Here is a 57,671-nt window from a genome sequence, read left to right as displayed (position 1 = left end):
TGATGGCGGGACAACCTGGATCGATCTGTTGGTGAACGGCACACAGTGGTCTTACGCCGATGGTCGTAGCCTGGCGGACGGCGGTTATCTGTACATTGTGCGAGTGATTGATGCGGCGGGTAACGTCGGATCGGTCGACAGCCAGTCGGTGCGGGTAGACACCACGCCGCCAGCCGTAACGCTGATCTCTGTTGATGCGATCACCCAGGATACCGGGCTGTCGACAAGCGATTACATTACGCATGACAACCAGATTTCCCTGCAAGGCTCGCTGAATGCGGCGATCGCCAGCGGTGAACATGTGCAGATCAGCCTTGATGGCGGCAACACCTGGACTGACGTCAGCGTCAGCGGACTGAGTTGGTCGTTTGCCGACGGGCGCACGCTCGCCGACGGCGATTATATTTATCAGCTGCGCGTGATCGACCAGGCGGGTAACGTCAGCGCGACCACCAGCCAGACGGTGACCGTGGATACTCTGGTACCGGACGCGACGAAAACCATCGTCTTTGACAGCATTACGGACGACAGTGGTCTGAGCAATAGTGACTTTATTACGAAAGACACCTCGCTCAGTCTGCAGGGATCGCTGGGCGCGACGCTGGCACCGGGCGAGATCGTCCAGATCAGCCTCGATGGCGGCGCCACCTGGCAGAACGTTACGGTGATTGGCAATAGCTGGTCGTTTGCCGATGGGCGTACGCTGGGCGAAGGCGTTCATGATTACTGGGTCCGCGTGATCGACACCGCCGGAAACATTGGCGCGACCGCGCACCAGCAGGTGTCCGTCGATCTGACCCCGCCGGACAGCGCGATCACGGTCAGCATCGACAGTATCTCTACGGATACTGGTTACAGCAGCAGCGACTTCCTGACCAACGATACCTCGCTGACCCTCAGCGGCTCCCTTGGCGCGCCGCTTGCCGCAGGCGATCGCGTACAGATTAGCGTCGATAACGGCCTGAACTGGCATGATGTCGTGACGAACGGCAACAGTTGGCATTATGTCGATTCGCGCACGCTGCCGGAAGGCGATCAGACTTACCAGGTCCGCGTTGTCGATGTGGCGGGCAACGTGGGCGCGACAACGAACCAGGTTGTCACCGTCGATCTGACCGCATCCACCAACGCGGCGAATATCCACAGTTATACCGACGACGTTGCCTCTTCACGCGGCGAGTTTGCGGCAGGCACCACAACCGACGATCGTATGCCGGTGCTGAACGGCACGCTGACGACAGGTCTGCTGACCGGGGAAATGGTGCGTATTTACCGCGCCGACGGCACACTGGTCGGCGAAGCGGACGTCAACGGCACCGACTGGACGTTCCAGTTGAACGAACCGTTGGTTGACGGCGAAAAAGGGGAGTTCTATGCGGTTGTCGTCGATGCCGCTGGCAACGAAGGCGCGCAGTCGCCGGTATTTGATTTCACTGTCGACCTCAAAATGTATGCCGATACCCAGAATACGCTGGATACCACACCGATTATTACAGGGCGCGTGGACTTTGAAATCCTGCCGGGCGAATACGTGGAGGTGACGATCAATAACGTCGTGTACAGCTCACGCAACGGCGCGGTGGTCATTGACCCGAAAAACAGCACCTGGTACGTGCAGCTCCCGGACAGCGACGCGCTGGCGCTGGGCACTTACGACGTGAAGGCCGCGCTGTTTAAAGCCGATGGCACGGAGATTACCCATGACGACACCACCGGTGAGCTGACGGTTTCGCCAACGCCGTCCATCACCTTTACGTCATCCGCGGCCTCTTCGGAAGATACCGGGACCGCGCTAACCCTGGGCGAAGATGGGACGTGGCGTATCCTCAGTAACTCGACGGTCTTTACCCAGAACGCGACGGATTCGACTACCCTGGGCTCGTTTGACTCGGTGGCGATCAGCGGACCAGATCGTCAGCAGCAGTCGTCGTTTATCGATTTCGACCGCGATGGCCTGATGGATATTCTCGGCGCGGACACCAGCTATGCCAACGGACAGCAGTCGTTCAAATACAACGCCGACGGCAGCTATACCGCCTTCCAGGTGGGCGCTTATGGCGTGTCGGGCCAGACTAACGATCCGAACGGCAACGTCTACGGCTGGTACGGCGGCGCAATGGGGATCGATATCAACGGCGACGGCTATGTGGATATGGTCTACGGCGATGAAACGCCGAACGACTCTGAAGGACGGGGCGGCTATGACTCCGGGTTTGTACTCAACACCGACGGCACCGTGATGGGGTTTGATAAGACCGGCGCTTATGTCTATACCAATAACTCGCAGGACGGCGTGGCTTCGACCAATGGCGGTAACCCGACGCCGGACCGTGAAGTATCGGGCGTTGACCTGAACAACGACGGTTACGTGGACATTACCTATCACGCAACCTCAGGCACCAGTACGACTTCGGCCGGAGGCTCCAGTAGCTCCAACTCCCGTCTGGCGATCGTAACCAACGGCGTGGATGCTAACGGCAATATGACGCTGACCAATACCCAACTGATCACGGATGTGTTCAACGGGGATAACGCATCCGATAACCATTACACCACGCTAACCTGGTCCGATCTGAATGGCGATGGCTATATGGATCTGTTTGTTGCCGGGTTGACCGCCAAAGGCGGCGCCACCAGCGCCATCTTCTATAACGACGGCACCGGCAAACTCACCGCGGCGGCCAACGGCGCGGGCGTAGGGTCAAACGTGCAGACGCTGGGCGACAGCGTGAACAGTATGTCCTCGCTGGCGGTGGACTGGAACGGCGATGGCCGGATGGATCTGATCGAAATCGCCGGAGCGGCGGGATCGACCATCGCCACCAATACCAGCAACGTGGGGCTGCTGTGGACCAACAACGGCGTGAACGGCAGCAACCAGGTTGACTGGTCTTCTCAGACTTTGCTAACCGGCGCGAACCAAGGCAGCACCAACATCACCACTGGCGCGTTGACGCTGGACCTGGATTATGACGGCGACAAGGATCTGGTGGTGTTCCGCGCCGCGGGCGGTAAAACGGAATACATCGAGAACACGAGTACCATCAGCAACGGCACGAGCATGATTTTGCGTATTGCCGATGCCAACGGGATTAACGCCTTCTATGGCAATACCGTGCTGTTGGTGGATGAGAGCACCGGCAAGGTGGTCAGCTCGCAGGTGATTAACCCGCAGGGCGGCGTGAACATGAACGACTCGTCTGGTCTGGTCTACTTCTACGGTCTGGACGCCAGTAAGTCGTACAGCGCGGTGCTGCTGGCGAACGGTCAGGATTACGGCGGCGTGTCGTCGGCGACGTTTGACGCTTCCGGCGTAGTGAACACGGTTGAAAACGTCAACGCTTCCTGGGGCGGCCTGACGGCGGTGGAGAAGAACCATGCGTACGTCCTGACAGCGGAAGACGGCGCGTCAGCGACGAATAGCGCACTGGCGGCGACCGACGGCAGCAATACCGTGGGAATTGTTGGTACCGGCTACAACGATACGCTGAACGCTACCGCGGGCACCCATATCTATAACGGCGGCGGCGGTAGTCGCGTCGTGTCGGATGTGGACGTCTGGACTGCACAGGGCGGGATGGATGTGGTGGATTACACGCTGGCGGGCAGCGCTGCGCTGAACATCGATCTCAGCAACGGCGCGATGCAGAACACCGGTTTTGGTCAGGCACAGTTCGTCAACATTGAAGGGATTGCCGGAGGCAACGGTGACGATGTCTTTACCGGCAGCACCGGCGAAAACGTCTTCAACGGGCGCGGCGGTAACGATACTTTCAATATTGGCAACGGCGGACACGATACCCTGTTGTACAAGCTGATCAACGCCTCAGACGCCACTGGCGGCAACGGCAGCGACGTGGTCAACGGCTTTACCGTCGGCACCTGGGAAGGGACGGCGGATACCGATCGTATCGACCTGCGCGAACTGTTATCCGGCAGCGGCTACACCGGCAGCGGGTCAGCCACCTACGTCAACAGCGTCGCGACGCTGGATGCCCAGGCGGGGAATATCGAAGACTACGTCCGCGTGGTGCAGAACGGCAGCAACACCGAAATTCATGTGGATCTTGACGGTGCGGGCGGGGTCTCCGCCTCTACCACCGTGGTCACCCTGAACGGCGTACAAACCGACCTCGCCACCCTGCTGGCAAACCATCAGTTGGTGATTATGTAATAACCGACGTCCGGGGGAATCGCTTCCCCCGGCACACTTCGCGGTAAATACGCACTAGACTAAAAAATGAACAGCGCAGAGTGGATAACAGGTTTATCGCGCTGCGGCAGAAACGAGTATGAGCACACAATCCGTTATTCCTCACGCAATTCCGTTACGGCGCAATGTCGCAGAACAGGAACAGAATGCTATGAACACGCAGTCGCAATATGAACCCTGGTTACAGGCTATGATCGGCGTGGCGCAACATTATCGTCTCGACTACTCGCAGGAGCATGTTCGGGTGTCGATAAACTATGAAACTGACTCCCCGCGCGAGCTGGTGTTAAAAGATATGGCGCGCCAACTGGGGCTGGGTTTGCGCAGGGTCGCAGCGAAAGTCTCGCATCTCGATCCGTGGCGTCTGCCGCTGATTGCGGAATTTAGCGAAGGGCAAATCGCCGTCATTACCCGCATGGACAACGACGGGAATATCAGCCTGCAGTTCAGCGGCGATGAAGGGCTGGAAACCGTATTACCGCGCGATGAATTAAGCGCGCGACTGAAAGCGTTATTTATTTTACGTCCGCTGGAATCCACGCCTGACGCGCGCGTTGATGATTACATTAAGCCGTATAAGAAAAACTGGTTCTGGCAGTTGGCGTTAAAAGACTGGCCTCGCTATATCGACATTATGGTGGTTGCGCTGGTGGCGAACGTGCTGGCGCTCTCTGGCATGATTTTTTCGATGCAGGTTTACGACCGCGTAGTGCCCTCGCAGTCTGAAACTACCCTGTGGGTGCTGTTTGGCGGGGTAATGCTGGCGATCCTGTTTGAATTTATTATGCGTATGCTGCGCGTCTATATTTCTGACGTGGTGGGCAAGCGGGCCGACTTGCGTATTTCAGAGCGCATTTTTGCTCATGCGATGCGGATTAAGAACGGCGCGCGATCCAAATCCACCGGATCGTTTATTGCCCAGATCCGCGAACTGGAGTCGGTGCGTGAGCTGATCACCTCTACCACCATCGCCGCGCTCTCCGATCTGCCCTTCTTCCTGCTGTTTGTCTTCATCTTATGGATGATTGGCGGTCCGCTGGTGCTGGTGGTGCTGATGGCGGTTCCGCTGCTGCTGATCCCCGGCCTGCTGGTGCAGCGTCCGCTGGGGCGGCTGTCCAGCGAGGGGATGCGCGAGTCGGCTATCCGTAACGCCACGCTGGTGGAAGCGGTACAGGGCATTGAAGATATCAAACTGATGCGCGCCGAACAGCGTTTTCAGAACCAGTGGAACAACACCAACTTTGTCGCCGCTGACGTCGGCATGCGCCAGCGCTGGCTGACCAGTCTGTTGCTGACCTGGACCCAGGAAGTGCAGTCCATTGTCTATGCGGTGGTGCTGCTGATTGGCTGTTATCTGGTCATTGCTGGTGATATGACCACGGGCGCGCTGGTCGGGACCTCGATTCTGGCCTCGCGCACTATCGCGCCGCTGTCGCAAATCTCCGGCGTGTTGTCGCGCTGGCAGTCGGCGAAGGTGGCGTTACAGGGGCTGGATGAGCTGATGCAGCGTCCGGTTGATGAGCCGCAGCAGGGCAAGAAAGTACATAAAGCGCACCTGCGCGGGCATTATCAACTGGAAAACGTCGCGTTTTACTACGACGAAGAAGAGAAAGTTAACGTGCTGACGGTGCCTTCGCTGAATATCAACGCCGGGGAGCGCGTGGCGCTGCTCGGTCGCAACGGCTCGGGCAAAAGTACGCTGCTGCAGGTGCTGGCGGGTATGCAGGAACCGCAGCAGGGGTCGGTGCTGCTCGACAATATCGCGCTCAATCACCTTGACCCGGCGGATCTGCGCCGCGATATGCAGTTGCTGAGCCAGCAGGCACGCCTGTTCTTTGGCTCCATCCACGACAATATTACGCTCGGTAACCCCACGGCGACCGATGACGATATCCAGCAGGCGCTGGCGATCAGCGGCGCGCTCGAATTTGTGCGCAAGCAGAAAACCGGGCTGAACTATGTGATCAGCGAAGGCGGCGCCGGACTGTCGGGCGGACAACGTCAGGCGCTGCTGTTGGCGCGCGCGCTGCTGACGTCGCCGAATATTTTACTGCTGGATGAGCCCACTGCCTGGCTGGATGAAATTGGCGAGAGCCAGTTTATTCAGCACCTGAAGAACTGGCTGGGCAATACGCGAACGATGGTGGTGGCGACGCACCGTTTGCCGATCCTTGAACTGGTGGATCGCATTATCGTGCTGGATAACGGACGTATTGTCATGGACGGCCCGCGTGACGCCATTTTGCATAAACACGGTATGACGCCGCCGACGACAGGCAATGTGACCCGGATGCCGTCGAACAACCCAGGGAGAGCGTAAAATGCGCGATGTAAACCGTTTTAACAGTCGCCTAAGCGAGCCAAAACTGCCGCGCTCTTCCCTGATCGTCTGGTTCCTGTTTGCCCTGCTGGCGGCGTTTGTCGCCTGGGCGAGCTACTTTCATCTGGATGAAGTAACCACCGGCAGCGGCAAAGTGGTGCCATCGTCCCACGAGCAGGAGATCCAGTCGCTGGAAGGCGGCATTATCTACAAACTGCACGTGCGTGAAGGCGACATTGTGGAAAAAGGGCAAGTCCTGGCGCAGCTCGACCGGACGAAAACCGAGTCCGGCGTGCAGGAGAGCGAATCGAAACTGCATGCGGCGCTGGCGACCTCGGCGCGTTTGACGGCGGAAGTGAACGGCACCGAGCCGGTATTCCCGCCGGAGCTGAACAACGAGACGGCGCTGATAAACCAGGAGCGCGCGCTGTTTCTGTCCCGACGTGAAAGCCTGGAAAAAGGGATCCAGGGGCTGAAGCAGGGCATCGCGCTGATTGACGGCGAGCTGGCGCTCACCCAACCGCTGATCAAACAGGGCGCAGCCAGCCAGGTGGAAGTGCTGCGTCTGCGCCGGCAAAAGAATGAGATGGAAAATAAGATCGCCGAGCTGCAAACCCAGTATTACGTGCGCGCCCGTGAAGAGCTGGCGAAGGCCAACGCTGAAATCGAGACCGAGCGGTCAGTGATGCGCGGGCGGGAAGATTCGCTGACCCGCCTGACCTTTAACGCCCCCGTACGCGGCATTGTGAAAGATATCGACGTCACGACCGTGGGCGGTGTGATCGCCCCAGGCGGCAAGCTGATGAGCCTGGTGCCGTTAGACGATCAGATCCTGATTGAAACGAAAATCCTGCCGCGCGATGTTGCGTTTATCCATCCGGGACAGGAAGCGATGGTAAAGATTACCGCTTACGATTACTCCATTTATGGCGGCATCAACGGCGTGGTGACGCTCATATCGCCGGATACGATTCAGGATGAAGTCAAACGCGATCTCTACTATTACCGGGTTTACATTCGCACCAACAGCAATCAGTTAATTAATAAACAGAAAAAAGCCTTTCCGGTGTTTCCCGGCATGATTGCCACCGTGGATATCAAAACCGGCAATAAAACAGTGCTGGAGTATCTGCTGAAACCGCTGAACAAGGCGAAAGAAGCCATGCGGGAAAGATAACGACAGCCCGCAGTGGACAACGGTCCGCCGGGGAATTTCAGGGCGGACCAGCAGCTTTTTTATGTCAATGCCACTCCGCAGAGAGATGGACAGGCAAACGTGTAAAAATTCCTGTACAACGAGGGCGGTTATTTGTGCGCTTCATCAGATTCTTACCAAAAATTGGCAAATGTGTCTCTTGAAAATTGACTTAAATCAAACTGAAGGCACTTAATTTGCGTCCTTAAAAAATGTTGCCGTTTACGTCTTGTTTACCTTTCCAGCGCGACAAGCAGCAGTGGTAAGACGTCCGGGGGTAGAATATTGTGAGGCTCACTACAAAAATGATGGCGTAAGCATCGTTTAAGCCCCTCTAAAAACTCCGGTTATTCCGCGCAATGTAAACATTTATTTGAGGAGTAACTTATTGGCGAACAGGAATTTTCCACTGTCGGTCCACATTTTATCCATGCCAATTTACACCAGGCCGACGTAGAATAAAGGTCAGGGTGTAAAGGAATCGTGACGAAATAAAGGTTGCCAGTCTTCCCTTTCATTTGAAATAGCGTTCCATTTTGAGGCGATTTATTAACAATTAAATTACCTGGCTGATGAATTTTTGTGCGTTGACTTGTTTTTCCGCTAACTGCATATTCCTCTCCTGTTAAGACCACCCGCCTTCAGGAGATGACAATGCCTTCTCGCGATTATCCCGATCAACGCAAAGCCAGAGGCACGCGTTCTAAAAATATGGTTCTGTTGAGCGCCCGCGTAGAGTCAACCCTTTGGGACTATGTCCGTGCGCTGGCGCTGGAAACGCGGAAAAGTAAGCAGGATATTATTGCCGAAGCGTTAATGCTTCACCGCACCGTCCACGAAGACGATCTTAAGCACGGCGCGGAAAATTAAGCGCAGGTTTTCAGACGTTGCCTTTGCCGCTCTGCCGTTCCGTGGACTGTATTAGCGCTTTTACAAGGGGCCTGACCCTGGCCGTCGTGATGATAACGATAATGATGTGGGGATGTACCGTCATCATATTTCCTTCGCCGATTATCACCACCCATAAAATAATCACGGATTTATTCTTTCGGAACTTCTGGAATGGCTTCATCGCGTTTCGAAAATAATCCAGGCCCGCTTTTTATAACTCCGGTGATTATTTTGCGCGGCAGCGTAATAAGCGCTTTTGTTGATAAAGCTGGGCGACACTGATTAATGCGGCAATCATTAGCGCCAGCGCGCCGCAGAGCGTTGCGCGGGTAATGGCCTCTGTTCCGTTGGCGAAAAAGGTGGTTAATAGCGGGCCGAGGATCTGCCCAATACCGTAAGTCAGCGTGACAAAGCCCAACAGATTGAGATTCCCGGGCACGCTCAACTGACGGGCGAGGGTCATCACCAGCGAAGTGGTGCCCATAAAGGTCGCGCCAAAACCAATACTGCTGAGCACCAGCAGCGTCGGCGAGCCGCTGGCGAGGGTGAGAAGCACGCAGGCACCCTGAATCACCAGGTTTGCCGTCAGGCATTGCAGAACGCCCCAGCGTTTTGCGGCCCATAGCCAGCCGAAGCAGCCCGGCACAATCGAAAGGCCCACCAGCGTCCACAGGTGTACCGTTAAAAGCGGCGACCCCGCGTCTTTAGCCATCAACGGCAGATAGGTGGCAACAATAATGTAGCCGAACCCGGCAAGGCCATAGAGTATCGCCAGTAACCACCAGCGCATTGGCTGATGCTTTGCCTTAGCCAGTGGCGCGGGCGGTATCGCATGAGCGCGGGAAGGCAGCAGCAGCGCGAGCAAAACCACCAGCAGGCCGGAGAAGGCGGCGGCCCCTGTCCACAGGGTCTGCGAGGTGAGCGCCAGTTGAAGCCCGGCGATAACATACTCATTGCCCAGCGCGATGCCCACGCCGACCCCGGAAAACAGCGAGGCCACAACGAACGGATGACGGGTATGTTGCAGGATCAGCGTCGAGCCAAAAATCAGCATTCCGGCGCTGGCGACCCCGGCGAGAAAACGCGCCAGCATCACGCCGACCGGATGTGTCAGCGCCGCCATCGCCAGAATCAATATGCCGGTGGCGACGGCAGAGGTGAACAGCAGCGGGCGTAACCGTCCCGGCAGATGGAACAGACCAAAAGAGAACAGCAGGCTTCCCACCAGATAGCCCGCATAGTTGACGCTGGCGATCCACGACAGTTCGCTAAAACTAAAGCGTCCTTCAGCCAGCAGTACTGGCAGCATAGGCGTATACAAAAAGCGGCCTATGCCCATGCCGAGCGCTAAAACCATCATACCAAACAGAGCGGTGCTAAAAGAAAAACGGTCAGCGAGATGATGCGGTTGTTGGCTCATGCCGTACCCTGTGTGATGATTCGCGTGGTAAGAGTGAGAGTAACAAATTTTTAACAACCGGGTAAGGCATAATGTGAATTTAGTGTGCAGGCACTGGCGTAAAGCGGTAAAACAGATTCGGTTCGCTGACGATAAAGATCGTGTCCTGGTTGTCCATCGCAATCCCTTCCGCCTGCTGGAGAGTCTTTGCCAGCCCGTGGTGGCCCCCGGTCAACGACAGAGAGCCAATCACGTCGCCGTCCCGCGTCACCTCTTTTAGCGTTCGTGACTCATGAGAAAGGATCAACAAGGTATTATTTTGTGAATTAAACTCTGCGCCGGAAATGTCTTTTACCGCCAGATTGCGCTGCAGCGCGAGATCCCGGCTAATCGAGAGCTCATCGTTACGCAGTAATCCCCGAACCGTGTAAATCTCAATCGGTTTACGCTCCTTAAAGAACCAGAAGGTACGATCGTTTTGTGACCAGGCCAGTCCTTCAAAACCGCGGTTGGTCGGCGTGTCATGCACAGCGAACTGCACTTTTTTGACGATTTTCACCTCTGAGCGCTCATTTACGGTGATCACGTAAATGGTGTAGTTTTTCTCATCGCTCACCACGAAGGTGTCGTCGCCGACGTATTCGATCGTTTCCATATCTTGCACAAAATCGAGCGGGATGGTGCGCAATAAGTCACCATCTTTGGTCAGCTCAACAAGGGTGGCGGGTCTGTTCAGGGTGCTGAACAGGGTGTCGCTTTTTTCCGACCAGGTGAGCGAAGAGATGTTGTTTTTAATGCCAGCAATTTCTTTGCCATCAATCGTGGCGCGATAGTGCTGTAGAGAAGAGTCCGGACGTTCGGCATCGGCCATCGCCCCGGTAAGGAGCGTGTAGCCCATTGCGGCGATAACCCCTGCAAACACGACAAACCCGGCCACGGGGCGTTTTAACAGCCAGACAATCCTTTTCATAAGCGATCTTTCCCTGAACGACGAACAGACGTCCAGTATTAGACAGAGATCTTAACGACTTCTTAACCGCCAAACGGATCGCTTTGAGACGGCATCGCTAGAGGATCTTTTTCAGATCCATCTCCTCCTGAATCCGTTCATTCCACGCAAGGTGAGTGCGGATCGCCTCTTCAATGCCGGCGTTGTAGAAGGCGGGACCCAGTTTATCGATAATAAAATCGATAAAAAACTCAGCGTCGAACTGCTCCAGGTGGGGATCGAACTGATCGCGGCAGTAGCGCTCCAGCTCGTCGCGCAAGCGCTCGCGCTCCGCTGCGGAAAGAGTGAGATCAGCCATAGTATTTCCTTAAAAGCCCATCAGGGCCGGGGCGTGGGATAACAGATAAAGCACCAGCCCAATGGTACCACCGACCAGGGTGCCGTTGACGCGGATAAACTGCAAATCTTTGCCGATATTCAGTTCAATCTGCCGCGACATATCGCGCGGGTCCCAGCTTTTTACCGTGTCGCTGATGTGGCGGGTCAGAAAGCTGGCGAACTCTGGGGCAACCCGATGCGCAGCCTGTTCCAGATGGCCATTAAGCGACGCGCGCAGCGCATCGTCGGCAATCAGCGTTTCGCCAAACCACTGGCCAGCATTGGCGATCCGCTGTTTGACGCGCGAATCGTCGGCGTTGATATCGTTCTTCAGCCACTGGCGCAGATCCGCCCACAGCTCGCCCAGATAGCGGTTAAAGGCTTCATCTTCCTTCAGGTACTCTTTAATGCTTTCGGCGCGATCCGCCATTTCCGGATCGTTTTTCAGCTTATCGATAAGTTTGAATGTGGCGCGATCGAAAGCATGGCGGATCTGGTGAGCGCGATCCTGGCTGATGTCATCCAGTAGCGAATTCACCGCGTCAGAAACCAGTTCGGCGCTGTGCTCGCCGAGCCATTCGGTCGGCAGAATTTTCGCTTTCAGCGGATGCTCGGTTTCCAGCCAGCGCACGATCTGCTGGGCGATAAACCGGCGTGAGCTGTCGCGTTGCAGCAGGGCGATAAGCTGGGCGATCAGCGTGTCGAGCAGCACCTGGTGACGATCGTTTTTGGTCATGCTTTCCAGCATCAGGGCGCTGGTACCGGAGAGATCCACCTTGTCGATGGCTTTATGTACCGCGCGTTTCAGCAGGCGCTGAATGCGGGCGTCGTCGGTCAGTTCCAGAAAACCGCTCATGATCTGCAATAAATGCAGGCCGACCCGCTGGGCATTGTCCGGCTGGCTAAACCACTTGCCGATCAACAGCGCCGGTTCGTGGCGGCGGATCAACGCCACCAGCGACTGAGTATCGAGGAATTTTTCCTGGACGAACTGGCCGAGATTCTCGCCAATGCGATCTTTATTGCGTGGGATGATCGCCGTATAGCGCGAGATAAACGGCAGCGGCACGCGGCGAAACAGCGCCACGACCGCGAACCAGTCCGCCAGCGCGCCGACCATCGCCGCTTCGGCAATGGCCTTGATTCCGCTAACCCAGAAACCGGGAGGCAGAAAAAGCGTGACCACAAAAGTGCTGGCGGCGATCAGCAGCAACGAGAGCGCCAGCAGTTTGGCGCGTTTAAGTTCAGCGATTTTATTCATACGCTTAAGGATAGAGGCAGACAGTGGGATTGTGCAACGCGTACTCAGCCCGGGATCCAGTTGTCCCAGGCCGGAAGAGCGCCGAGTTCCGCCACCAGAAAATCGATAAACGATCGTACCTTTGGGTTACTGTATTTGCTGGGGAAATAAAGCGCGTACAGGGTGTGCGTTTCGCAGGCGATCGTACCGTCGAGCATCAGCGGGGTGATTTCTTCTTTCTGGATATGATCGCCAATCAGGTAGGTGGGCAGATACGCCACGCCCTGATCTTCCAGCACCGATTTCAGCAGCACCAGACTGCTGTTGGCCTGAATCGGCATATGCAGTTTGAGCTGATGCAGCCGATCCTGCTCGTCGGCGACCTTTACGGTTGGCGTCAGGCCGGGGTAAACCAGACAGTCATGATCCACCAGATCGGCGCGCCGCAGCGGCATCCCTTTTTTGGCGAGATAGCCCGGTGAGGCGCACCAGGCCCAGCGGATCGGCACCAGCTTGCGCATCGCATAGTTTTGCGGCGGTGCGGTGGAGATGCGCAGCGCAATATCAAAGTCAGTATCGTTCAGGTTGATGAAATTATCGTTGAGATCGATATACAGATTCACGTCGGGAAACTGGGTGCGGTATTTATCCACCAGATTGACCAGCCGGGAATAACCAAAGGCAATAGAGCAGGTAATGCGTAATTCCCCCTGAGGATTGTGATAATAGCCAGAGGTGGTATTCAACGTTTCATCAAATTCTTTCAGTAATTTATTGGCGCGATTAAATAAATAGTGTCCTGCGTCGGTCAGGGTAATACTGCGGGTGGTGCGCTTAATTAAGGTCGTTCCTAATGTATCTTCCATTGCCGCCAGACTTTTACTTACCGCCGACGGCGAAACGTTAAGCTGCGCCGCCGCTTCAGATAAGCCGCCACAGTCGACAATCCGGACAAAAAACTCTAAATGCTTGAGTGAAATGGGCGCGCTCATTGTTTCCTTTAATTCACAAGTGATTTGCAAAAACGGTACGAATATGCCGTTACATTCCTTTCTGAAACATGCAACTATTGAATCACAGGAAACAACGTGCTGACAAAATGAAAAAATAACAACTTAAGTGAGTCAGGTCACAAAATAATAAGGAGGAAAAATCGGAACCCCATCAAATTGTGAATTTACTCTCATTTTATATTCTATTTTAATGAAAGGTGCCTCGTATGTGGTCACGACTCGAACCCTATAAATCGTCAATTATCTTATTACTCGCACTGGTGGCCGGCGGCGTATTCGGTATTTATGCCCCCGCGGTTGCCAGTCAACTTCAGCCAATAGGTCAGATTTTCCTGAACCTGCTGTTTATGATTATTGTTCCGCTGGTTGGCATTAGCGTGATGTCTTCTATTGCCAGCATGACCGACCTGAAGCGTCTGGGGCGCATTATGGCGGTTATTTTTATCGTCTCTATTGCGATGGCGTTTATACCCGCGGCAGGGATCGTCGCTCTGGCGCTGTGGTACAACCCGGCGCAGGGCGTCACTATCGATCTGTCTCAGTCCGTGCAGGCGGGCAGCGGCAAGATGGATTTTGTCAGTATGATCACCACCAATGATTTTATCGGCCTGTTTTCCAAGTCGAATATTCTGGCGTTGATCGTCATGGCGATCGTTGCCGGGATCGCTATCGGTCAGTCGGAGCAGGCCGGTAAGCGCATCGCGTCGCTGCTGGAAGACGCCAACACGGTGATCATGAAGATCGTGTCGATCATTATGAAGGTCGCGCCGGTCGGGCTTGGCTGCTACTTCGCGGCGACGATGGCCAGTCAGGACGCCGACTTGTTGCTGACCTTCGCCCGGGCAATTGGCCTGTTTATGGTCGCCACCCTGGTGTATTACGTCTTTGGCTCAATACTCTATTCGTACATCGGCGGGGGCGTTCCGGCGGTAAAAGCCTTCTGGCGCCACGCCATTGAGCCTTCCGTGACCGCGCTGGGCACCTGTTCCTCGCTGGGCACGTTACCGGTGACCCTGCGCGCGGGCAAGGCGATGGGCATTAATCCGGAAATTGTTGATGTCTCCGTGCCGCTGTTGGTCAACCTGAACAAGGGCGGCGTGGCGATGATTGCGGCGCTGAAGATTGTCTTTATCTATTCAGTACTGGGGATGGAATTTACCACCGAGACCTTCTTTTTGACCATGCTGATTGCCGTGCTGTCGGCGATTATCGTTGGCGGCGTGCCGGGTGGGGCGTTTCTCGGCGAGATCTTTATCGTCACCACGCTGGGACTGCCGATGGAGGCAATTCCGATGCTGGTGGTGCTTGGTACCATTACCGATGCTCCGGCAACGCTGATTAACGTCATTCACGATTTAAACGCGACGCAGATTGTTGAGCGCTTCGCGGGAAAGAAACAGGCCAGTGTCGGGATTAACCCTGACACGGCGACGGTATAAGTTTGCGTACGGATGAAGGATAAAAAATATGAAAGATTCAATGAAGCTTGAAACGCAGTTAATCATCGCCGGACGCGATAAGCGCTATACCCAGGGAGCGGTGAACCCGGTGATCCAGCGGGCCTCCTCGCTGGTGTTTGATACCGTCAAAGACAAAAAATTCGCCACTGCCAATCGCGCCAACGGCGAACTGTTTTACGGGCGTCGCGGCACGTATACTCACTTCGCCTTTCAGAAGGCGATGAGCGAACTGGAGGGCGGCGTCGGCTGCGCGCTCTATCCGTGCGGCGCGGCGGCGGTGACCAATGCGATCCTCGCCTTTGTACAGGGGGGCGATCATCTGTTGATGACCGGCGCGGCGTATGAGCCGACCCAGGATTTCTGCAATAAGATCCTCAGTAAATTCAATGTCGAAACCACCTATTACGATCCTATGATCGGCGCGGGCATTGCCGAACTGATCCGGCCGGAAACCAAAGTGGTGTTTCTTGAATCACCCAGTTCGATCACCATGGAAGTGCAGGATGTTCCGGGGATGGTAAAAGCGATCCGCGCGGTGAACCCGGAGATCGTCATTATGATCGACAACACCTGGGCGGCTGGCGTGTTGTTTAAGGCGCTGGACTATGGTGTGGACATTTCGATTCAGGCAGGAACCAAGTACACCATCGGTCATTCAGACGGTATGCTGGGTACGGCGGTGTCCAACGCCCGCTGCTGGGAGCGCCTGCGTGAGAATTCGTATCTGATGGGGCAGACGCTGGATGCAGATACCGCTTATAACGGCAGCCGCGGCCTGCGTACGCTGTCGGTCCGCCTGAAGCAGCATCAGGAGAGCAGTATTGAGATTGCCCGCTGGCTGTCGGCGCGACCGGAAGTGGCGTGCGTGAACCATCCGGCGTTGGCGGAATGCCCGGGGCACGAGTACTTTGTGCGTGACTTTAGCGGCAGCTCCGGCCTGTTCTCCTTTGTGCTAAAAAAACGCCTGTCGGACACGCAACTGGCCGCGTTCCTTGATAACTTTTCGCTGTTCCATATGGCCTACTCCTGGGGAGGCTTTGAATCGCTGATTCTGGCGAATCAGCCTGAGGAGCTAAACGGCATCCGTCCGGCAGGGGACGTGGACTTCAGCGGAACGCTGGTGCGGGTGCATATCGGGCTGGAAGACGTGGGCGATTTGATTGCCGATCTCGACGCCGGATTTGCGCGCATCGCGTAAAGTGATTCCCTTGCCGGATGGCGCTGACGTTTAACTCACCTGCGAACCCTGTCGGTTGGTTAAGGGGTCTGCACCGCCATCCGGCTTGCTTTATTTCTCAAGCGCCAGCTCGGTTTCGCCATGCTGGCGCACGCGATGGAGTAAACCTCGTAGCGTGAATACGACCACCACGCCTGCCGCTACCGCCAGCAGGTGAAACGGGATTCGCCCGCCGTTAAACCACAACCAGCGGCCAACCTCGACGGAGACGGCCATCACCAGCAGAATCACCATATTCAGCGACGCCGAGACCGTGCCCTTGGGCAGATTGTTGGTAAACAACGTAAAGCGGAACAGCGTCGGGAAGATCATTCCAATACCAAACGCGTACAGGCTGGTGCCGATCACCGACCACAGCCAGACGTGCGGCCAGAGCAGGTTTCCGGCAATCAACACCGCGAGTCCGCTAAGCTGGATAGGCACCGCGCGCCAGATAAAGCGGGGATCGGTGGGATCGTTAACAAAGCGCGCGACGATGGCGTTGGCGACGATCACTGCGCCGAACACCGGCACCTGCGCCCAGGCAAACTGCGAGGTGGTCATGCCGCCAGCGTCGATCAGGATCACCGGCGAAACGGCAACCCAGCTCATCATCGGGATATAACTGAGCGACAGCGTCGCGGCGCCCGCGAGGAACACACGATTGCGGAACACATCGCGGAAGTCGCGCAGCACACTGACCGCGCTGAACGGCACCGCGCCGCGCTTGACCGTTTCCGGCATGGTCAGCAACAGGCCAATAAATGCAAGAAAGCCCATCACGCCGATAATACCAAACAGCGCTTTCCAGTGGACAAAGTGCATCAGCGCCGCTCCGGAAAGCGGGCCGATAATAGGCGCCACAAGAACGATAGAGGTGATAATCGCCATCAATTTAATGCCTTTCGTCTGACCGAAGGCTTCCTGAACCGTGACGTAGCCGACCGTCGCGATAAAGCAAATGCTGGTGCCCTGTACCACGCGCGCGATCAGAAACTGCGTCATGGTGGTGGTGAACAGCGTGGCGGTACAGGCGAGGGCGAAGATCAGCGCGCCGGTAATCAACACCGGCCTGCGGCCAATGCGATCCGAAAGCGGCCCCAGCAACCATTGCAACACCATACCGCCGGTCAGATAAAGGCTGACCGCCGCGGGCGCAAGGCTGACGTCGGCGTTAAAATCGCGCACGACGTTGATGATGCCAGGCTGAATCAAATCCGTCGACAGATAAGCGGCAAAGTCATACACGATCAGCGCCATCGGAAAAAACAGCGACGTGGCGTGTCGTGAGAAAAAGTGAGAAATCCGTGACATCGTAAACGCACTCCATGTGGAACAACCCATAGCGGGAACAACGAAATTCAATACCGTCACAGGGACATCAGGCAGAGAACGGGCGCAAACAGACTGCGGATGGACTGAATTTCATGTAATCAAAAGCGCTGTCCGCGAATAAACACAGACAGGAAAACACCACTGACTCACGTCAGAAAGTGTGTCGATTACAGATGACATTCAGCACATCACACCTCGGGAAAAGTAAGTTGAGTGGAAAATATACACATTAAGTGTAATTAAAATTTGACGGTAATCAAAAGAGTTTTGCGGGTTAATTCGGCGTAGCGACAATCAGCGGCCAGATAAACCGTCCGACAATCCCCACGCCAAAAACGCACAAGATGGCGCCAGCGGCCCGCTCAATCCACAGTAACCCGTGGGTGAAGCGCTGCTGGACGGCTGGCAGAGCGATAACCGTGACGATCAGTATATCCCATGCCAGCACCACGCTGGTCATCCAGATGCCGCTTACCGTTTGCTGCACCAGCGTCACCCCGGGGCCAAGCAACGCTGTCATTAGCGCCAGGTAAAACAGCGCGTTCTTTGGGTTGAGCAAAGAGGAGCCCAGCCCCAGCAGCAACTGTTGGTGAAAACCCGGGTAAGCGTTTTCAGCGCCGGAACCGGACAACGCCTGCGGACGGCTTCGCAGCAGCAGGGTGCCAATCCACAGAAGATACACTGCGCCGAGCAGCTCAATGACGGTAAACAGGAGCGGCAGCTGGCGCAGGATCCCCCAGCCGACAATCGCCAGCAGGATGTACAGGCCATTGCCTGCGGCAATCCCGACACACAGCCCGGCGCTACCCCGCAATGGGTAGCGGACCGCATAGCCGACCAGTAAAAAGAAGTCGGGACCCGGACTCAGCAGCGCCACAAAATGTGCCAACGCCAGCGCGGGGAATGCCGACGGAAAGAGAACAGAGAAGCGTTCCATAGTGACCTCAGACAGTAAACCTGAGATCACCCTACCTTTTGTCCGGCGCTAATTATTGTCTGATATTGATCGCCCCGACGCATACTGACGCGGCGTGGCGGCGGTATAGCTGACAAAGGTGCGATGAAAATGACTCTGATCGGCGAATCCGCTCTGGTAACTGACGTCGGCAATCGTCTCCCCGGCGCGTAACCGCGCGCGGGCGTAACCGATGCGCGCGATGTTCAGGTAACTGCCCGGCGTCAGGCCGATATCCTGTTTAAAGGTGCGGATCAGCGTCTCTTTACGCATTTGGCACTCATGGGCTAACTCATCCAGCGACGGTGGAGAAAGCAAATCGCTTTGCAGGCGTGTCAGTAAATAGCGACTGCTGGCGCGTGGAGTATCTGTCGTGCCAATGTGCAAGGGGAGCTGGCGCAGCAGACGCTGGGCGGCGCTCGCTACCGCCGCCGTCTGCCGGCGCGCCATGAACGTGACCAGCGTAAGGTAATCGGCAAACAGCGACGGGCTGCGAATGACCGGCGCGGGGGCGACAAGGCGCGCGCTGGCGGTCACGCCAACGAATTGCGCACGGCACCAGTCTGCGTCCAGATAGAGCATATGATAGCTGCGACACTGTCCGTCTACCGGGTTGCAGCTGTGTGGCGCATCCGGCGGGATCACAATCAGATCGCCTGCCTGCAGGCGGTACTCTACACCGTGACTGACGCAACGGGTTTCTCCTTCCAGGATCGCGCCAACCGACAGTTGCGGGTGGTAATGGCGCTTGTAGGCCTGATGGCTGCGTCTGGTACTGCGTAATTCCAGCCACGGCAGTTGTTCGTCACGCCAGAATGATTGTGAAATATTTCGGGTGCGGTTCACGGTCAGCCTCTCCTGTTGATAATGATGAGTTATACCACAGGCCGGACGGCGGAAACGTCGTAATCGCCGACGTTGTGTGGTTTTTGCGTAGCGCATTCCGCGAACATGTTGCTGTTACATCTGGGGGGACTTTTTCTCTGGAGGCGTTTCGCAGAGAAGAAAAGTGGCGCATGAAACGGGGGAGGCGGCACGGTAACGTGGCGGTAAATTTTTTAGGTGACGGACCGCCATGAGCAAATCAAATACATCCACCCCGCATGACGCCGTGTTTAAGACCTTTCTGCGCCATCCGGATACCGCCCGTGATTTTCTGGATATTCACCTTCCGGCTTCGCTGCGATCGCTGTGCGATTTGCAGACGCTGAAGCTGGAGCCGACCAGTTTTATTGAAGACAATCTGCGGGCGTATTATTCAGATGTGCTGTGGTCGGTACAAACCGATGAGGGCGAGGGGTATATCTATGTGGTTATCGAGCATCAAAGCACGCCTGATGCACATATGGCATTCAGGCTGATGCGCTACGCCATCGCGGCGATGCAACAGCATTTAGACGCCGGACATAAGCGGCTGCCGCTGGTGGTGCCGATGCTGTTTTATCACGGCGCGGAAAGTCCTTATCCCTTTTCCCTGAACTGGCTGGATGACTTTGCCGATCCTGCGCTGGCGCGTGAACTGTATAGCGCCGCGTTCCCTCTGGTGGATATCACGGTGATCCCGGACGATGAAATTATGCAGCATCGGCGGATGGCGTTACTGGAGTTGGTCCAAAAGCATATTCGCAGACGCGATCTGTTGGGGCTGGTAGAACAACTGGCATCGCTACTCGTTACCGGTTGCGCTAATGACAGACAGTTGAAAGCGCTGTTTAATTATTTACAAAGACAGCACGGTTATACGCCACGGTTCAGCGTCTTTCTGGAAGAGATGGCGCAGCGGGTGCCTCAACACAAGGAGCGATTAATGACGGTTGCAGAAAGATTTCGTAATGCGATTCTCAGAAAAGGGATCCGCCAGGGCATGGAGCAGGGTAAACAGGAAGGGCTGGCCGAAGGCCAGCGCGCAGCAGCCCGGCGTATTGCCGCAATGATGCTCGCGGAGGGGATTGAACCTCCAACGGTGCAGCGTCTGACCGGGCTCTCTGCGGAAGAGATACAAAACGTAGCGCATTGAGGGGCGCCCGACTGGCAACGCGTAGCGGGTGGCAGAAGCTAGTCCATCGCCACCTTAATCGCCTCGCCAAGCTTTTGCATCACTTCCCGGTGTTTCTCGTCCGGTGGTAGCGCGCAATTGATGCGCACGCAGTTGCGGTATTTACCTGATGCCGAAAACAGGGAGCCGGGCGCAACCTGGATTCTCAGTCGACAGAGTTGTTTCGCCACGCAGACCATATCGACCTGTTCTGGTAATTCAACCCACAGTAAAAAACCGCCTTTTGGCCGCGTGATGCAGATGCCGCCGGGAAAATATTCCCGTGCCCAGCAGGTGTAGATTTCCATGTTGCGTTGGTAAATCTGGCGCATTCGCCGGAGGTGACGGTGATAGTGACCCTCCCGGACAAACGCGGCCGCCGCCAGTTGGGTGACCGGGACGTTGGAGCCGATAACGGCGTACTTCATATGCAGCAGCTTGTCATGGTAACGGCCAGGCGCCACCCAACCGACGCGCAGGCCCGGCGCGACCGATTTGGTAAACGAGCTGCACAGAATCACCCGTCCGTCGATATCCCAGGCGTGAATGGTTTTCGGGCGAGGGTACTCCGAGGCCAGTTCGCCGTAAACATCGTCTTCGAAAATAACGATATCGTGACGCTGGGCGAGCGCCAGTACCGCTTTCTTACGCGCATCCGGCATGATAAACCCAAGCGGATTATTGCAGTTTGGCACCAGTATGACCCCTTTGACCGGCCATTGTTCCAGCGCCAGTTCCAGCGCTTCGATACTGATCCCCGTATCCGGATCGGTAGGAATTTCAATTACTTTGATGCCTAAACCGCGCAGAAGCTGCATGGTGCCGTAGTATGCGGGCGATTCCACGGCGACAATATCCCCCGGCTGACACACCGCCAGCAGCGCCAGCGACATGCTGCTCTGGCTGCCGCTGGTTATGACAATATCTTCGGCGGTGACCACGGAACCGCCGTCGAGCATCAGTCGCGCGATTTGCTGACGCAGTTCGCGACAGCCGGATAGCTCATCATAGCCCAGCACCGCGCTCAGATTGTGCTGCGCGACGCGGCTTAACTCGCGCCAGAGCGGCTTCAGGCTTGGCTGGCTGATGTCCGGGATGCCGCTACTAAAGGGAATAATGGACGCGTCGTGATGCCCTTCCAGCATATCCTGCACCTGATCCCACTGGGTGATCTCCACCGGACGCTGTACCGGTCGTGACATCGGAGGGACCGGCGGCTGCGCTTTGCGCGGCGCGACAAAATAGCCCGACCGCGGCTGTGGCGTAATGAGCTGCTGCGATTCCAGGCGCTGATACGCCTGTTGCACAGTGCTGATACTCACGCCATGTTGCTGGCTCAGGCTGCGCACTGACGGCAATTTTTCTCCATGACGATATAAACCTTGCTCAATACGTTCAGCCAGCAGATTGGCCAGATGTTGATAACGCGTCATGCTGTATCCCTTATAAATGCCATACAGATTTCAAAACCAGTACAGACAGGTGCATTTTTTGCAGTGCAGACGTATTTTTAGTCAATCTGTATGTTAAAGAAAAGTGTTTTTTGAATCTGTAATGAATAATCGCCCCCCGCCAGAATAAAGCCTCAGGTTAATGCGGAGGTGGAGAATGGAATTTTACGAGAACAGGGCAAAACGGCCATTTGCGGGATTTATGCTGATCTGGCGGGCGTATAAAGCGTGGCGCTTACGGGTTTACTCGCGACGCATTTTGCAACAGATGAATGATGAATGGCTCAAAGATATTGGCTTACGGCGGGATGAGCTCTAAAAGCCCGTAAAATCAATAAGGGCGACGCGCACAGCGTCGTTCTAAATACATTCATGATATTTATCAATTCATGCGAATACCCGGCCTGTTTCTTGATACTTATCCTGATAAGTATTATTTTCCCCTCAGCTAAGAGGGGAAGTGCTATGACCGAAGACGAACTGTTTGCCCGCCGTCCGATGGGCATGCGCATGGCGATGGTGGTGCGTCAGTGGCGCGCCATTATTGATACCGCCATCACCGACACCGGCCTGACGCAGTCAAGCTGGACGGTATTGATGCAATTGCATCAACTGGGCGATAACGTCTCGGTAAGCGAGCTGGCTGAAATGCAGGGTATTGAACTGCCGCCGCTCATGCGCACGCTCGCGCAGCTGGAAAAACGGGGTTATCTGATACGTTCCATATCGCCCTGGGACAAGCGTATTCGCCTGCTCACCCTGACGGACAACGGTCGCGCGGTTCTGCGTGAACTCAACAGGGTGATCGAGACGTATCAGCAGCGCGTGACCTGCACCATCCCGGAAGCGGAACTTGCCCTTTTCAGCGCCACACTTAATCAAATCGCCTGCAATCTGCGGACAATCCGCGAAGAAGATAATCAACGTTAAAAATGATGACGCCAGAACAAAAATTTGCCCGTTGGGTAAGGGGGAGTATTGCCGCTTTCCTGGTGATATTCGCCTGGTTTATTGTTGCCGATATCTGGATCCCACTGACGCCGGACGCCACCGTAATGCGCGTGGTCACGCCGGTTTCTTCCCGGGTATCCGGTTACGTCTCCCACGTTTACGTACACAACAACAGCCAGGTGAAAAAAGGCGATCTGCTGTATGAGCTCGACCCGACACCGTTTATTAATAAAGTTGAGGCTGCGCAGATCGCTCTGGAACAGGCGAAACTGAGCAATCAGCAACTGGATGCGCAGATCGCCGCTGCGCGCGCCAGCCTGCGCACCGCGCAATACACCGCCCACAACGACAGACTTACGCTTAATCGCTACCAGAAGCTGAGCGCGATGCAGAACGTCTCTCAGGCGGATCTCGACAAAGTCCGCACCGCCTGGCAAACCAGCGAACAGTCGGTATCGGCATTGACAGCCAATATTCAGAACCTGCTGATCCAGCGTGGCGAACGCGACGACAGTCGTAACGTCACGCTTCAAAAATACCGTAACGCGCTTGACGAGGCGAAGCTGAACCTGGGCTGGACGAAGGTCAGAGCCGAGACCGACGGCACGGTGAGTAATCTGCAGCTAAACCCCGGCCTGTATGCCACTGCCGCCACACCGCTGCTGGCGCTGGTCAGCAACCAGACCGATATCGTGGCCGACTTTCGCGAGAAGAGCCTGCGCCATACTCAGACCAGCACCGATGCCGCCGTGGTCTTTGACGCACTGCCGGGCAACGTGTTTCCCGCTCACGTCACCAGCAGCGATGCCGGGATCCTGGCGGGGCAGGAGGATGTGAATGGCCAACTGTCGCAGCCGGAGCAGTCCACACGCTGGGTACGTGATGCCCAGCGGATGCGCATCCATGTGGCGCTGGACAAGCCGCTGGAAAAACCGTTACCGACCGGGGCGCGCGCCACAGTGCAACTGTATAACAGTGAAGGGCCGTTTGCCCGCACCTTCGCCGGGGCGCAGATCCACCTCGTAAGCTGGCTGCACTATGTTTATTAGCTCTCTGGCCTCGATAAATACGCTGGCACAGGTGTTTACGCCGCACGGGAAGATTGTTTACACGGCCAACGATTTTCGCCAGACCGTACGCATCGCCGTCGCCGGAACGGTTGCCCTCAGTGTTTCCACATTTTACAACGTTCAGTACGGCGTGTTTTTTGTGGTCTATCCGCTGATGCTGATGTCGCTGGTGCCGGTGTTTAACCGTCACGTGGCGACGCAGTTTGTATTCAGCGCAGCGGTGAACTGCGTCGAAATGGTACTGATTGTCGGTTATCTTTCGCAATGGCCGCTTATTATGACGCTGGTGGTATTGGCTCTGTACGTGATGCGCTTTCGCTTTATGAGCAAGGGGACACTGTTTCTGCTCGGCTCAATGGGGGTGGTTTGCCAGAGTACAATGCTTAACTTTATGAGCTATCCCACCACGAACTGGCATACGCTGATGTTTTCCAATATGGAAGCCTGCGTGATGGCCGTGGCGCTGAGCGCGCTGCTGCACTATCTGATTCCCGATGTGGAACCGCGACAGCCGCCGCCGCGTATTGACAAAGACGCTGCCCGGGTTCGTCATGAGTCGCTGCTTTCCGGCAGCGTGGCGACGATGATTTTTGTGGTTTTCCAGATTTGCGATCTCAGTGACTCCCTGTCGGCGCTGATGGCGGGCATTTTGATTCTCTTTCCCATGCACTATCGTGGCGCGGTGATCAGTTCTATCTGGCGCGTGGTGGGCGTCGTGTTGGCCTGCCTGTACATTCTGGTGGTGCAGCTGATTATTTATGACTTCAGCAACCACATGCTGCTCATGATGCCGTTAATTGGGCTCGGCCTGGCTTTCAGCGCCCGCCTGCATGTGATGGAAAAGGTCGGCGCGGGAGTGGGCTTCGCCAGTATCACCACCATCGGCATTATGTTCGGTCAGAACCTGCACCCGGACAGCGACCTGGTGTTCAGCGATCTGTACCGCATCACCTCGGTCACCGTGGCGCTGATGGTAACGCTGACGATGGTGTTTTTGGTACACCGGGTACTGAACTGCTTTGCGGCAACGCGGTTTGTGGTGGAGTGATTCGGGCTTACATGGGAAGGCGCCGGATGATAGCGTAAACGCTTTCTCCGGCCTGTCGGGCCAGACCCGACAGGCATCGCCATCGGGCAGGGAGGTATTACTTCTTCAGCCCCGCAAATGCGGCTCTGATTTCGTCTTCCGGCAATTGAATACCAATAAACACAAGCTGGCTGTGGGGTGTTTCGTCGCCCCACGGGCGATCCCAGTCGGCGCTGTACAGACGCTGTACGCCCTGGAACAGCAGGCGGTTGGGTTCGCCTTTAATCCATAACATCCCTTTGTAGCGCAGCAGTTTGTCGGCGGATTCCAGCAGCAGGTTTTCCATCACGCGCGAAACGTCGCCAATATCTACCGGATAATCCAGTTCCACCACAATGGAATAAATATCATTCTGCTTATCGGCAATAAAATGGAAGCGTGGTGTCGCGCTGACCACGTTCTCTTCCAGCATAAAGCCGTTAGTATCGAACAGGAGAGAGAGGTCAATATCGCCGTGCGTCACGGTATATACCGGGGCGCGGGCGTTGATGCGCGCCAGCCGCTCGCGCAGTTTTTCACTCCCGCCCGCCACGTCGGTTTTGGTCAGCAGGATACGGTCGGCGTAACCGACCTGGGACTGGGCGATGGTGAACTGATTCATCTGCTCGTCGGCGTGAACCGCATCGACCAGCGCAATAACGCCGTCCAGCAGATAACGCTGGCAAATGACCTCATGGGAGAAAAAGGTCTGAATGATCGGACCGGGGTCGGCCATGCCGGTGCACTCAATCACCAGCCGGTCAAAGCTGATGTTGCCTTTATCAAGATTATCAAGCAGGTCCAACAGCGCATCCTCCAGCTCGTTGGAGCGGGTGCAGCAAATACAGCCGTTAGTCAGGGTTTTTATCTGCGTGGCGCGATCGCCAATGAGTTGGTCGTCGACGGAGACTTCGCCGAACTCGTTTTCGATAACAGCGATTTTATAGCCGTGCTGTTCGTTGAGGATATGGCGCAGCAGGGTGGTTTTACCCGCGCCAAGAAATCCGGTGAGTAGGGTGACTGCAATAGGGGTCATTCACTTCTCCTTCTAACAGCAGCGCATGCCGCCTTTACCGTCGCCGCCGTAGCGTGCTTGCTGGCGCTCGCGGAAGAACTCTTCGTAGCTCATGTACGGCTGATCGGGATGATTGGTCTGCATATGCTCGACGTAATTGTCGTAGTCTGGAATGCCAATCAACATCTTCGCCGCCTGGCCGAGGTACTTTTTTGCCTGCCCTAAGTTACCAAACATTGTCTTATACCTGTAATGAATTAAGCCGGATAGCGGCTAACGCCTTATCCGGCCTACTTTACTGCGGCGCTCATCATACGTAGACCGGGTAAGCGCAGCGCCACCCGGTCTCGGTTTTTAATGATGTGAAGATGTCTTCACGCCGCCTTCCGGAACCGGAACGTACGGGGTTTCTTTATCGGTACGTTTGTCCACGTTGCGCACTTTCAGCCAGGTTTTAAAACCGTAGAAAATAATGCTGTACACCACCACCAGGAACAGAATGCTCAGGCCTGCGTTGGTGTAGTTGTTCACAACAATGTGGTTCATGTTGGCGATCTGCTGAGCGGTCAGCTCGCCACCGTTGGCAATCTTCTCTTTGTATTGGTTAGCCATGTAGAAGAAGCCTTCCATCTGCGGGTTGTCACTGAACAGTTTCAGACCCAGCGCCCAGGTGGTGCAGATCAGCAGCCAGACCGCAGGGATCACGGTGACCCAGATGTATTTGGTGCGTTGCATTTTGATCAGCACCACGGTGCCGAGAACCAGCGCCACGGCAGCCAGCATCTGGTTAGAGATACCGAACAGCGGCCACAGGCTCTTCACGCCGCCCAGCGGATCGACCACACCCTGGTACAGCAGGTAGCCCCACAGACCCACGCAGCCCGCGGTGCCGATAATGCCGGCGACCAGAGAGTCAGTTTTCTTCAGGAACGGCACGAAGTTACCCAGCAGATCCTGCAGCATGAAGCGGCCAGAACGGGTACCGGCGTCCAGCGCGGTCAGGATGAACAGCGCTTCAAACAGAATACCGAAGTGGTACCAGAAGCCCATATCCGCCATAGGCAGCACCTTGTGGAAGACATGCGCGATACCTACCGCCAGCGTCGGTGCGCCGCCAGCACGGTTCAGCACGGACGGTTCACCGATGTCTTTCGCAGTTTGCAGGATCTGCTCTGGCGAAATCACGAAGCCCCAGGAGCTGACGGTGGCCGCCGCGTGTGCGGTGACGTCTTTCAGTTGCGCCATAATCAGCGGCGCGTTTTCGCCACCCATTTCATGCAGGTTCGGCATGGTGATGCCCAGGCCCGCTGGCGGGGTGTTCATCGCAAAATAGAGACCCGGTTCGATGATGGATGCCGCAACCAGCGCCATGATCGCTACGAAGGATTCCATCAGCATTGCGCCATAACCAATGAAACGCGCGTCGGTTTCACAAGCCAGCAGTTTCGGTGTGGTACCGGACGAGATCAGCGCGTGGAAGCCAGAAACCGCGCCGCAGGCAATGGTAATGAACAGGAACGGGAACAGCGCGCCTTTCCACAGCGGGCCGGTGCCGTCGATGTACTGAGTCATCGCAGGCATTTTCAGTTCCGGGTTCAGGATAACGATACCCAGCGCCAGACCGACGATAACGCCGATCTTCAGGAAGGTCGCCAGATAGTCGCGCGGCGCGAGGATCAGCCAGACCGGCAGCAGTGCGGAAACAAACGCGTAGCCGATCAGCGCGAAGGTAATGGTGGTGTCTTTAAAGGTCAGCGCCGGGCCCCAGTACGGGTCGTGCGCGATCACGCCGCCGAAATAGATCGAGGCGACCAGCAGAACGATACCAATCACGGAGACTTCACCCACGCGACCGGGGCGAATAAAGCGCATGTAAATGCCCATAAACAGCGCGATCGGCACCGTTGAGCAGACGGTGAAGACGCCCCACGGGCTTTCCGCCAGCGCTTTGACCACGATCAGCGCCAGGACGGCGAGGATGATGATCATGATTAAGAAGCAACCAAAGAGGGCGATGGTCCCCGGCACGGTGCCCATTTCTTCTTTGATCATCTCGCCAAGCGACGCGCCGTTACGGCGTGAAGAAATAAACAGTACCATGAAGTCCTGCACCGCCCCGGCCAGCACCACGCCCGCCAGCAGCCACAGCGTACCCGGCAGGTAGCCCATCTGCGCCGCCAGAACCGGCCCAACCAGTGGACCCGCGCCAGCGATAGCGGCAAAGTGGTGACCAAACAGCACGTAGCGGTTGGTCGGAACATAGTTCAGGCCATCGTTATTGATGACTGCAGGCGTTGAACGTGTAGGGTCAAGCTTCATCACCTTTTGGGCGATGTACAGGCTGTAGTAGCGGTAAGCCACCAGATACACCGACACGGAAGCGACCACGATCCACAGGGCGCTGACGTGTTCACCCCGACGTAAGGCCACTACCGAGAGGCAGAAGGCCCCGATGATCCCGAGGATCACCCAGGGTATGTGCTTGAATATCTTTTTAGTATCCATAGTAAAACCTGGTTTTCTAAGATGAATAATTGGCCGAAGCCGTTGGGTTTGCGTTGCGTTTGAGGAGAAAAAAATGACGACTAAGGTGAAGCGATCTTGCCAGAGGTACGCGCGCGTAAAGTAAGGTAAATGGGTAAGCGGTCAAATGTTGAGTTAAGCGGTCAGAAGTGTCAGTAAGCGGTAAAGACGACCGTTAAGGGATTGATTTTATGTGACTGAGATCACAATGAAAAATACTGTGGCCTCGGGCAATAAGGGTCTACGCTTATTGCCGACACTCTTATAAGGAGAAGAACATGGAAAACGTCACCCTCGCACTCTCTGAGGCCTATGCGCTGTCACGCGAAGTGTTATGTAAAAACGGCTTTAGCGCTGAACATGCAGATGCTATCGCGCGTAACGTCACGGCGGGTGAACGCGACGGATGCGCGTCACATGGCCTGTGGCGGCTGCTGGGGATTGTCGACACCCTGCGTAAGGGAAAAGTCTCTGCGGATGCGCGTCCGGTCATTACCGATCAGGCCCCCGCGATTGTCAAAGCCGACGCGGGCGGCGCGTTTTCGCTGGTGGCCTATGAACAGGCGCTGCCGCTGCTGATTTGCAAAGCCAAAACCTGCGGCATTGCGGCGCTGGCCATTAATCGCTGTGTGCATTTCTCAGCGCTGTTCGCCGATATCGAACCGCTCACCGACGCCGGGCTGGTCGGCTACGCCTGTACGCCAAGCCATGCCTGGGTCGCGCCGGCTGGCGGTACGCGTCCGTTGTTTGGTACGAACCCCATCGCCTTTGGCTGGCCGCGAAAAGACAAGCCGCCGTATATTTTCGATATGGCGACCAGCGCGGCGGCGCGCGGTGAAATTCAGCTTCATCTGCGAGCCGGAAAGCCCATACCCGAAGGCTGGGGAATCGACAGTGAAGGGCAACCGTCTACCGATCCGCAGGCGGTGCTGGATGGCGCGATGCTGACGTTTGGCGGGCATAAAGGCTCCGCCTTCGCCGCGATGGTGGAGCTGCTGGCCGGGCCGCTGATTGGCGATATGACCAGCGCAGAGTCGCTGGCCTGGGACGATGGCGCAGGCGGTTTGCCGTACGGCGGCGAGCTGATCCTGGCGCTTGATCCTGAACGGTTTCTGGGTGCGGAAGCCCATGTACATCTGGATCGTGCTGAAACGCTGTTTGCCTCAATGCAGGCGCAGGGGGCGCGGCTGCCGGGCGAGCGCCGTTTCATCTCGCGGCAAACATGCCAGGATGCAGGCGTGACGATCCCACGCTCGCTGTATGAGGAGATTTCAGCACTGCTGTAACGTACGCGGGCAGCCGCCCGCTGCCCGTTTGCAGAGTGGGTTATCACCGTTATTGCCAGTTAATTAAGCAAATTTCCTGTGATACCGCCCGCGGTTCCATAAAGTTTTCTCATTCCAGGCCGAAAACCAGAGTATCTGTCTAGCGGAAAGAGAAAACATGTTAAAACGTATCAAGATTGTGACCAGCTTATTGCTGGTCCTGGCGCTGTTTGGCCTTTTACAACTCACCTCAGGCGGTCTGTTCTTTAACGCATTGAAGAATGACAAAGAGAATTTCACCGTTTTACAAACCATTCGCCAGCAACAGTCCACGCTAAACGGTAGCTGGGTGGCGCTGTTGCAGACCCGCAATACCCTGAACCGCGCGGGTATCCGTTACATGATGGATCAGAACAACATCGGTAGCGGCGCGACCGTGGCGGATCTGATGCAGATAGCCACGGCGTCGCTGAAACAGGCGGAAAAAAACTGGGCCGATTACGAAGCGTTGCCGCGTGACCCGCGCCAAAGCGAAGCGGCTTCGGCTGAGATCAAACGCAATTACGACATTTACCACAACGCGCTGGCTGAACTTATACAACTGCTCGGCGCGGGTAATATCAACGCGTTTTTCGATCAGCCAACCCAGGGATATCAGGACGCTTTTGAGAAACAGTATGTGAGCTATCTTGAGCAGAACGACCGACTTTATGACCAGGCGGTCAAGGACAACAACAACTCTTACAATCAGGCGATGTGGGTGCTTGGCTGCGTGCTGCTCGCGGTGCTGGTGGTGATTTTTGCCGTCTGGTTTGGCATTAAGCTGTCGCTGATTGCGCCGATGAACCGGCTGATTGAAAGCATTCGCCATATCGCCAGCGGCGATCTGGTGAAGCGTATTGATGTGGAAGGCTCTAACGAAATGGGCCAACTGGCGGAGAGCCTGCGCCATATGCAGGGCGAGCTGGTGCGTACCGTGGGTGATGTGCGTAACGGCGCGAACGCGATTTACAGCGGCGCCAGTGAAATCGCCATGGGCAACAACGATCTCTCCTCCCGCACCGAACAACAGGCGGCGTCTCTGGAAGAGACCGCGGCGAGCATGGAAGAACTGACCGCTACCGTGAAGCAGAACGCCGAAAACGCCCGTCAGGCCAGCCATCTGGCGCTTAGCGCCTCCGAGACGGCGCAAAAAGGCGGCAAAGTGGTGGACAACGTGGTGCAGACCATGCGCGATATCGCTTCCAGTTCGCAAAAAATCGCCGACATTATTAGCGTGATCGATGGTATTGCCTTCCAGACCAACATTCTGGCGCTTAACGCGGCGGTTGAAGCGGCGCGTGCAGGCGAGCAGGGCCGCGGATTCGCTGTGGTCGCCGGTGAAGTGCGTAATCTGGCGCAACGTAGCGCCCAGGCGGCGCGTGAGATCAAGAGCCTGATCGAAGACTCGGTGAGCCGTGTTGACGTTGGCTCTACGCTGGTGGAAAGCGCGGGCGAAACGATGGATGAGATCGTGAACGCGGTCACGCGCGTAACCGACATTATGGGCGAAATCGCCTCCGCGTCTGACGAACAAAGCCGTGGGATTGATCAGGTCGGCCTGGCCGTGGCGGAGATGGATCGCGTCACGCAGCAGAACGCCTCGCTGGTGGAAGAGTCCGCAGCGGCGGCTGCAGCGCTGGAAGAGCAGGCCAGCCGCCTGACTCAGGCTGTCGCCGTGTTCCGCATCCAGCAGGAGCAGCAGCGCGCGCGCGAAACCGCCAGCGTGAAACCGGTGTCGGCGCCCGTTCAGCCGCGCAAGGCCGTTGTGGCGGATACCGGCGAGAACTGGGAAACGTTTTAAGCGGTAAAGCCGGTGGCGAAGGAACGCCGCCGGTTGGCGCTGCGCTTAACCAGCCTACCGGGTAAGCGTCGGCCTGGGAAAGCGTAGCCGCCCTCGGACGTTTACCTCAGACGCAGGCGCATGGCGCAGCGGGAACCACGGGCGATACCCCGCGCCGTTTCTGCTTCTCGCTTCTGACGCAATGCGGCTGGCAGCGAGTCCTCGTCGAGCATCTCAAAGCCCAGCCGGGCATACAGCGGCGCGTTCCACGCCACGTCACGAAACGTGGTCAACGTCATCGCGGTATAGCCCTGTTCATCAGCCCATTGTCTGACAACGTTGAGCAACTGACGACCAATTCCTTTCCCCTGCCAGTCGAGATGCAGCGAAAACTCTGCGATATACAACGAAGACTCCTGTGCTTCTGCGAGCAGGAAGCCAACGGTATGCCCGTCGGTTTCTGCCAGCCAGCTCATTCCGGCTAAGACATATTCCCGATGCTGCTCCACGGTCATAATGGTGTCGTCAGCGATCCAGGCAAGCGCAGGAACGGCTAAAAAGCGCCGTCCTGCCGAGCGCTCAATAGCGGGCAGGTCGGCGGTATCAGCAAGTGTGGTGGGGCGGCAGTGTATTTTCATCCACTCAGTATATTGCCTTTCACACCTTACGGGGATCGCTAATTGGCTGGCGAACCAGGAAGATGTAAGCCAGCGCGCCTGCTGCGGTGACGCAGCCGCAAATAATCAACGCCAGGCGGAATGAGTGGGTGGTATCAACGATAAAGCCGGTAATAATCGGCGCGAACGAGGCGCAGATAAAGCTGGCGAAGTTCTGGATACTGCCCACCGACGCGGTCATCCGTGAAGCGACAGCCACGTGGATAAGACCCCAACAGGAAGTCCCGGCGAAATGGATACAGAACAGCGCCATGCCAATCAGCAGAACCGCGCTCATGGAGGTGGTGGCGTTTGGCACCACAAAGGTGAAGGCCGCAGAGCACAGCATCCCGGCGATAATGCAGATTTTACGGCTTTTAATTGGCTGCATTCCGCGTTTTACCAGCCCGTCGGTGACGTAGCCGTTGACCAGCATCCCCGCCGCGCCGAACAGGAAAGGGATCGCCGCCATCAGCCCGGTGCTCTTTAAATCCAGGCTGTAGGCCGTTTGCAGATACCCAGGCAGCCAGGCCAGATACAGCCACGCGGTATAATTAATGCCGCTAAAGCCGAGCATCATGCCCCACATGGTGCGGTTGCGGAACAGGCTGCGCCATTCGGCAAAACTCAACGGGTCGCGACGGGCGTTGACGCTCCCGGCGTTCAGATAAGCCTGCTCGACGGCGGTCAGTTCCACCTGCTCGCGGTTGCGATACAGCATATACCAGCCGATGGCGAGAAAGATGCCCAGCACGCCGATGGTAATAAACATGCCGCGCCAGCCCATGACCAGCATCATTGCCGCCAGAATCGGCGGACTGATGGCTACGCCAATAGTGGATGCCGCGTTAAAAAAGCCCATTGGTCGACCACGTTCTTTGATGTTAAACCAGTCGTTGATGACCTTCACGCCGCACGGGTTCATCGGCGCTTCGCCAATCCCCATGCCGATGCGCACCAGCACAAACTGCGTAAAGCTGTGCACCATCCCGGAAAGCGCCTGAAACAGCGACCAGAAGAACATGCCGAGGCCGAGCATAATGCGTGGCCCTTTGCGGTCCAGCAGCGGGCCGCAGGGAAGTTGGGCGATGCCGTAGGCCAGAGAAAAGACCGACAGCAGCGCGCCGATCTCGGTGGCGCTTAGCCCTAACTCTTCCCGGATCGTCAGGTTCGCCACCGACAGCGAACTACGGTCAAGATAATTAATCACCGCCGCGAAAAATAATAAAATCATTGCAGTGGTCTGAATACGTTTTATTCGACTGCTGCGTTGTACCATGCCTTCAGGCGGGACGGTAATATCGGCAGTGGCCGGTTTGTCAAATGAAGAACGCGGGTCGAGGGTAATATTTTCTTTTTCCACGCCGGACTCCCATTACTTGTGTTTATTATTTTCTGCGGGACATCGTGTCGCGCAGCGTTCATGTAAACGATCGGCAAAGGAATATTTTATCCCCGCCGCTCACAATGCTTTTTTAATAACGTCGACAGTTCGTGAGCATAGGTAAGGGATATTTCTTCCGCGTTTTTATTTTGATAAAAGCGTGCGGTGGGTTCCGGAATCCTGTTTTTAATCTGTCTTTAATACGTCTCCTGGACACGCTGATTGATTGAGCGAATCATCGATTGTTTCGCGGTATTCAGATGGTTACGCAGTGCCAGCGTGGCATCGAGATCGCTTCGGCAGATTAATGCGCTGAGGATGGTCATGTGTTCGTCGACGGCGATGATATTGCGCTGCTTCAGGTCACGCTCGTCCCACTGATAGTGGAAATGAAAGATCACGGAGATAATTTCAAGTGACTGATTAAAAAATATATTATCTGCAGCGGAAAGGAGCAACGCGTGAAAATCCCGGTCCAACTGGGAAAACATGCGAAAGCTGCTGCCGATGCTGTCGCGCAGCGTCCGGTGGCGCTCAAGCAAGGTTCGGGCCTGTAACCAGCGCGGGTCGTCATCGGGTAGATTGAGAAAATGCTGCAATGCGTGCGTCTCCAGCATCTCCCGTAGCTCAAAAAGCTGTTCAGCCCACGACTGGTCAAATTGCTTCATACTCCAGTAGCCGCGTTTTTCACTTTGAATGAGGTTATAACGCCCGAATTTTAAAAGGTATTCCCGCACCACGACCGGGCTCACGCCCGCCGCGCGCGCCAGTTGAAGTTCAGAGAAGGTTTCGCCCGCGCGCAGTTGACGCTGGTTGATCATGGTGAAAAACGCCTGCTCAAATATCCGGTTTTGCTCCGCCATCGACGCCGTTGTGCAGGCAAAACCGTCGTCGGCGTCCGGACGGCGGGCGATGACGTAATCACCCTCCACCGGCGTCAGTACGCCGCATGCGCACAGGTGATGAAGGATATGGCGCACGGTCGTCCGGCTGATGTTATACATTTCCGCCAGCGCGCTTTGCGACGGCAGCGGAGAGGGAATATGACCACGGGCCATATCGTCGATTACCTGATTAATTACATTGTGGCGTAAATTTTGTGAACGGCTCATTATTTCCTCCTTTTTGCGCATTAAAACCCGATTTAAAACATTTTAATGCGTAGAGTTTCACAAATTAGCTTTCTGGTTACGCCGTTATTTCGCTTTTCATCAATATCTGAAGCAACGAAAAAACCGGAGTGCATGATTATGTCCACAATGACGATGTTGATTTGTCAGGAACCCAAAAAATTAATAGTGAAAAAAACAGAAATTCCGATTCCGGCGCGGTATGAGGCGTTAATTAAAATAAAAACTGTCGGTATTTGCGGTACCGATATTCATGCCTGGGGCGGGAACCAACCTTTTTTTAACTATCCACGTGTATTAGGCCATGAAATATGTGGGGATATTGTCGCGATCGGCGAAAAGGTGACTCATCTTAAGGTCGGTCAACAGGTGGCGGTGATCCCTTACGTCGCCTGCCAACAGTGTCCCGCTTGCCTGAGCGGTCGCACAAACTGCTGTGAACATATTTCGGTTATCGGCGTTCACCAGGACGGCGGCTTTGGCGAGTATCTCAGCGTCCCGGAAACGAATTTACTGCTGGCGGAAGATATTGAGCCGGAAGCGGCGGCATTGATTGAGCCTTATGCCATCAGCGCGCATGCGGTTCGACGGGCGGCAATTGCGCCGGGCGAGCAGGTGCTGGTTGTGGGGGCGGGTCCGATCGGGTTGGGCGCAGCGGCGATCGCCAAAGCGGATGGCGCGCAGGTCGTGGTGGCGGATACCAGCCCAGCCCGGCGCGAACATGTCGCCACCCGCCTGGGGCTGCCGGTGGTGGATCCGTCGGCCACAGACTTTGACGCGCAGCTGCGTGCGCAATTTGACGGCGCGCTGGCACAGAAAGTACTGGATGCCACTGGCAGCGCGCACGCGATGAATAACGCCGTTAATCTGATTCGTCACGGCGGCACGATTGTGTTTGTCGGTTTGTTCAAAGGCGATCTTCAGTTTTCCGATCCGGAATTTCACAAGAAAGAGACCACCCTGATGGGCAGCCGTAATGCCACTCCGGAAGATTTTGCCAAAGTGGGGCGCCTGATGGCGGAAGGCAAGCTGACCGCTGAGATGATGCTGACGCATCGCTATCCGTTCAGCCAGCTTGCCGGGATCTTCGAACGTGAAGTGATCAATAATCGGGAACTGATCAAGGGCGTGATAACGTTTTAGCTGTTGCCATACAGCGCCCGGAGCAGTGTGGGGCGCTGTCTTTTTATCCGGCACAGACCAGCAGCGGCGAGTAATAGTTGCTGATGACAACCGCCTCATCAGGCGTTCGTTGAATGTTTAAGAGGCGCTTCTGGTCCTGCGTTATCCCAAGGGCGTATTTTTCGAACACCCCCGCGGGCACGTCATCATGACCGAACCGTTCAACCTGATTGATCTGCAACTGGTAAAAAGCGTCATGGATGTGCTTCCAACTGAAATTCTGCTGGCGCGACACTGTCCAGTGATTCTGCTTATTCATGATATCGCCGTTCAGACTGAAATAACCGGTGCCGTCGGGCGTGAAATGCATCACCACGACGCCTTCAAAGGTAAACGGGTTGTCTGCCCGCCGATCCTTAAAGACCAGGCCTCCCTGACAGGTCATGGCCAACTGCTCACTGTGTTTGATCCACAGCCAGGTGCTCAGAATCACCAGCAGGCTGAGGGCAAGAACGGCGAAGATCCTTTTTTTCTGTTTCACGGTCTACCACTCATAGTAATACAAGGTCTGACAACTGCTGGTGTGTCCGCGAAAGCGCGAGCACTGCGAGAGCACCAGCCGTCCTTGATCGCCATACAGCAGCGGATCCTGAATGTGCACATAAAAGAGCGAGTCGGGCAGACAGCGAAATTCACCGGCTTTTTGTATCTGCGCCAGCAGCGCATCCGCCTGTTCGCGAAAGCCGTCAGGGAAGGGAGTGAAGCTGTAAACCGGACAGGTATCAATGTGGCTGAGCAGAAACAATTCTGCACGCTGACGATGCGCATTCCAGAACAATGCCGCGAGACATAACCCCATCACGATGAGCGTCACGAGTATCAACGACCCGGTTATGCGCGGGGAGCGGGGGGACGCGGGGGCGCTTTCGCGCGTTTCTGTGTCGAGAGGGATCACGGGCATATCTGCGCTGAGCATAAACCCCACTTTCGGCACCGTGACGATAAACAGGCTGTCGGGCACCAGCGTCGCCAGCATTTTACGCAGGATACTGATGTATTGATTTAGTGAATTACTGGAGCCATGCAGGCCGCGGTTATCCCACACCTCCTGCAGGAACGTCTCGCGTTCAACCACCATGCCGTGGTGGTCGATCAGCAGATTCAGAATGGTCTGCGCGGTGCAGGTTAACGACTGACTTTCCGCAGCGGCGTCATTCTGGAGTGTAAGCGTACCATCCTCGTTGTCGTAAACGAGCATGTCTGCAAGCAGGTATTTCATGGGATTATTGGTAGTCCGGGTGAAAGAGTAGCGGTGTATTTATTTAGTGCGTGAATAATTTTAACGCTAAATGTTATCGGTAACATTGATCCAGACCGGTATTAAACAGATTAATAAGTGAGCGTTACGACAACATCGTCGCTGAACTCACCTGTGCCGGTTAAGGTTTGCGCCGGTACGCTGCCGTACACCGTCACATCCTGAATGCTGCCGTTATGATGGTCCATTTCCAGCGTATTGTTGCCGATCTGGTCTCCCCAGGGGCGGCTCATGGCGGCATCCTGCCAGAGGTTATACGTGAGGCATTGCTGTTGCGAATTGCACATCTGGCGGTTTTGCCCGTGCGCATGTTCTCCGACGCTAAGTCCCAGGGAATAACGCGTGCCGACAGGACAACGGGCACGGATCGATGCCGTTGAGTTCACCTGGCCGCGTAATGCGGTGCTGTTTACCACGCCAAAGTTGAGCGGCGAGACATTCTGGATGAAACAGCTGTCTGACAGAGTTGCACTGGCGTGTGAGGCGCTGTCGATGGCTTCGCCTTGTGATACGCCGTCCTGACAGGCAGTGAGCGCCTCGGGGCGGGTGGCGCTGTTCCACGTTAATTTCAGTCCGAGGGCATAGTTAAAATAACTGCGCACCGGCAGGTTATTCTGCCCGGCGGGGATCTCCGCGTTTAAGGGAAAACTGCCGCTGCCGACCTGATTGCCGCCCACCGTTAGCGGCGTTTGCAGCGCGCGACCCGCCGTTTGCGCGGTAAGCGGCCGGGTATTGTCCACGGCGCTGTACAGGTTAAACAGCATCGTGTACGCCTTGCCTTCCTCATCGCCGTTGGAGGTCATCTTAAACGGGCTGGCTTCAAGGCTGCTCAGGCAGACGTTGAAGTAGCGCGTTTCGCCGAAATCGGCATAGCAACTGAAATGGACGCTGGCATGCGTCGTACTGGCGCTGCCGGTCACCAGTGTACCAAACGTGACGCCTGCGCCCTGGGTTATCCAGCATTTGCTGGCGCTGGCGTTAAAAGCCGACAGAATTAACAGCAGTAGCGCGAACAGCGGGCGCTGGCTTACAGACACGACAGCTCTCCCAGATTAACCGGACCAGCCTGCGGTTCAGAGGCGGGCAGACGGATCTGGCAGCGTCCTGCTGGCTGTTGTATCTCCAGTTTTCCCGGCATGGGCGGATTTTCCAGCCAGATAAACCCGTCGCGTCCGACAATCGTGGCGCCGTCGGGAGTATTGACCCTGCTGCCCATCGAAAGCGGATGACGCTGTTTATCCACTACCTTTGCCGTGACTAACCGCGAACGGTGGACGTGAAAGTCGACCTTCACCGCTTCGGTGACGCCCGGCGCGGCGTGGATATCCGTCATCGGCGTCACCACGTCCGGCGGCAACCTCAGCGGATCCAGGGTAATTTTGCTCTGGTGGTAGCGAGGCAGATCGGTCAGCAGCAGAAAGCCATTTTCATCGGTTTCGCCCGCAGGCCGGTTTTCGATGGCGATGGGGATATGACCTATGCCGTTAGTGGTGATCAGCGCCATGCCCTGCTGATTGTAGCGCAGCGCATAGGCGTGTTTTTCCAGTAGCATCAGGGAGCCTTCGCCGGTGAGGTAGCGGCTGTTCTCGCGGTTGTCGCGATCCAGACCAACGCGCCATTCGCCATAGCGGCTCAAATGCCCAAGTTCCGCATGCTGCTGCCTGAGCTGACCGTCGCTTCGGGCAAGCTGCCAGGACCAGCCGCCCTGCAGGTCATCAGGTTGATGGCGATAATCCCAGCGAGTTGCGGTCTGGCGGGTCTGGAACGACACCGTGTCCCGCCTTCCCAGTGGCAAAGAGAGCAGAAGCTGAACGGTTTTATCGCCATTGCTGAGTGAATGGCTATAGCCCAGCGTGGCAGAAATCCGGTTATCAAAGGTACGCGACCAACTGGCATTGATGTAGCGTACGCTGTCCTGCCGCACCCAGCCCGCACCGAGTGTGCCCCAGTCCGGTAACGCCTGGCTGAGCCACAGGCTGTCGCTGCGGCTGACGGGCAGACTTCCGCTGACCCGGGCAATATCAGACCAGTCGTCGCTGCTGCGGCTGGTGTTCAGCGAAAAACCGCTGCCCTGCGCGTTCCACTGATAGCCCAGCCCCCATTTCACGCCGTTGCCCACCTTTCCCTGGCTGGTCGCCAGATGACCGCTGAGCACCCCGGCGCGTGGCGAGGTTAGCCAGTCGCTGGCGATGCCGATATTGTGCGCCTGTCGATGCTGCTCGCTATGGACGCCCAGCGTCAGTTGGTTGCTGACCCCGTAGCGCCATCCCGCATCCAGTAGCGGGGATGCGGCGTAATCGTTTGAGTGTTCGGCATAATTTTCCCGTAGCCAACCGATATCCAGCGAATGGCTGCTCATCCCTTTCGCCAGCATGTCTGGCGTACCGTATACGTCAAGAGTGACCTCTCGCCGCTGACCGTTGATGTCGGTGATCACCACCTGCGCCTGCCCGCGACCAGAAAAGGTCGGCATCGTATCCAGAACGTAGTTGCCCGGCGCGACCCGCTGGCGGCTTTGTCGCAGGCCGTCAATGTACAAATCGACCGTTGACGGCAAAACCACGCTGTCGCTGAATTCTGCCCGTGGCGCAGTATTCAGCCGGGGATCAAGCTGAAAGTTGCGCGACAGATGCAGCCCGGCAAACCGTACCTGGCGGCTCCAGCTTACCCCGGTGGTGATGGCGTCACCGAGCGTCAGGCTGGTTAACGACTGCGGCATATCGTATTGCCAGGCTGTCATCAGACGGGTATGGCGGGTGCGCGCGTCATTCTGCCCCTGCTGAATGCGGCTGTTCATGCTGCTGCTTAGTTGGCCAGGCAGCCATCCGGAGCTTTGCATCCGGCTCTGGACGCTTGCCTGTCGTTCCGTTGCGCTTTCGCTGGCGTACAGTGAATAGTCGAGAGAGAGCGTCCCCATGGTTTCCGCCTGCGGCAGCACCTGTGCCGACGGGGGCGGCTGGCTGACCAGATGTTGACGATGGTTTAATGCCGACGGTTTGAGCGTTAACGACAGATGCTGTTGCAGAGGGTCAAACTCCGCCTTAATGTCCTTGCGAGAAGCGAGATTGATCCAGGGGCGACTGTCATCGTTCAACGCGATCCCCAGAGATTTCGCGTCGCGGCTGGCGAGCCAGAGAGCGTTATCCTCAACGCGTACCGCCCAGAGTCCGTCGTGAACATAATGGTTAACGGTAATGGACAGGTACAGCGTGGTTTTCGCAGAGGGTTCAGCGTGGAGTGTCATGGGCAGTAGCCACAGCAGCAGGATGTACCTTAAGCAGGCTGGCTTCAGTATTTTCATTCAGATAGGCGCGCAGGGCGGATAGCAGGCGACGGTGATCGCGTTTAAACGGAAGCATGAACCGCTGTCCTGCCAGTACATAACCCGCCAGACCCGGGAGTGTTTCTATGGGGCGGCCATCGTTCGCCAGCGCCTGAACGTTACTCAGACGAATATGCGATGTTCCGCGGTTTTGGCACCAGATATCCGTCTCTTGCTGCGCGCAGGCGAGCTGCGAAATGTCATCCAGCGCCGCGTTGTGTTCCGCTGCGATAAACAGCGGGATCGAATAGCGCAACAGAAAATGGACGCCGGTATGGCTGGCGCCAGCGGCGGAAAGCCCTGGCAGTTCGTCGATCTGCAGGCGAAAGCTCTGTTCATGCGCGTGTAAGCCTGGGTTTAGTACCACGATGCGCACCAGTTGCTGTTGTCCGGGCTCCAGTGAGGCCACCGCCGGGCTGCTGACGATGTCGTCGGTCAGCGTGAGGACGTCTTTACCGTCGTCCTGCGTCCAGTCATAGATTCGCACCTGCGCGTGAATCGGCGTATCGCCTGTGTTGGTGAGATACAGGGCGGCAGCGCGCTGATGTGGGCTAAGATTCAGCGTCACGGGGGCGACCTGTAACGTGGCGGACTCGGCGTAACGGCTTAACAAACCGAGGATAGCCAGACAAAACAGCGTCAACAGAAATAGCCAGCGCATATTAGTACACCAGATTCAGCGTCACATCATCGCTGTATAAACCGGCTCTGGCCTCGGCCAGCGCGCCAGCCTCAATGACGCCGTAGAGGGTTTCTGACTGCGTTTGACCGTTACCCGTGCCTTCGATGCCGCCGCTGGCGTTTACCGGCGTTTTCTTACTTTCGTCGGCATACAGCTTATAGGCGATATTTTTCGCGCCGAGGCTACTGTCTTCTGCTTTCAGCCAGAATGTTCCATCGTTTTCGCTGTCGGCGCTGGCGGCAGAAAGCGAAAACGGCGTACCGTTAGTGCACAGCACGCTGAGCTGCGTACTGGCCTGAATCTCGTTGGTTTCGTCGGAACCGTGGCGAGAAAAATTCAGATCGTTAGCCTGCAGCGTGCAGGACTTCAGTACCTCCAGCGAGACGTGCAGCGTGGCGCTGGCCGTGCTGTCAGCCCACGCCAGCGGCGCGACAAGTGCGGATAAACTGAGACAAAGCGCCGGGAGCGCGCGGGAAGAAATTTTCATGTTTTCGTCCTTACGATGACAGGTAAAGCGAACGGCTTTCCATCAGATGCATTTTTCGATGCAGTTCCGCCAGCGTATGGCAATGAAACTTGACCATCGCGTTGCGTCTATGGGTGTAAATGGTTTTCGGCGATTTGTTCATCATTTCGGCAATTTTCACGGTGGAAAATCCCTTAATGATCAATAAACAAACGCTCACTTCTGTTCGGGTCAGTGGCGCATCTTTCTGGATCGTACGGCGAAAATCAGGGTGACGGAGATGATTGGCAAACTGCTTTAGCGTCAGAGTGTCACGGATTACGCAGACGTTTTCAGGCGGCAGGATTTGCTGCACTTCGCGCAGACGGTTGTCAGGGGTGACGACCAACCATCTTCTGCTGCTGGCGTCGTTAAGCATCGTTTCGCGTAGCTGAAACAGACTCTTACTGGAGAGATCGTTGTGCCAGGCAATCGACAGTTGTGGTTCGCCCATCTCGCGGATTAAGTGGCGTAACCCTGACCAGAGATAGTAGTTGTCGCTGTATACAATGAGCTGATAACGCTCTGCAAATGAGGGAGTCATAGTGCTGGTTTATTCCACAGATAACCCTGGCCGTAATGCGCCGTAGAGCGGCAGGCTAATTCGTAATCGTTGACGGTCTCAATGCCTTCTATCAGCACTTCTTCCGCAATCTGTCGGCAACGCTGAGCCAGCTTCAACAGCGGAGTTTGCTGTTCGCGACCGGCCCAGAAGGCGTGTTTGTCGATTTTTGCACCGGAAAAGGCGTAGGCCTGTTCGAGCAGGCAGGTGAGAATGTCGTCATGGACATCGTCGGCCCAGACGGCAATGCCCATTTGACGAAGGGTGGCGATGCGCTCACGTAGCCTGCGGCTTTCGTCAGGGCTGAGCGCGCGGAGACGCTCAAGGTCTGTGAGTTCAATGGCAATCTTTTCCGGCTGATGCACTTCCGCTGCCAGGCGTTCTATGAACCCCTCGCTCAGCAGCACATCCTCACTGGCGTTGAGATAATATTTACCCGTCTGCGTTGTTTGCAGGACGTGAGTGAGCTGAGCAAAAAAGAGGCTGAACCTGTCCTGCAACGATAAGTGACTGAAAAAATGCTCCAGGTCTACCTCATCAGGGGCGGTGGACAACACCTCCCAGGCGATAACGTTTTCACTTTGTAAAACGCGGATAGATTCGAATTTATAACCTGTAAGCATGATAACCGGCGCGTTCGCTTGCCCTGAAAATGAATGTCGGGAAAGCGTAAGGGATTATCTTTCTGCAGGATATTTATAAATATAATTTCTATTTATAAGGTTATTATGACTGGTTTTTTATTTTTTTATAGGTTTATATTTTGTATTTAAGGGTTAAAGGCGGAATATTATCCCGCCTGATAATGTTAGCTTTGGCCGTTAACCACTTTGATTTCCACCATCCCAATACCGAGCTTACGCGGTGAGTGGCCGAGGATATTGCCTTCGTTTGTGGAAACCGGTTCAGGCGGAACAATCACCAGCGTATCCGCCTCGGAGGGGTTTTCAAAATGAAGCGTGGTGGTGGTGACGTCGTGACCTAATACCAGCGTCTGCTCTTGCTTGCCAACCCGCACCGGAATTGGGCGGTTAGCGTTGTCGCCGAATGCCTTCGCGGTGATCACCAGGTCAAATTTTTTCGGCAGCGGCTGCTTGTATTCGATTTTCACCTCATCGCCGAGCTGGGCGTTCGACCAGCGTCCCCACGATTCCGGGCGGGAAATCCCGCTGAACTGCTTCACTTCTTCCGGCGCGCCAGCCACGTTGAAGACAAAACTGTCGGCTTTGTAGCGGATGTCGTTATCAACGATCTTCAGCGTGTCGACGTTGCCTTTATAACGTTCCATGTCGATGAGGGTCTCGTTGAATGCCGTTTTGCCTTTCCACTGCGCTTTGTCGACATGTTGTACGATTTGCTGACCGCCAAGCTGTCCTTGCGACACGCACCAGTCAGTCGAAAGCGCCAGTTCCGGCGCCCATAGCTGGCCCATCTTGTAGCAGCGATCGACCCAGACGAAGTTATCTCGCGGGGCGAAATCGGCAAGCTGGAAGCGCAGCGGTGCGGAGTATTCACTTTCCGGCAGCGGCTCGACACGCTTGTCGGAGACCCGCAGCAGCAGCGGCAGACGGAAATGACTGCCGGAAAAAGCGATCATGTTTTTATCCCGATCGACGGTGAACGTTTTCATCTCTTTCGGGAAGTTCCACAAACGGATAACGTCCGGCTTCATCGACAGGATTTTTTCTTTGCTGTTAAGGAAGATTTCGGACAAGGACCGACCGGATAAGCTGCTGCGGCCAAGACCGATAAAGTTATCGCCGCCGAGAATATCCAGCACCGTTGCGCCGTTATCCATGGTGTTACGCTTGACCGCCAGCGTCTCCTGCTGCGGCTTGTCGCCACGCAGCACAAAGAACAGATTATTACGATCCTGCTTGTTCAGGTATTTCCATGCGGTGTTGTTCATAGCCAGATGGTCAGAAGAGACCACGATAACGGTGTCTTTAAACCATGGTGACGCTTTGATTTTCTGGATAAAGGCGGCAATGTTTTCCTGGCTGCAGCTTACCGCGCTGAATGACTGGTTCGGCTTACCGTCAAAATCGTAGCGCTTACGATTACAGGTGCGCGAAATAAAGCCATCCGGGTGATGGGTATCGACCGTTAGGGTAAACAGTGAGAAACGCTGGCCGGAACGGGACAGTTCTTCAAACTTCTTCCACGCTTCGTCCAGCACCGTATCGTCGTAAAAGCCCCAGTCGTTACGGTAGGCCGGATCTGCCACCACGTTTTTTAACTCCTCCGCGCCATACAGATGGTCAAAGCCGTGGGATTTCAGAAATACGTCTTTTCCTGCAAAACGCAGGTTGGCGCCCTGGACAAAATAGTTCTGGTAGCCGGAGTTTTTCAGGATATCCCCCAGACAAATATTCTGCGGGAAGAAACTGGAAACGGACGCCGAGGCGTTACCTTCAAACGGGGCGAACAGTGGAATGCCGCACTGCGAAGCGACCATTCCGGCGATGGTGTAGTCGGTGCCCGGCAGTTGTTGAGTGTGGCTAAAGTCCAGCCCTTCATTTTTCAGCGCCCCCAGTTCCGGGGTCAGATCCGGAAAAGCGTCGTTATCGAAATACGTACGTTCGAGGCTTTCACCATAGATGTAAACCAGATTCAGCTTCGGGTCAGGAATACGCTTCGCAGGCTCTTTATAGTATGTCGCGAAATCAGGATCGCCATCGCGGGTCTGGGATTTTACCAGTTCGGTGATCTGGCGAAAGGCCGGGCTGGCATCCACTGAACCGAGGGCCAGCAGCAATGCCAGCAGGCTGTAGCCAAAATGGTGCGGGTGGTGGCGACGACGGCGCAGCACCCAGCCCAGCGCGCCAAAGACCGCCACTAATGCCAGCGCAATGCCGACGCCTGGCAGGATGTACTTGCCCACGCCTGCCCCCGTCAGACTGTTGGTCAACGTGTAGAGCACTGCGTCGTTAATGCCGTCACCGGTAAAATAGTCGCTGGCGTAGAGCGTGATATTTAAAATCACAAACAGCCCCAGCACGGTTAATGTTGCGGCAAACCACCAGGTGTTGCGACCCGCTTTCCACGCATAAATGAATACGGAAGCGAGAAACAGAACGATGGAAAGTAACTCAGACAACAGACGATCCTCACGAATAGCCTTCTTGCAGAAAGGCGCTTAACCAGGCGTTGGCTGGCAGTGAATCTTTTTTCAGGAAGTACAATGTAATGGGGTTGTCACTTAGCTGCAATTCTAGTGACATATTAATGCGATGTTATTCAGAATTGGTTTAGAAATAGACTTTTTTGATCGCCGTCACTTCCCGCTATACGGGGGACGAGAGGGGGGAGAAGGATAAAAAGAAGCGGCAAACGCCGCGCCAGCCGGGAGACAGCTGAAACGCGGCTTCTGGCGTCAGGAAATGAAGTTCATTCCCTGCTTTAGCACCAGGTCACAGGCTTTCGTTTTCACTTTTTCCGCCAGCGGCGTGCTGCCGATAGTGTTGAGGTTAAGCTGTTGGCCGTCTTTGGTATTCAGCAGACCCTGAATGCCGTCCAGATAGTGAGTGTCCTGCTTCTGCTCTGTCGCACCCAGCCCGAGTTTATCCAGTACCTGATTTTTCACGTTTTCCGCGTCGGTTACCGAGGCCAGTTTCTGCTTCGCGCAGTACTGTAAAATACCTGCGGCGTTGTTCATATTGTTCGCGCTCAGCGCCTGATTGCCGCCGTTAAGCAGGCTGGTCAGGGAAGAAAGCGACGTTCCGCTCTGGGAAGAAGAGGCGCTTTGCTTGCTCAGTTCATTGGCGGCGCTGGAAAGCGACTCCTGCCAGGAGGCGGCAAAGGTGCTGGTGGCGATAAACACGCTGGCGGTTACCGCGCAGCCCAGAAGGTATTTAGCTGTTTTCATCATACTGACTCATGTAAGGAAGTTATCGGTATGGCGGATTATCCGGCCTGATGACATGAATCGCAGACCGGATAAGCGTAGCGCCATCAGGCACGTTTAGCGCAGTATAGCGCTGTGAAAGGTAAGAATGGTCTTAGAACCCGCCCATCAGGCTATTAATACTCTTTACCGGTGACCCGGCTGCGAAAGCTGTCCCAGTTGAAGATCACCCACAGGCTGTTGCCGAGCCGCATACGATCCATCACCCGCTCGCCCAGCAATTTGGTCATTTCCTCCATGTTGCTGTTAGTGAGCATGCCGGTCGGACGCTTGGAGGAAGAGCGCCGATCGACGATCTGATTAATGATCACTTTTTCGTAGCGTGACTCTGTCTGTACGCCGATCTCGTCGATCACCAACAGATCGACGTTACTGAGATCGTTTAGCAACTGTTCTTCACTGGTTTCCCGGTTGCTGAAGGTCTCTTTCATCGCGGACATAATATCCGCGACGGTAATGATCAGCACCGATTTGCCGCGCAGCAACAGTTCATTGCAAATGGCTGCCGCCAGATGATTCTTTCCGGTTCCCGGCTTGCCCGAAAAGATAAAGCTGGCGATGTTGCCGTCAAATTCTTCAACGTACTGGCGCGCTTTGCTGAGCGCGTTCATCTGTCCTTCACATTCAACATGATAGTTATCGAAGGAGCAGTTTTGATGCAATGGACGAATGCCGGAACGGTTAAAGGTACGCTGCATTTTCATCGCCCGGTTTTCGCGGGCCAGCGCCGCTGCGCGGATTTCACCTTGCTGTTTCTGCCATGCCAGCAGCTCTTCACCCGTTTTGAATGCAGGTTCGATGTGTGCTGGCATCATTTTTTGCAGACGTTTCATCAGATCGCCAACGTTTTTCATTGTTACCCTCTAAAACCCGGTGGAATTTGATTGTCAGGTTCGCTGACCGTGTTGACGTCGCGCTTCGGTAACCCGCCGTTGCTGGCGCGGCCAATCTGTACGCTGCGCGCCAGTTTTTGCTGCCACTGGACATGATGAAAGACTTTGCCTTCCGCCTGCCAGTAAGCCACGAACGCGGCCAGCTCTTCGGCGGTGACCGGCTCGCGTAGCGCCACGCCCCAAAGCGCGGCCTGACGCTGAAAGTCGTCGTCCGGGCGCCAGTCGGGATACATCGCAAATTTCCCCAGCGGCACGCTAACCGGCACCGGCTGCGGCTCTTCATACAGCTGAGCGTCCAGCGTCACGTCGCAACCCGGACGGGCTAGTTTATCTTCAAGCGCCAGTAGTTGCGCCAGACGCGCCGGGGTGACCGCGTAAAAGACCGGGGCGTTATTGGCGAACACCGCTACCGCGCCGCCTTCGGATTTTGCCAGCACCGTCTGGTGGTCATGTAATAGGGCGTCAATACCAATGACGTCCGGGGTTAAAATTCTGGATGACATAACGTTTCTCAATACGGACTGCAACCGAGAAGGGACTCTGCTTCTATAGTAACACACCGGGGCGGGCGAGCGGCAGGGAGGAACCTGCCGCCAGGATTATACGCGTGGACGCTTGCGGTAAAGCCACAGGCCGGGTACCGACAGGCCGATCGACAGCGCGCCGACAATCGACGACGCCTTGAGGAAATTGGTCAGCAACGTGATCATCAGCGCCTCGCTGTAACCAAAGTGGCTGATTTTTACCGCGGAAATCATCGCCGTGTAGGCGGAAATGCCGGGGAACATCGGGATCACCGCTGCAACGGTAAATACTTTTGGATGCGCCAGATACCAGCGCGACCATTGAATGCCGATGCTGCCGATCAGCAGTGAGGCGACAAAAGTCGACCACTCAATATTGAAACCCGCGCTCATCATCACCATGCGCGAGCCGTGTCCGAGTGCGCCAAGCAACGCACACCAGGGCAGCGCGCGGTGCGGCACGTTAAACACCATCGCGAAACCCATCGCCGGTATGGCGGCAAGCACCATGTCCTGCATCAGCGCGAGAATAAAATCGATTATACCCATCCGCGAAGCCCCCACAGTGTTAATGCCATCACCACCCCCACGCAGGTCGCCAGCGTCAGCAGGCTGGCGATAGCCCAGCGCGCCAGCCCGGTGTTGATGTGCCCCTTGAACATATCCGCTACGGCGTTGATCAGTGGAAAACCAGGCACCAGCAGCAGGACGCTGGCGGCCATCGCCACCGTGGGCGTCAGGCGGAAGGCCGGCAGGTGCAGCAATAAACCGGAAATTGTGGTGGCGACAAATGCCGTAATACAAAAGTTTATCTGCGGATGCAGATGGCGGTGCGCCAGCAGCTGTCGGATATACATCGCGACCATGCTGGCGATGAAGGTGATCGCCGCGCCGTCCCAGCCGCCGTTGTTCAGCTTACAGAAACAGGCGCAGGACAGGCCGACCATCAACGAGACCAGCCATCGCGGGTAACGTAACGGTCTGAGCTGGCTAAAGCGCTTCTCGACGCCTTTGTAATCCAGCAACTTATGTTCAGCGAGGATCACAATATGTTGAACCTCTGTGACCACATGCATGTTGATCCCGCGGTCCTGGTTTTTACGCGTTGAGGTCAGGCATTGCCCGTCTTTGATGGTGGTCAGGACGATGGCGTTTGAGGAGATAGCGCTTTCCACGCTGTCCATGCCCAGTGCCAGGCCGAGGCGGGTGGAGAGTTCATCAACCAGCGCGCTTTCCGCACCGTGTTGCAGTAAAAAAAGCCCGCACTGAATGCACAACCGTGTAACCGTTCGCTGAAATGACTGCTCTTCTTGCATGACTCGCCCTGACTGAAAAGACGCGTTGCGTACTGACTGATGACGAAAGACTTCTTTGTATCATGAAGCGGACGTTTTTTGGCTCCCGCTGAGATCAATCTTTATGTTGAAAAAAGAGCCAGTTCTCTGCAGATGAGAATTTGAACTGCGCCACACTTTTATCAAATCGGTGAAAAGTGCAATTTTTGTCCGCATTTTGACCTTCTTTTTCGTCGCGTGCTTATCAAAAATGCAATTTGAAACTTTTAATCAACATTGTTTAAACAAATGATCAACTATCAGCTGGGGGACGCGATGAAAACTCAGGTCGCCATTATTGGCGCAGGGCCTTCCGGCCTGTTGCTCGGGCAGTTGCTGCATAAGGCGGGGATCCGCACGCTTATCATTGAACGCCAGACGCCGGAGTATGTGCTTGGCCGGATCCGCGCGGGCATTCTGGAAAGCGGGACCGTAGATCTTTTGCGCGAAGCGGGAGCCGCCCGACGCATGGACAATGAAGGACTGGTACATCATGGCGTTGAGTTTATCTTCGACGGTAAACGTATCCCCGTGGCGCTGAGCGAATTAACCGGTGGAAAAAGCGTGATGGTTTACGGCCAAACGGAAGTCACGCGGGACTTAATGCAGGAACGTGGCGAATGTGGAGCGCCCACGATTTATGGCGTGCAGCAGGTAGACATTCACGACGCCAAAAGCGATCGCCCGTACGTCACGTTTGAAAAGGAGGGGGAGAAGTGTCGTGTGGATTGTGACTTCATCGCCGGTTGCGATGGCTTTCACGGCGTCTCGCGGCAAAGTATTCCGCGCGAGGCGATCCGCGAGTATGAAAGTCTTTGGCCTTTTGGTTGGCTGGGGCTGCTCTCCGACACGCCACCGGTGAATCCGGAGCTGATTTACGCCCATCATGAACGCGGGTTTGTGCTCTGTAGTCAGCGCTCACTAACAAGAAGCCGTTACTATTTGCAGGTGCCGCTTAGCGAGCAGGTTGAGGCCTGGAGCGATGAGCGCTTCTGGGACGAACTCAAACGGCGGCTGCCGGACGGATTAGCGCAAAAGGTAGTGACGGGTCACTCACTGGAAAAAAGTATCGCGCCGCTACGCAGCTACGTCGTGGAACCAATGCAGTATGGTCGGCTGTTCCTGGTTGGCGACGCGGCGCATATCGTTCCGCCCACCGGGGCGAAGGGCCTGAATCTTGCCGCCTCGGATGTGAACTATTTATGGCGTATTCTGACGCAATATTACCAGCATGGGCGGGGCGACCTGCTGGCAAGCTATTCACGCCTGGCCCTTAACCGGGTCTGGAAAGGGGAAAGATTCAGTTGGTTTATGACTCACCTGCTGCATGATTTTCAGGACAAGAGCGATTTCGACCGCAAGATGCAGGAGGCGGATCGGCAATATTATCTTGGGTCTGTCGCCGGACTGACGACCATTGCGGAAAACTACGTCGGGCTGCCATACGAAAAAGTGGGTTAACGAGAAGGAGAGAAGATGCCGTTCACTGATGGGGTTCCCGTTTTCAAACTGTATGGCGAACAACAGGGGTGGCCGACGCCGGAATTGCTGCACTGTGAGTCGATCCATCAGCGCAGCAGCCTGCATGAATGGCACATCCGGGTGCACCAGCACGCCGAGATTGTCCAGCTTCTCTATTTGCACCGGGGGGAGGCGACGATTGAGGTTGAAGGACTCTCGACGGTCATGCGGGAGCCCTGCCTGCAGGTGGTGCCTGCGCTGTGCGTGCATGGCTTTCGTTTCTCACCGGGAACCCAGGGCTATGTGCTCTCGCTTGCCCTGCCGCTGATAAGCCGCCTGGAGGCGCAGTTTCCACAGCCGCTCTCTTTGCTCAGCGCCCCGCAGTGCGTGCCGGTGGGACACTCCCGCGGCCATATTCACAGCCTGTTTTCGGCGTTACGTAAGGAATACCAGACGGATCACGAGGCGCGGGAAATGATGCTGTTTGCGTTGCTGAGCGCGCTACTGGTCTGGCTGCGTCGGCAACATCGACCGGCAATACAACAGGACGACAAACTGGCGCGCAGACGTAGCGCAATGCGTCTTTTTGCGCGCCAGATCGAAAGTCATTATCGCGAGCACCTGCCGCTGGGGGAATATGCGCGTCGAGTGGGACTCTCCGCGAATTACCTTAATCAGTTATGCCGTGAATTTCATAATTGCAGTGCATTAATCGTCGTGCATCAGCGCATCATGCTGGAAGCCAAACGCAGTCTGCAATATACCAGCATGACCATCAACCAGATCTCAGATTACCTGGGGTTTAGCGATGTGACTTACTTTTCGCGTTTCTTTAAAAAAAATGAAAATATGTCGCCTAAAGCATTTCGTGAATTAATGAAACAAATCCGTTATCTCAAAAAGGATTAGTAATGCTAATTTATAATTTAAGAATATTTTAATGTCTCATTCTGGATTTATGGTTAAATATTGACGGGGCAGGATTGCATTATACTACGTGGATAGTTGTATAATCGCCCATATGAATTCTGAAAGAAAACCAGGGATTAACAATTCATACTGATTATTGTTATGTTTATTTGTATTGCGTTGAATAATGTTTTTCTGCGCAAATTGCAAAAATAACAGGGCGATAACGGCTATGGGATGTGGAGGATATATGTTGCCAGGATGCTGCAAAAACGGAATTATTATCAGCAAAGTACCGGTCATTCAGGCTGGACTGAATGGGGTGATGCATCGGCATTTCCCGGAATATGACGTCTCCACCTGTCGCGCTGTCGACGAACTTACGTTATTACAACTTCGTCGTTCTAACGTTGTCATCGCCGATCTTACCGGAGAGTGCCGCCATCCGCGCACTATCTGTGAACAGTTCTCCACCCTGATCTCTCAGTATCGCGATATCCATTGGGTTTTTCTCGTCTCACGCGCCTGGTATCCGCAGGCGGTGGAATTGCTAATGTGCCCATCCAGTACGCTGCTGTCCGATGTGGAACCGATTGAAAACCTGGTCAACACCTTGCGTGCAGGCAGCAAACATCCTGACAGCGTGAGCAAAACGTTGCTGTCGCCAGAACACGTCGAGCACGCGGAATTTGGTTCGCGTTCTATTATTTTAACGCTCTCCGAGCGAAAAGTGCTGCGCTTGTTAGGCAAGGGATGGGGCATCAATCAGATCGCGATGCTGCTAAAGAAAAGTAATAAAACCATCAGCGCCCAGAAAAATAGCGCGATGCGCCGTTTATCAATCAACAGCAACGCTGAGATGTACGCCTGGATTAACAGTTCTCAAGGAGCGAGAGAGCTGAATTTACCTTCTGTATATGGAGATACGCCAGAATGGAAAACCGAAGCTATGCGGGAAATGTCGCACTCATAGAAAAATGTGTTATGAGCGGTATTGGTATTCAGGATTTATTTAAAACAAATACTGAATATCACTATAAACTGCACCTTTACTCGACACGAGATGAATTTCTACAGGCGATGAACACAACGACATTTTCTGCCGTTATTTTCTCGCTTTCTTCAATCAGAAAAGATCGCCGGATGGGGTTAATGTGTCTGGCTGAACTGGCCACCAATTTTCCCCGTATGCGACGTCTGGTGATTGCCGATGATAACGTCGAAGCGCGATTAATCGGCGCGCTGTCGCCGTCGCCGCTGGACGGCGTTCTCAGTAAAGAGGCGTCGCTGCCGGTATTACAGGAAGCATTATTTACGGCGCTTAGCGGTACCCGCCGAATTAATGAAAGTAATCATAATCTCTGGTATCTCACACAGAGCCGGATGCTCAGCCCTACTGAGCGTGAAATTTTGCGTTTTATGTCCCACGGTTACTCTATGCCTGAAATCGCCGTTGAGCTTGAGCGAAATATTAAAACCATTCGGGCGCATAAATTTAATGTGATGTCGAAACTGGGCGTCAGTTCGGACGCCGGTTTGCTGAACGCGGCGGATATTCTGCTGTAGGCGCGGGAATCGCGCTTCTCTTAAGAGTAATGCGTACGGTTGACCTTCACTGGCAGACATCCACCCAGGTCGCTGAGGTCAGTTCAGCCATCCGCTCTGGTGAAATGCGGATAGCGCTATGGATTGCGCCAGCGGCGGGAAGCACTTCGGTATACGTCTTTAGCGACACATCACAATAAACCGGTAACGGCGTCTCCAGGCCAAACGGGCAAACGCCGCCAACCGGGTGACCCGTCGCGTTCACCACTTCATCACAACTGAGCATTCGGGCCTTCGCGCCAAAGGTACTTTTAAGTTTTTTATTGTCCAGTCGCGCGTCGCCTTTCGCGACGATCAGTACGATCGTGTCTTTGACTTTTAGCGACAGGGTTTTTGCGATCTGTCCCGGCTGCACATTGTGCGCTTTTGCCGCGAGATCAACCGTGGCGGTGCTTTGCTCTAATTCAATGATTTCAATATCGGGCGCATGTTCGGCCAGAAACTGCCGTACGGATTGCAAACTCATTCTTTTCTCCTGACACCATTCGACGGTTTTCCAGTGTGTGCAAAACCGCTGGCGTAATTTGTCATAAGACAGGCGCCGCTGTAAATATTTTAATGTAACAAACCAGTAACATAGACGTTTTTTCGATCCTCTTCACATTCACGGAAACCGGTTACCGTAACCGGTTGCAGTACGGGAAAGGGCGATTAATACTGCAGTTGTCACTTCCTCTGTATCACATAAAAAGAGCCACTTATGAAATCTACCAACCATGCAGTCTTTAATGTGATTTTCCGGTTCGTCGAAAACTACGTCAGCCCTGTCGCGGGGCGTATTTCGTCACAACGTCATGTCATGGCTATTCGCGACGGCTTTATTTCTGCGATGCCGTTTATGATTGTTGGATCGTTTCTGTTGGTTTTCGCCTATCCGCCGTTTTCCCCCGACACCACCTGGGGTTTTGCCAGAGGCTGGTTGGATCTGGCAAAGCAGTTTGAAGGACAAATCCTTACCCCGTTCGATATGACGATGGGGATCATGTCTATCTACATCTGCGCGGCGATTGCGTACAACCTCGGAAAACACTATGCGAAGTCACATCAGCTTGATCCCTTTATGTGCGCAATGTTGGCGATTATGGCTTTTTTATTGATCGCCGCGCCAAAAACGAAGGGGACGTTGCCGGTTGACAGTCTTGGCGGTACAGGTATTTTTACGGCGATTCTGGTGGCGATTTATTGCGTTGAGATGATGCGTTTTCTGAAGACGCATAACATCGGGATTCGCTTACCGGATCAGGTGCCGCCGATGATTAAAAACTCCTTCGATCTGTTGATCCCCGTGCTGGTCGTTGTGTTGACGTTGTATCCACTCAGCTTGCTGATCCAGGCGCAGTTCGACATGTTGATCCCGCAGGCGATCATGGCCATCTTTAAACCCCTGGTTTCGGCAGCCGATTCGTTGCCGGCAATTTTATTGGCGGTGCTGATTGGGCATCTGCTGTGGTTTGCGGGCATCCATGGCGCGGCGATCGTCTCCGGGATGCTGCAAATGTTCTGGCTGACCAATCTCGGCATGAACCAGACGGCGCTGGCGCAGGGCGCGCCGTTACCGCACATTTTTATGGAGGCGTTCTGGACCTTCTTCATTGTCATTGGCGGTTCAGGAGCGACGATGGGGCTGGTGATTTGTTACCTTCGCAGCCGTTCCGTACATCTGCGTTCGATTGGTCGCTTAAGCGTGGTGCCCAGCATCTTCAATATCAACGAACCGGTGATATTTGGTACGCCCATCGTGATGAATCCAGTGTTCTTCATTCCTTTTCTGCTGGCGCCCATGGTCAACGCCATCATCGCATGGGCAGCCATGCAGTTTGATCTGATTGGTCGGGTGATTTCGGTGGTGCCGTGGACGGCGCCTGCGCCGGTGGGGGCGGCATGGGCATTAGGCTGGGATTATCGCGCGGCGATCCTGGTGGTGGTGCTGGCGCTGGTCTCCGCCATTATCTACTTCCCCTTCTTTAAGGTATATGAGAAGCAGTTACTGGCGCAGGAAGCGGAAGAAGCGCAGCGAACTGACGCCGAAAGCGAGCAGATTGCGTTATAACGGTCCGGGAGCGAAAGCTCCCGGCTTATTTCAGCGTGCAGTCGCCGCATTGCTGCACGTCGGGCAGGCGGTATCGTTGGCAGCACGTACGGCGTACCAGTACGCCTTCGCGCGGGACAACGGTCCGCCAGAGCAGATTATCAGTGCCGCAGGAAAGCTGTTTTTCGAAGAAGCAGGCATGGCGAAGCGCGTGAAGTAACTCTTCGCCAAGCAGCGGTTTCATCTCGTTGAGGTACCAGTGAATAAGGTAACCGGTATTGCTCCAGATGAGTTTACCGTTAATTTCGCCCGTGGCCTCAAGAGCCTGGACGACAGGCGTTAGCGCCTGTTTGATCAGGATTTCAATGCGCATCTGCGGAGAGCATTCCGTCGCCTGACGATCCGGATGAACGTCAATCCAGAAGCACGCGGCGCGACCCGTTTCATGAAACTCCACGTGCACATGCTCGGGAGAGACATCGATGGCCGTTTCCTGCGTTAATAAGGCAAGCATCAACGGCGGCACCATCAGACCGATATACCACTGCGCCCACAGCGATAGCAGTGGCTTGTTTTCTCGCGGCTGCGTGGGCTGGTTGCGATAAATATGGTCGGAATAGACCGCCAGCAATGACTGCAGCTCATTTGGTCGACACCATTGCGCCAGAGTCATAGCAGACTGGGGAGCAGGTTCGTCCAGACGAATGAAATCCAGCAGGTGCTCGCGTGTCTGGGCGATAGTTGCGCGTACGGCCTCCGCCAGCGAAGGGCGCTGCGGCTGCAGAGGCGTTCGCCAGATGACGTTATCAATGACGGATGCGGAACGATAAGCCATAGTCTGGATAATAATCTAAATGATAATGATTGCTAATCCTAGCTATAGGCATAACCGATAGCAAGCGCTTTGTCAGGCTTGCTTCTCACGCCGCACGATTACACCATACCGCGTCAGGCGATACCGGGATCGCTGCTGGCTAAAATATGGTTACGTCCCAGATGCTTGGCTTTATAAAGCGCTTTGTCCGCACTGCTAATGGCGCTTTCGATCTCTCTGCCTGTCAGCGGCGCGATACCAATACTGATCGTGACGTTGGTCGCGACGCTTTCATTAAACATGTGTGGGATCTTAAGGTCATACACGCTTTGACGAATACGCTCAGCGGCGGCATGCGCCTGCTGCGGATCGGCTGCCGTCAGCAAAACCATAAATTCCTCGCCGCCAAAGCGAGCAACCACATCACGCGAACGTACGGCGTCGCGAATAGCCGCGGATACGCGCATCAGCGCCTGATCGCCCATCATGTGTCCGTAATGGTCGTTGTAGGCTTTGAAATGGTCGATATCGATCAGCAACACGTGATGCTCATCGGTATCCGTCTCAAGAAGGGTCTCCAGACGGTGTTGAAGTCCCCGCCGATTGTATAACCCCGTTAAAGGATCGAGCATGCTGAGGTCGTTCAACGTCTCTTTTTCCGCCAACAGTTTGTACATCAGCTGCTGGGCGAAATCATCGTAACGTTTTTGGATTGCATGCTGAATCGCCACTCCCGCCATGGGCAACGCCAGGAAATAGAGGATCCGCAGGCCCTGTTCATTGCCGTTTAACCACAGGCAGACCAGTACGGAGGGCAGCGAGTGAAGCGTAAAAGCGACAATATTATTGGCAAATGAAATAGATCCGATGAATAAAACAGTCAGTAACGCCATCAGCAGGAAAGTGTCGTCCGGAGACGGGAGCTCGGTGTATTTCAACGTAATATGCGCCGCCCATAGCCCGCCAAACGCGAAAGAAACGATCGGTAAATTAATCCTTTTATTGGCGTGTCTACCGTGCCACGCGAGGAGGGCCGCGCTCAGCGCCAGAATCACAATACCCGGCACTGAGACGGTTTTAATCTGATAGATCGGATAAGCAATAGCAAACAAAGCGGAAACGGCGTTAAGAAACAAAAACAGACGGAGAGAGAGCTGATATTTTTTAGCGCGCAGGGAAAGCCAGGATTGTGCAGTCATGTCTTAATTCATTATTTATCTAACAATTACACTGTTCAGGCCACGTGAAAAAAGCGAGAAGTCGCTCGCTCAAAGTAAGAGGTATTTGCTTTCTATGTTTACCGCTGCGCAATTTATCACCTTAAAGAATTCATGTCATCAATGCTTAAGTAAAGCTGATGTCAGGGTGTGCAACGGTGTGCTGACAAATGAGAAAATTTATCATATGATATTGGTTATCATTATCAGTGTGAGAGGTGAAACCATGTTGCAACGGGCGCTGGGCAGTGGTTGGGGAGTATTACTGCCGGGGATCGTGATTGCCGGACTGGCGTTTGCCGATCTTTCCCTTGAGGTCTGGAAGACCATTATTGTATTAGGGCTATTACTCACTCCGGTGATGCTGTATCACAAACACCTGCGGCATTTTGTTCTGTTGCCATCATGCGTTGCGTTGATCGGTGGAATGATGCTGGTAATGATGAATTTGAATCAGGGATAAACAACAGGGAACAGCAGAAGGAAGGCCGTAAGATAATTGGTGCGAGGGGGGGGACTTGAACCCCCACGTCCG

Annotated in this window: 52 protein-coding genes (1 of these 52 running past the window's edge); 20 read left to right on the top strand and 32 right to left on the bottom strand. The window is 55.2% G+C overall.

The genetic code is table 11. The annotated features are described in order from the left end of the window. The 4 genes from APU02_RS14015 to APU02_RS14000 form a co-directional block, all read left to right on the top strand. A protein-coding gene (locus APU02_RS14015) for an Ig-like domain-containing protein (RefSeq protein WP_060570343.1) crosses the window boundary here: on the top strand, positions 1-4,174 show its 3' portion. The gene continues 1,112 nt to the left of window position 1, outside the view; 4,174 of the gene's 5,286 nt are visible here — the last part of the coding sequence; the start codon falls outside the window, past its left edge; it ends in the stop codon at positions 4,172-4,174. A 190-nt stretch (positions 4,175-4,364) separates the two neighbouring features. Further along, complete coding sequence (locus APU02_RS14010; RefSeq protein WP_042292362.1) at positions 4,365-6,533, top strand: type I secretion system permease/ATPase; 2,169 nt, start codon at positions 4,365-4,367, stop codon at positions 6,531-6,533. 1 nt (position 6,534) lies between these two features. Continuing rightward, on the top strand, positions 6,535-7,710 hold the full coding sequence (locus tag APU02_RS14005) for an HlyD family type I secretion periplasmic adaptor subunit (RefSeq protein ID WP_060570342.1): 1,176 nt from the start codon (positions 6,535-6,537) through the stop codon (positions 7,708-7,710). Positions 7,711-8,382: 672 nt separating this feature from the next. Then, positions 8,383-8,598 carry a hypothetical protein gene (locus APU02_RS14000; RefSeq protein WP_042292358.1) on the top strand — a complete coding sequence of 72 codons (216 nt, stop codon included), beginning with the start codon at positions 8,383-8,385 and terminating at the stop codon, positions 8,596-8,598. A gap of 247 nt (positions 8,599-8,845) precedes the next feature. Here the strand turns inward: APU02_RS14000 and APU02_RS13990 are convergent, their stop codons facing one another. From APU02_RS13990 to APU02_RS13970, 5 genes are all read right to left on the bottom strand, one after another. Next, positions 8,846-10,039, bottom strand: coding sequence for an MFS transporter (locus APU02_RS13990; protein WP_060570340.1), 1,194 nt, complete (start codon positions 10,037-10,039; stop codon positions 8,846-8,848). 79 nt (positions 10,040-10,118) lie between these two features. Further along, entirely contained in the window at positions 10,119-10,916 is a 798-nt protein-coding gene (locus tag APU02_RS13985; RefSeq protein WP_239692871.1) for a YjiK family protein, read from the bottom strand. 169 nt (positions 10,917-11,085) lie between these two features. Beyond that, positions 11,086-11,325, bottom strand: a complete 240-nt coding sequence (locus tag APU02_RS13980) for a DUF2164 domain-containing protein (protein WP_060570338.1) — start codon at positions 11,323-11,325, stop codon at positions 11,086-11,088. A gap of 9 nt (positions 11,326-11,334) precedes the next feature. Further along, positions 11,335-12,606 carry a DUF445 domain-containing protein gene (locus APU02_RS13975; RefSeq protein WP_060570337.1) on the bottom strand — a complete coding sequence of 424 codons (1,272 nt, stop codon included), beginning with the start codon at positions 12,604-12,606 and terminating at the stop codon, positions 11,335-11,337. Between the two features lie 44 nt (positions 12,607-12,650). Next, positions 12,651-13,577: a LysR family transcriptional regulator gene (locus APU02_RS13970; RefSeq protein WP_060570336.1), complete on the bottom strand. Its 927-nt coding sequence runs from the start codon at positions 13,575-13,577 to the stop codon at positions 12,651-12,653. Between the two features lie 227 nt (positions 13,578-13,804). On the opposite strand from APU02_RS13970, the gene APU02_RS13965 reads away from it, so the two are divergent. Both APU02_RS13965 and metC read left to right on the top strand, forming a co-directional pair. Further along, the gene (locus APU02_RS13965; RefSeq protein WP_060570335.1) at positions 13,805-15,037 is read left to right on the top strand and encodes a dicarboxylate/amino acid:cation symporter; all 1,233 of its coding nucleotides are present in this window, start codon (positions 13,805-13,807) and stop codon (positions 15,035-15,037) included. Between the two features lie 28 nt (positions 15,038-15,065). Next, complete coding sequence (gene metC / locus APU02_RS13960) at positions 15,066-16,256, top strand: cystathionine beta-lyase (RefSeq protein ID WP_060570334.1); 1,191 nt, start codon at positions 15,066-15,068, stop codon at positions 16,254-16,256. 90 nt (positions 16,257-16,346) lie between these two features. Here the strand turns inward: metC and mdtM are convergent, their stop codons facing one another. The 3 genes from mdtM to APU02_RS13945 form a co-directional block, all read right to left on the bottom strand. Continuing rightward, a complete protein-coding gene (gene mdtM, locus APU02_RS13955; protein WP_120714896.1) occupies positions 16,347-17,579 on the bottom strand; it encodes a multidrug efflux MFS transporter MdtM in 1,233 nt (410 codons plus the stop codon). A gap of 304 nt (positions 17,580-17,883) precedes the next feature. Then, positions 17,884-18,546 (bottom strand): LysE family transporter, encoded by a 663-nt coding sequence (locus APU02_RS13950; protein ID WP_060570332.1) that lies wholly within the window; start codon positions 18,544-18,546, stop codon positions 17,884-17,886. Between the two features lie 48 nt (positions 18,547-18,594). Further along, on the bottom strand, positions 18,595-19,410 hold the full coding sequence (locus tag APU02_RS13945; RefSeq protein ID WP_042292333.1) for an AraC family transcriptional regulator: 816 nt from the start codon (positions 19,408-19,410) through the stop codon (positions 18,595-18,597). A 229-nt stretch (positions 19,411-19,639) separates the two neighbouring features. Between APU02_RS13945 and APU02_RS13940 the strand changes: the two genes are divergently transcribed. Further along, positions 19,640-20,581 carry an Rpn family recombination-promoting nuclease/putative transposase gene (locus APU02_RS13940; RefSeq protein ID WP_060570331.1) on the top strand — a complete coding sequence of 314 codons (942 nt, stop codon included), beginning with the start codon at positions 19,640-19,642 and terminating at the stop codon, positions 20,579-20,581. 38 nt (positions 20,582-20,619) lie between these two features. Here the strand turns inward: APU02_RS13940 and APU02_RS13935 are convergent, their stop codons facing one another. Further along, positions 20,620-22,032: a PLP-dependent aminotransferase family protein gene (locus APU02_RS13935; RefSeq protein ID WP_060570330.1), complete on the bottom strand. Its 1,413-nt coding sequence runs from the start codon at positions 22,030-22,032 to the stop codon at positions 20,620-20,622. A gap of 175 nt (positions 22,033-22,207) precedes the next feature. Between APU02_RS13935 and APU02_RS25230 the strand changes: the two genes are divergently transcribed. The 4 genes from APU02_RS25230 to APU02_RS13920 all read left to right on the top strand — a co-directional run bounded on the left by APU02_RS25230 (position 22,208) and on the right by APU02_RS13920 (position 25,119). Further along, the gene (locus APU02_RS25230) at positions 22,208-22,369 is read left to right on the top strand and encodes a DUF1127 domain-containing protein (RefSeq protein ID WP_072197122.1); all 162 of its coding nucleotides are present in this window, start codon (positions 22,208-22,210) and stop codon (positions 22,367-22,369) included. Positions 22,370-22,515: 146 nt separating this feature from the next. Beyond that, positions 22,516-22,980: a MarR family transcriptional regulator gene (locus APU02_RS13930; protein ID WP_042292325.1), complete on the top strand. Its 465-nt coding sequence runs from the start codon at positions 22,516-22,518 to the stop codon at positions 22,978-22,980. A gap of 2 nt (positions 22,981-22,982) precedes the next feature. Further along, the gene (locus tag APU02_RS13925; protein ID WP_060570329.1) at positions 22,983-24,050 is read left to right on the top strand and encodes an HlyD family secretion protein; all 1,068 of its coding nucleotides are present in this window, start codon (positions 22,983-22,985) and stop codon (positions 24,048-24,050) included. After that, a complete protein-coding gene (locus APU02_RS13920; RefSeq protein WP_060570328.1) occupies positions 24,040-25,119 on the top strand; it encodes a DUF2955 domain-containing protein in 1,080 nt (359 codons plus the stop codon). The genes APU02_RS13925 and APU02_RS13920 overlap by 11 nt, the downstream gene beginning before the upstream one ends. 97 nt (positions 25,120-25,216) lie before the next feature. Here APU02_RS13920 and yjiA read toward each other — a convergent pair whose 3' ends face one another. The 3 genes from yjiA to btsT form a co-directional block, all read right to left on the bottom strand. Continuing rightward, a complete protein-coding gene (yjiA, locus tag APU02_RS13915; RefSeq protein WP_060570327.1) occupies positions 25,217-26,173 on the bottom strand; it encodes a GTPase in 957 nt (318 codons plus the stop codon). Positions 26,174-26,185: 12 nt separating this feature from the next. Further along, positions 26,186-26,389: a YbdD/YjiX family protein gene (locus APU02_RS13910; protein WP_042292305.1), complete on the bottom strand. Its 204-nt coding sequence runs from the start codon at positions 26,387-26,389 to the stop codon at positions 26,186-26,188. A gap of 117 nt (positions 26,390-26,506) precedes the next feature. Next, positions 26,507-28,657, bottom strand: coding sequence for a pyruvate/proton symporter BtsT (gene btsT / locus APU02_RS13905; protein ID WP_042292303.1), 2,151 nt, complete (start codon positions 28,655-28,657; stop codon positions 26,507-26,509). A 296-nt stretch (positions 28,658-28,953) separates the two neighbouring features. Between btsT and APU02_RS13900 the strand changes: the two genes are divergently transcribed. Further along, complete coding sequence (locus APU02_RS13900; protein WP_042292302.1) at positions 28,954-29,961, top strand: Ldh family oxidoreductase; 1,008 nt, start codon at positions 28,954-28,956, stop codon at positions 29,959-29,961. 157 nt (positions 29,962-30,118) lie between these two features. Beyond that, positions 30,119-31,783 (top strand): methyl-accepting chemotaxis protein, encoded by a 1,665-nt coding sequence (gene tsr / locus APU02_RS13895; RefSeq protein ID WP_042292301.1) that lies wholly within the window; start codon positions 30,119-30,121, stop codon positions 31,781-31,783. A 101-nt stretch (positions 31,784-31,884) separates the two neighbouring features. Here tsr and APU02_RS13890 read toward each other — a convergent pair whose 3' ends face one another. The 3 genes from APU02_RS13890 to APU02_RS13880 form a co-directional block, all read right to left on the bottom strand. Further along, complete coding sequence (locus APU02_RS13890; RefSeq protein WP_060570326.1) at positions 31,885-32,400, bottom strand: GNAT family N-acetyltransferase; 516 nt, start codon at positions 32,398-32,400, stop codon at positions 31,885-31,887. Positions 32,401-32,419: 19 nt separating this feature from the next. After that, positions 32,420-33,781 carry an MFS transporter gene (locus APU02_RS13885; protein WP_060570325.1) on the bottom strand — a complete coding sequence of 454 codons (1,362 nt, stop codon included), beginning with the start codon at positions 33,779-33,781 and terminating at the stop codon, positions 32,420-32,422. A 218-nt stretch (positions 33,782-33,999) separates the two neighbouring features. Beyond that, positions 34,000-34,914 (bottom strand): GntR family transcriptional regulator, encoded by a 915-nt coding sequence (locus tag APU02_RS13880; protein WP_060570324.1) that lies wholly within the window; start codon positions 34,912-34,914, stop codon positions 34,000-34,002. A 138-nt stretch (positions 34,915-35,052) separates the two neighbouring features. Here APU02_RS13880 and APU02_RS13875 point away from each other — a divergent pair, with 138 nt between their 5' ends. Then, positions 35,053-36,075, top strand: a complete 1,023-nt coding sequence (locus APU02_RS13875) for a zinc-binding alcohol dehydrogenase family protein (protein ID WP_060570344.1) — start codon at positions 35,053-35,055, stop codon at positions 36,073-36,075. A 43-nt stretch (positions 36,076-36,118) separates the two neighbouring features. Here the strand turns inward: APU02_RS13875 and APU02_RS13870 are convergent, their stop codons facing one another. The 14 genes from APU02_RS13870 to APU02_RS13805 all read right to left on the bottom strand — a co-directional run bounded on the left by APU02_RS13870 (position 36,119) and on the right by APU02_RS13805 (position 49,083). Beyond that, positions 36,119-36,595: a hypothetical protein gene (locus APU02_RS13870; RefSeq protein WP_060570323.1), complete on the bottom strand. Its 477-nt coding sequence runs from the start codon at positions 36,593-36,595 to the stop codon at positions 36,119-36,121. A 3-nt stretch (positions 36,596-36,598) separates the two neighbouring features. Further along, positions 36,599-37,333, bottom strand: a complete 735-nt coding sequence (locus APU02_RS13865) for a winged helix-turn-helix domain-containing protein (RefSeq protein WP_060570322.1) — start codon at positions 37,331-37,333, stop codon at positions 36,599-36,601. Between the two features lie 110 nt (positions 37,334-37,443). Then, the gene (locus APU02_RS13860) at positions 37,444-38,409 is read right to left on the bottom strand and encodes a spore coat U domain-containing protein (protein WP_060570321.1); all 966 of its coding nucleotides are present in this window, start codon (positions 38,407-38,409) and stop codon (positions 37,444-37,446) included. Beyond that, a complete protein-coding gene (locus APU02_RS13855) occupies positions 38,400-40,616 on the bottom strand; it encodes a fimbria/pilus outer membrane usher protein (protein ID WP_060570320.1) in 2,217 nt (738 codons plus the stop codon). The genes APU02_RS13860 and APU02_RS13855 overlap by 10 nt, the downstream gene beginning before the upstream one ends. Continuing rightward, positions 40,600-41,355, bottom strand: coding sequence for a fimbria/pilus periplasmic chaperone (locus APU02_RS13850; protein WP_060570319.1), 756 nt, complete (start codon positions 41,353-41,355; stop codon positions 40,600-40,602). Before APU02_RS13850 ends, APU02_RS13855 begins: the two co-directional genes overlap by 17 nt. A gap of 1 nt (position 41,356) precedes the next feature. Continuing rightward, positions 41,357-41,863, bottom strand: a complete 507-nt coding sequence (locus APU02_RS13845; protein ID WP_042292287.1) for a spore coat U domain-containing protein — start codon at positions 41,861-41,863, stop codon at positions 41,357-41,359. Positions 41,864-41,873: 10 nt separating this feature from the next. Continuing rightward, positions 41,874-42,425: a helix-turn-helix transcriptional regulator gene (locus tag APU02_RS13840; RefSeq protein ID WP_060570318.1), complete on the bottom strand. Its 552-nt coding sequence runs from the start codon at positions 42,423-42,425 to the stop codon at positions 41,874-41,876. Beyond that, complete coding sequence (locus APU02_RS13835) at positions 42,422-43,066, bottom strand: EAL domain-containing protein (protein WP_060570317.1); 645 nt, start codon at positions 43,064-43,066, stop codon at positions 42,422-42,424. Before APU02_RS13835 ends, APU02_RS13840 begins: the two co-directional genes overlap by 4 nt. Before the next feature lie 185 nt (positions 43,067-43,251). Beyond that, positions 43,252-45,543 (bottom strand): phosphatidylglycerol--membrane-oligosaccharide glycerophosphotransferase, encoded by a 2,292-nt coding sequence (gene opgB, locus APU02_RS13830; RefSeq protein WP_060570316.1) that lies wholly within the window; start codon positions 45,541-45,543, stop codon positions 43,252-43,254. Positions 45,544-45,819: 276 nt separating this feature from the next. Continuing rightward, positions 45,820-46,314, bottom strand: a complete 495-nt coding sequence (locus tag APU02_RS13825; protein WP_072015037.1) for a DUF2501 domain-containing protein — start codon at positions 46,312-46,314, stop codon at positions 45,820-45,822. Positions 46,315-46,466: 152 nt separating this feature from the next. Beyond that, entirely contained in the window at positions 46,467-47,204 is a 738-nt protein-coding gene (gene dnaC / locus APU02_RS13820) for a DNA replication protein DnaC (RefSeq protein ID WP_042292276.1), read from the bottom strand. Positions 47,205-47,206: 2 nt separating this feature from the next. Further along, positions 47,207-47,746 (bottom strand): primosomal protein DnaT, encoded by a 540-nt coding sequence (gene dnaT, locus APU02_RS13815; RefSeq protein WP_060570315.1) that lies wholly within the window; start codon positions 47,744-47,746, stop codon positions 47,207-47,209. Positions 47,747-47,842: 96 nt separating this feature from the next. Further along, complete coding sequence (locus APU02_RS13810; RefSeq protein ID WP_060570314.1) at positions 47,843-48,316, bottom strand: threonine/serine exporter; 474 nt, start codon at positions 48,314-48,316, stop codon at positions 47,843-47,845. Further along, the gene (locus APU02_RS13805) at positions 48,307-49,083 is read right to left on the bottom strand and encodes a threonine/serine exporter ThrE family protein (protein ID WP_042292269.1); all 777 of its coding nucleotides are present in this window, start codon (positions 49,081-49,083) and stop codon (positions 48,307-48,309) included. Before APU02_RS13805 ends, APU02_RS13810 begins: the two co-directional genes overlap by 10 nt. Positions 49,084-49,377: 294 nt before the next feature. Here APU02_RS13805 and pobA point away from each other — a divergent pair, with 294 nt between their 5' ends. The 4 genes from pobA (at position 49,378) to bglJ (ending at position 53,037) form a co-directional block, all read left to right on the top strand. Then, entirely contained in the window at positions 49,378-50,562 is a 1,185-nt protein-coding gene (gene pobA, locus APU02_RS13800; RefSeq protein ID WP_042292266.1) for a 4-hydroxybenzoate 3-monooxygenase, read from the top strand. Between the two features lie 15 nt (positions 50,563-50,577). Further along, entirely contained in the window at positions 50,578-51,471 is an 894-nt protein-coding gene (locus APU02_RS13795) for a helix-turn-helix domain-containing protein (RefSeq protein ID WP_060570313.1), read from the top strand. A gap of 250 nt (positions 51,472-51,721) precedes the next feature. After that, positions 51,722-52,444: a response regulator transcription factor gene (locus APU02_RS13790; protein WP_060570312.1), complete on the top strand. Its 723-nt coding sequence runs from the start codon at positions 51,722-51,724 to the stop codon at positions 52,442-52,444. Beyond that, complete coding sequence (bglJ, locus tag APU02_RS13785; RefSeq protein ID WP_060570311.1) at positions 52,405-53,037, top strand: DNA-binding transcriptional activator BglJ; 633 nt, start codon at positions 52,405-52,407, stop codon at positions 53,035-53,037. Before APU02_RS13790 ends, bglJ begins: the two co-directional genes overlap by 40 nt. A 46-nt stretch (positions 53,038-53,083) precedes the next feature. Here bglJ and APU02_RS13780 read toward each other — a convergent pair whose 3' ends face one another. After that, positions 53,084-53,542, bottom strand: a complete 459-nt coding sequence (locus APU02_RS13780; RefSeq protein WP_060570310.1) for a YbaK/EbsC family protein — start codon at positions 53,540-53,542, stop codon at positions 53,084-53,086. Between the two features lie 234 nt (positions 53,543-53,776). Between APU02_RS13780 and APU02_RS13775 the strand changes: the two genes are divergently transcribed. Beyond that, positions 53,777-55,126: a PTS sugar transporter subunit IIC gene (locus tag APU02_RS13775; RefSeq protein ID WP_060570309.1), complete on the top strand. Its 1,350-nt coding sequence runs from the start codon at positions 53,777-53,779 to the stop codon at positions 55,124-55,126. A gap of 25 nt (positions 55,127-55,151) precedes the next feature. On the opposite strand, the gene fhuF is transcribed toward APU02_RS13775, so the two are convergent. Then, entirely contained in the window at positions 55,152-55,940 is a 789-nt protein-coding gene (fhuF, locus tag APU02_RS13770; protein ID WP_060570308.1) for a siderophore-iron reductase FhuF, read from the bottom strand. 113 nt (positions 55,941-56,053) lie between these two features. Then, positions 56,054-57,118, bottom strand: a complete 1,065-nt coding sequence (locus APU02_RS13765) for a diguanylate cyclase (protein WP_060570307.1) — start codon at positions 57,116-57,118, stop codon at positions 56,054-56,056. A 205-nt stretch (positions 57,119-57,323) separates the two neighbouring features. Here APU02_RS13765 and APU02_RS13760 point away from each other — a divergent pair, with 205 nt between their 5' ends. Further along, positions 57,324-57,599: a DUF1435 domain-containing protein gene (locus tag APU02_RS13760; RefSeq protein WP_042292378.1), complete on the top strand. Its 276-nt coding sequence runs from the start codon at positions 57,324-57,326 to the stop codon at positions 57,597-57,599. The last annotated feature ends 72 nt before the right edge of the window (positions 57,600-57,671 follow it).

Origin of the sequence: Citrobacter sp. 50677481 (assembly GCF_001463265.1) — a bacterium.
Lineage (GTDB): Bacteria > Pseudomonadota > Gammaproteobacteria > Enterobacterales > Enterobacteriaceae > Citrobacter_A > Citrobacter_A sedlakii.
Note: the sequence above shows the minus strand (reverse complement) of the source record. Positions and strands in the feature narration are given on the sequence as shown.

Coding starts and splice junctions, on each gene's coding strand:
- APU02_RS14010 (WP_042292362.1), top strand. CDS start 4,365: ATGAACACGCAGTCGCAATATGAACCCTGGTTACAGGCTATGATCGGC.
- APU02_RS14005 (WP_060570342.1), top strand. CDS start 6,535: ATGCGCGATGTAAACCGTTTTAACAGTCGCCTAAGCGAGCCAAAACTG.
- APU02_RS14000 (WP_042292358.1), top strand. CDS start 8,383: ATGCCTTCTCGCGATTATCCCGATCAACGCAAAGCCAGAGGCACGCGT.
- APU02_RS13990 (WP_060570340.1), bottom strand. CDS start 10,039: ATGAGCCAACAACCGCATCATCTCGCTGACCGTTTTTCTTTTAGCACC.
- APU02_RS13985 (WP_239692871.1), bottom strand. CDS start 10,916: ATGGGCTACACGCTCCTTACCGGGGCGATGGCCGATGCCGAACGTCCG.
- APU02_RS13980 (WP_060570338.1), bottom strand. CDS start 11,325: ATGGCTGATCTCACTCTTTCCGCAGCGGAGCGCGAGCGCTTGCGCGAC.
- APU02_RS13975 (WP_060570337.1), bottom strand. CDS start 12,606: ATGAATAAAATCGCTGAACTTAAACGCGCCAAACTGCTGGCGCTCTCG.
- APU02_RS13970 (WP_060570336.1), bottom strand. CDS start 13,577: ATGAGCGCGCCCATTTCACTCAAGCATTTAGAGTTTTTTGTCCGGATT.
- APU02_RS13965 (WP_060570335.1), top strand. CDS start 13,805: ATGTGGTCACGACTCGAACCCTATAAATCGTCAATTATCTTATTACTC.
- metC (WP_060570334.1), top strand. CDS start 15,066: ATGAAAGATTCAATGAAGCTTGAAACGCAGTTAATCATCGCCGGACGC.
- APU02_RS13950 (WP_060570332.1), bottom strand. CDS start 18,546: ATGGAACGCTTCTCTGTTCTCTTTCCGTCGGCATTCCCCGCGCTGGCG.
- APU02_RS13940 (WP_060570331.1), top strand. CDS start 19,640: ATGAGCAAATCAAATACATCCACCCCGCATGACGCCGTGTTTAAGACC.
- APU02_RS13935 (WP_060570330.1), bottom strand. CDS start 22,032: ATGACGCGTTATCAACATCTGGCCAATCTGCTGGCTGAACGTATTGAG.
- APU02_RS25230 (WP_072197122.1), top strand. CDS start 22,208: ATGGAATTTTACGAGAACAGGGCAAAACGGCCATTTGCGGGATTTATG.
- APU02_RS13930 (WP_042292325.1), top strand. CDS start 22,516: ATGACCGAAGACGAACTGTTTGCCCGCCGTCCGATGGGCATGCGCATG.
- APU02_RS13925 (WP_060570329.1), top strand. CDS start 22,983: ATGATGACGCCAGAACAAAAATTTGCCCGTTGGGTAAGGGGGAGTATT.
- APU02_RS13920 (WP_060570328.1), top strand. CDS start 24,040: ATGTTTATTAGCTCTCTGGCCTCGATAAATACGCTGGCACAGGTGTTT.
- yjiA (WP_060570327.1), bottom strand. CDS start 26,173: ATGACCCCTATTGCAGTCACCCTACTCACCGGATTTCTTGGCGCGGGT.
- APU02_RS13910 (WP_042292305.1), bottom strand. CDS start 26,389: ATGTTTGGTAACTTAGGGCAGGCAAAAAAGTACCTCGGCCAGGCGGCG.
- btsT (WP_042292303.1), bottom strand. CDS start 28,657: ATGGATACTAAAAAGATATTCAAGCACATACCCTGGGTGATCCTCGGG.
- APU02_RS13900 (WP_042292302.1), top strand. CDS start 28,954: ATGGAAAACGTCACCCTCGCACTCTCTGAGGCCTATGCGCTGTCACGC.
- tsr (WP_042292301.1), top strand. CDS start 30,119: ATGTTAAAACGTATCAAGATTGTGACCAGCTTATTGCTGGTCCTGGCG.
- APU02_RS13890 (WP_060570326.1), bottom strand. CDS start 32,400: ATGAAAATACACTGCCGCCCCACCACACTTGCTGATACCGCCGACCTG.
- APU02_RS13880 (WP_060570324.1), bottom strand. CDS start 34,914: ATGAGCCGTTCACAAAATTTACGCCACAATGTAATTAATCAGGTAATC.
- APU02_RS13875 (WP_060570344.1), top strand. CDS start 35,053: ATGTCCACAATGACGATGTTGATTTGTCAGGAACCCAAAAAATTAATA.
- APU02_RS13865 (WP_060570322.1), bottom strand. CDS start 37,333: ATGAAATACCTGCTTGCAGACATGCTCGTTTACGACAACGAGGATGGT.
- APU02_RS13855 (WP_060570320.1), bottom strand. CDS start 40,616: ATGACACTCCACGCTGAACCCTCTGCGAAAACCACGCTGTACCTGTCC.
- APU02_RS13850 (WP_060570319.1), bottom strand. CDS start 41,355: ATGCGCTGGCTATTTCTGTTGACGCTGTTTTGTCTGGCTATCCTCGGT.
- APU02_RS13845 (WP_042292287.1), bottom strand. CDS start 41,863: ATGAAAATTTCTTCCCGCGCGCTCCCGGCGCTTTGTCTCAGTTTATCC.
- APU02_RS13840 (WP_060570318.1), bottom strand. CDS start 42,425: ATGACTCCCTCATTTGCAGAGCGTTATCAGCTCATTGTATACAGCGAC.
- APU02_RS13835 (WP_060570317.1), bottom strand. CDS start 43,066: ATGCTTACAGGTTATAAATTCGAATCTATCCGCGTTTTACAAAGTGAA.
- APU02_RS13825 (WP_072015037.1), bottom strand. CDS start 46,314: ATGATGAAAACAGCTAAATACCTTCTGGGCTGCGCGGTAACCGCCAGC.
- dnaC (WP_042292276.1), bottom strand. CDS start 47,204: ATGAAAAACGTTGGCGATCTGATGAAACGTCTGCAAAAAATGATGCCA.
- dnaT (WP_060570315.1), bottom strand. CDS start 47,746: ATGTCATCCAGAATTTTAACCCCGGACGTCATTGGTATTGACGCCCTA.
- APU02_RS13810 (WP_060570314.1), bottom strand. CDS start 48,316: ATGGGTATAATCGATTTTATTCTCGCGCTGATGCAGGACATGGTGCTT.
- APU02_RS13805 (WP_042292269.1), bottom strand. CDS start 49,083: ATGCAAGAAGAGCAGTCATTTCAGCGAACGGTTACACGGTTGTGCATT.
- pobA (WP_042292266.1), top strand. CDS start 49,378: ATGAAAACTCAGGTCGCCATTATTGGCGCAGGGCCTTCCGGCCTGTTG.
- APU02_RS13795 (WP_060570313.1), top strand. CDS start 50,578: ATGCCGTTCACTGATGGGGTTCCCGTTTTCAAACTGTATGGCGAACAA.
- APU02_RS13790 (WP_060570312.1), top strand. CDS start 51,722: ATGTTGCCAGGATGCTGCAAAAACGGAATTATTATCAGCAAAGTACCG.
- bglJ (WP_060570311.1), top strand. CDS start 52,405: ATGGAAAACCGAAGCTATGCGGGAAATGTCGCACTCATAGAAAAATGT.
- APU02_RS13780 (WP_060570310.1), bottom strand. CDS start 53,542: ATGAGTTTGCAATCCGTACGGCAGTTTCTGGCCGAACATGCGCCCGAT.
- APU02_RS13775 (WP_060570309.1), top strand. CDS start 53,777: ATGAAATCTACCAACCATGCAGTCTTTAATGTGATTTTCCGGTTCGTC.
- fhuF (WP_060570308.1), bottom strand. CDS start 55,940: ATGGCTTATCGTTCCGCATCCGTCATTGATAACGTCATCTGGCGAACG.
- APU02_RS13765 (WP_060570307.1), bottom strand. CDS start 57,118: ATGACTGCACAATCCTGGCTTTCCCTGCGCGCTAAAAAATATCAGCTC.
- APU02_RS13760 (WP_042292378.1), top strand. CDS start 57,324: ATGATATTGGTTATCATTATCAGTGTGAGAGGTGAAACCATGTTGCAA.